The sequence below is a fragment of the Streptomyces malachitofuscus genome, from assembly GCF_055571035.1.
In genome coordinates this window covers 1-56,646 of sequence record NZ_JBVIGA010000035.1, presented here as the reverse complement: position 1 = coordinate 56,646, position 56,646 = coordinate 1, and the positions used below count along the sequence as shown (strand labels likewise).

Here is a 56,646-nt window from a genome sequence, read left to right as displayed (position 1 = left end):
TGGTCATCGACAAGGCCAGTGGGCTCCTGGTGGGAGGCAAGGTCGCCGACAAGGCCGTCATGACCGTCGCGGCACCGGACGGGACGCTGGAGCGGCCGGTACCCGCCGAGCTGCGGCGCCGACCCGCGCTCAGCCCCGACCAGTCGGCCGAACTGACCCGCCTCGCGGTGCGGGTGGAGGAGCTGTACGGCTCACCCATGGACCTCGAATGGGCCCTGCACGAAGGGAGTTTCCAGCTCCTTCAGGCCCGTCCCGTCACCACCCTGCCCGACGCGGACGGGGCGGAGGAGACCTGGAACGACACACTGACCGGCGACTACCTGTGGACCCGCTCCAACTTCGGTGAAGCCGTGCCCAGCGTGATGACCCCGGCGACCTGGTCCCTGTTCCGCACCTACTTCATCGGCCAGGCCTGGATGGGCGTCGCCGACATCGAGGGCCACCACGCCGCCGGGAACATCGCAGGCCGCTGCTACGTCAACCTCAGCACGCTCACCTCCGTGAGCAGGAGCAAGGTCTACCGCTCGCTGATGAACGAGTCCTTCGGCCCCTTTCCCGACGACCTTCCGATTCCGCCGCTGCCCCTGTCGCGGCTCCAGGTTTTGCGGTCCGTCATGGCGAAGGGCCCCGCGTTCCGCCGCGCACTCGGCCCTTACCTCAAGGACTTCCCCCAGCAGGTCGAGCGGACCAGGGACACCTGCGAGACGGTGCGGAGCAGGATCCACGCCGCCGGCTCCGCGGCCGAACTGGCCCGGCTGTGGCGGACCGAAGTGGACCCCCTCCTGCGCTCGGCATGCCTGCTGTTCGCGGCCGGCGGCCGCCAGGGCGGGGTCGCGCTGGCCACGTTTCCGCGCTGGCTGCGACGGCACGGTGTGAACGCAGCCGACACCCACACACTGTGCACGACCGCCGACCCCGACGCCCTGGCCAGCCTGGGACCCCTGCTGGGCCTGGAGCGGCTGCGCCGAGGCGAACTGACCCACGCCGAGTACGCCGCCCGCTGGGGACACCGTTGCCCCGACGAGTTCGAACTGGCCGCCGTACGCCCCATCGAGGACGACCAGTGGATCGTCCGTCAGGTGGCCGGCCTGGACCAGGCACCCACCGACGTGACCGCTCTGCTGGCGGCGCAGCGCGCGGCACGTGACGCGGCCGTCGCCCGGTTCACCGACCGCCACCCCCGCAAGGCCAAGAGCCTGCACGCCAGGATCCGCAAGGTGGCCGTGGGCCTGCGGGGCCGCGAAGCGGGCCGCTCGGAGACCAACCGCGCGTTCTGGGTGGCCCGGGTCTTCTGGCTGCGCGCGGGGGAGGTCACCGGCCACGGCGACAAGCTGCTGTTCCTGTCGGCCGACGAGATCCTGACGGTCCTGAACGGCGACGCCTCGCCCCTGGCGCGAGTCCCCGGCCGACGGTCCGCCTTCGAGCGCTACCGCGCTTTGCCCGCGCCCCCGATGCTCATCCGTGGCCGGTTCGACTTCGAGGGATGGGCCGCCGACCCGGGCCGGCGCAGCGACCGCTACGACGGCCGCGCCGCGCTCGACGCTCAGGGCCCGCCCGCCTCCGACCTCACCGGGTTCCCGGGCTCCGCGGGCTGCGTCGAGGGAACAGCCAGGGTGCTGGACTCCATGGAGCAGGGCGCGCAACTGCGTCCGGGGGAGATCCTGGTGACCAGCGTGACCAACGTCGGCTGGACGCCCCTGTTCCCGCGCGCCGCCGCCGTGGTGACCGACATGGGCGCCCCCCTGTCGCACGCTGCCATCGTCGCCCGCGAACTGGGCATCCCCGCGGTCGTCGGCTGCGGGGACGCCACCGCGCGGCTGCGCACCGGAGACCGCATCCGCGTCGACGGCGGTAAAGGCACAGTCACCGTTCTGGGCCCTTCGCACACCACGCAACCATGAACAAGGCCGTCCGAGACCAGGAGCTGAACAGTGACCGAAGCCGGCCCGCCCCATGACTTCCCCTTCCTGCCCGTGCACGCCCTGGAGGTCGAGCCGATCCTGAGCCGGCTGCGCCAGGAGGAGCCGCTGACCCGTGTCCGGCTTCCCTACGGCGGCGAGGCGTGGCTGGTCACCCGCTACAAGGAGGTACGGGCGGTGCTGGCCGACCCGCGCTTCAGCCGGTTGCAGGCCACGGACCGGGACGTGCCTCGCCGACAGGAACTCCAGCCGCCGCCCGAGGGCATCATGTACATGGACCCTCCGGAGCACACCCGCATCCGCCGCCTCGTCGCCAAGGTGTTCACCGCCCGCCGGGTCGAGGCACTGCGCCCCAGGGTGCAGGAGCTGACCTCGGGCATGGTGGAGGAGATGGCGGCCCACGGCCCGCCCGCCGACCTGGTGGAGTTCGTGTCGTTGCCGCTGCCCACCGCGGTGATCTGTGAACTCCTCGGGGTGCCGTTCGACGACCGGCACACCTTCCGAGAGCACGTGGACGCGATGATGGCCGCGCACACCTTCTCGCACGTCGAGTACCTCAAGCACATGCGATGGCTGCGTGACTACTTCGCCGAGCTGATCGCGCTCCGCCGCCGGGAACCCACCGACGACCTGCTCGGCGCGCTGGTGCGGGCGCGTGACGACGAGGACCGCCTGAGCGAGACCGAACTGGTCATGCTGGCCTCGGTCTTGCTCGTGGGAGGACAGGACACCACGGCCAGTGAGATCACCAACGCCCTGTACACGCTGCTGCGCCACCCCGACCAGCTGAAGCGGCTGTACGCGGACCGGAGCCTGCTGCCGAGCGCGGTCGACGAACTGCTGCGGTTCGTGCCGCTGGCCAGTGGCCACCACATGGCCTTCATCGCCACGGAGGACATCGACCTGTGCGGGAGGACGGTGAAGAAGGGTGAACCGGTCTTCACCCACCCGCAGTCCGCCAACAAGGACCCCGACCAGTTCCCCGACCCCGAACGGCTGGACCTGGCCCGCGACCCCAACCCGCACCTGAGCCTCGGTCATGGCATGCACCACTGCCTGGGGGCACCGCTGGCCCGGCTGGAGATGCAGATCGCCATCGGCACCCTCCTGGACCGGTTCCCGCGGTTGGAGCTGGCCATCGACGAGGAGGACATCCCCTGGCGGGACAGCCTGTTGCTGCGCGGCCCGACGGCGCTGCCGTTGAGCTGGTGAGGAGAACGCCCATGACGACGCCGACCCCCCGACTCCCCTTTGACCAGCCGCACCCGCTGACCATGCCGCCGCAGCTGCGCGAACTCCAGCTGGACGGCCCCATCCACAAGATCCACACCGAGGTGGGGGACGAGGCGTGGCTGGTCACCGGCTACCCGCAGGTGCGTGAGCTGCTGGACGACAGCCGCCTGGGCCGTTCGCACCCAGACCCCGCCAACGCGCCCCGGGTCGGACAGTCCGCACTGCTCGGCGCGGTGATGAGCAACTACGCCACCGAACACGAGGACCACGCCTATGTCCGCCGGGTCGCGCAGCCTCTGTTCTCGCCCAAGCGCATGCGCGCCATGCGCCCACACGTCCAGGAACTGACCGCGAACCTCCTGGACGACCTGGCCAAGAGCGAACAGCCCGCCGACCTGCTCCAGGCACTCGCCCTGCCCCTGCCGATCCTGGTGATCTGCGAGTTGCTGGGCGTGTCCTACGACGACCGTGACCGGTTTCGCGCATGGGTCCTGGCCGCCGCCGACGCACAGGACCGGGAACGCTCCCGCAAGGGACTGACCGAGCTGTACGCGTACAGCCAGGAACTGGTCGCGCTGCGCCGGCGCCGGCCGGGTCAGGACGTGGTCTCCCGCCTGTGCGCGGTGGACGGCCTCGCCGACGACAAGATCGCCACCCTTACGATGGCGCTGCTGTTCGGCGGCCACGAGACGACCGTGGTCTCGCTGGGCCTCGGCGCGCTGTTGCTGCTCGCTCACCCGGAGCAGGGCAAGGCGATGCGCGACGACCCGGACCTCATCCCCGGAGCCGTCGAGGAGATCCTGCGGATGCCGGTGAAGAACCGCGGGGGCCTGGTGCGTTACGCCCGGGAGGAGATCGAGTACGCCGGCGTGACGATCCGCCCGGGGGAGCTGGTCCTCCTCGACAACCGGGGCGCCAACCACGACACCGGCGTCTACCCCGACGCGGACCGGTTCGACGTCACCCGCCGCGACGCGCCGCATCTGACGTTCGGCCACGGACCGCGCTACTGCATGGGCGCGCCGCTGGCGCGGGTGGAACTCCAGGTCGCCTTCGAACAACTCGTCCACCGCTTCCCGACCATGCGGTTGGCGCGGCCGTACGAGGAGCTGATGGGCCGGGCGAACCTGGTCACGGGAGGCCTGGCGGAACTCCCCGTCATGTGGTGACCGAGCAGCCGCACCCCGACGCCGAGCGCCCCGGACGGTTCACATCCGTCCGGGGCGCTCTCCGTAGCTCCGCGCTCGCCCCCGCCGTGGCAGGGGCGGCCCGTCACTCCGGTTTGCGGCCGAAGGCCAGGATGTACTCCCGGCTGCCCACGCGGCGTTCGGCGACCCACAGGAACAGGCGCATCTTGAAGCGCTGGCGGGCGCTCAGCCGGCGGTTCTCGGGCGCCGCGAACCGGCGGCGGGTGAACTCGACCCGCGGCGGGATCACCTCGGCGGTGATGGACTTGACGTCCACGTCGACGAAGCCCGCCTGACGCATCCGCTCGGCGTACGTCTCCATGGTGTACCAGTTGTCCGGTGGCACGACCTTGTCGCGCACCCAGTGCTCGAGCCACTGGACGGGGCCCGGCTTGCTGCTGCCCACGCGCACCGGCACCAAGTCGGCCGTGGCGATGGTGCCGCCCGGCCGCAGCACCCGGTGGGCCTCCTCGAAGAAGCGCTGGCGGGTGTTGAAGTGCAGAGCCGACTCCAGCGCCACCACCCGGTCCGTCGAGGCCGCACCGAGCGGTACGTCCGTCGCCGAGCCGATCCTCAGGTCGATCACGTCGGCGAGCCCCAGGTCGGCGACGCGCTTGCGGGCCACCTCCACCTGGGCGTTGGTGACGTTGACGCCCACGATACGCTGCGACTCGCGCGTGCGGGCCCAGCGGATGTCCTGCTCGGCGTAGCCGAATCCGCAGTCCAGAACGCGGTCTCCCGCGGACATGCCCACGGTTTCGGCCAACAGGTCCGCCAGCGCCTCGCTCGCCTCGTCCTGGTCGGTCGCGCCCGTCGCCCAGTAGCCGTAGTTGAGGTAGAGCGTCTTGATGGCCAGGAAGTCGCGATAGAGACTGCGACCGGTGATCTTGCGGTCGTTGAGTTCGTACAGTGACCGTACCCGGCCCTCCAGGTCGCCGGTGAAGTAGCGCTTGAGGCGAGTCAGGTGCGTGGCGACGTTCTGGAGACGGCCACGATCCTGCTCGATGATCACACTCTCGGACATGAGATGCCTCTCTCGGTTGTGCGATCCCCTAGGGTCTGTCGTTCGGATCATGTCGCAGGGAACTGACGGTGCCTGGTCAGCACCGTGAGCGGGGCCTGGTGCGTGCAGCTGCAAGGCGGAGGAGGGCGCCAGGGCGGAGCCCTGGCAACCGACGACAACGCGGCAGATGCGCGTGCCAGGCCCCGCGTCTGCGGCGTGATCCGGACGGCAGGCCCTAGGCGGGTTCGGGAGCGGAGACGCCGCCCCGGGCCGTGCGGAGCATCGCGGTCTCACGTGCCGTCAAGGGGGGTCTGGTCAGGGGAGGATGGGCGGCACCGCGCCGTAGCGCCGCGATGACCTCGGGTGTCTCCAGGCTGTTCACCGGTGCGGACAGAGTGGTCACCTTCACGGCTGCCCGGTGCACCTCGGGGTCGCGCAGCGAGGCGTCTCCCACCATGTCGGCGAAGGTGCGGCTCTGCGCGTGCGTGCCGCCCACCAGTCGGGGGTCCTTCATGTCGGTGCGGCAGTCGGGGTAGGACAGATCCTGAGAGGCGGCCAGCATCCACGGGTCGTCGACGGCGACAGCCACAGAGCGCTGGACGGCCGCCGCAAGCCCAGGTGTCATGCCGGTGCGATCCAACTCCCTGGCAAGGGCGTCGGCACAGTGCGCCGCGGCGCTCAGACCGTGGGCGTAGATGGGGTTGAACGCGGCCACTGCATCGCCGATGGCCACCAGTCCCTCCGGCCAAGCGGCGATCCGCTCGTAGTGGCGACGCCGGTTGGCCGTGCTGCGAGAGCCGTACACCCCGGTGAGCGGCTCCGCGTGTTCGAGGAGATCGGCTATGAGAGGTGATCTCAGGCGCCGTGCGAAGGGCAGGAACTGCGACTCCTCCGAGGGCGGTTCGCCGCCCCGGGTGCCCGACAGGGTGAGGATGAGGCGACCGCCCTCGACGGGGACCAGGGTGGCGTTCTGCCCTGGTCGGCGTGCCCGGTGGTCGGCGAGTACGTTGACCAGGGGGAAGGTGTTCTCCTCGAAGGGAGCGCGGAAGACGCGCGTGGCGTAGGCGATGCCGGTGTCGACGAGGTCCTCCTGGACAGGTTCCACCTTCAGCGCTGCCAGCCACTGTTTGAGGGGCGAGCCTCGCCCGGTGGCGTCGACCACGAGGTCCGCCGTCAGCTCGACGGGTTCGTCGGCGCCTCGGCCCCGGACGCGTACTCCGGTGACGCGGTGGGCGTCTCCACGCAGTTCCAGCACCTCGGTGCCGTCCATGACGGTGATGCGTCCGGTGCGCAGAGCGTGGTCGCGCAGGGTCCAGTCGAGCAGTGTCCGGCTGCAGGTGATGATGAATTCGGTGGCCGGGAAGCGGTGTTGCCACCCGTAGGCCGTGAGCCACAGGCATTCCGTGGGCACTTCGCGGCGATGGGCACCGGAGGCGATCAGTTCGTGGGTGACGCCTGGCATCAGTGTCTCGATGATGCGCGCGCCACCGGACAGCAACAGATGGGCGTGGCGAGCCTGTGGCAGGCCTCGACGGAAGTCCGGCTCGGTCGGGAAGACGTCTCGGTCCACGATCGTCACGGACTGTACGTGCCGGGTGAGGGCGACGGCTGCCAGGGTGCCGGCGATGCTGCCGCCCAGGACCACGGCATGGGTCGATCCGGTCATCGGGCAGGAGTCCCTTCGGCGTTGACGGCGGTGTCCGGCCCGAGACCGACGGCGGCGAGATCGGCCGTGATCGCCTCGGCCACGGCGGGCCAGTTGTCGTTGAGGTAGAAGTGGCCGCCGGTGAAGACCCGGCGCCGGAAACTCGCCGAGGTGAGTCCACGCCATGTCTCGGCCTCCTCGACCGTCAGGCCCGGATCGGCGTCGCCCATGAAGACGCTGATCGGGCATGTCAACGGTGGACCGGGCCGGTGCTGATACGTTTCGATGGCCTTGTAGTCGGCACGCAGCGCGGGAAGCACCATGCGCACGACGTCCTCATCGGCGAGGAGACTTGCGTCAGTGCCGCTGAGGCGACGTATCTCCGCGATGAGCACGTTGTCGGTCTGCCGGTGGAGGCTGGCGCGGCTCGGGATGGTGGGCGCGCGTCGTCCGGAGGCGAGAAGGGCGACGGGGAAGGGAGCCCCCGGGTCCTCGGCCAGTTGGCGGCTGACCTCGTAGGCCAGGATCGAGCCCATGCTGTGCCCGAAGAAGGCCAAGGGCCGCCCGTCGGGGGCGGCCAGGACCTGACGGATCACTGTGGCCAGCTCCGTCAGGTCGTCCACCAGGGGTTCGGCGCGTCGGTCCTGCCGGCCCGGATACTGCACGCCCACGACTTCGACAGCTGGGGACAATACTGCGGACAGACGGTAGAAGTACGTTGCTGATCCACCTGAGTGCGGAAAACAGATCAGTCTGGGTCCCTGCTCCGTGCTGGCGTGAAAACGGCGTAACCAGAGACCGTCGTCAAGCTTGGTCATCGGGTCGGCACTCCCTTTCCCTGGGGACGACGATCGCATTGCGATACGGCTTGTGTAGCCCGCGCCAATTCACCGCCACAACCCTTAATGCGGTGCGGACCTAGGGGGCGGGTCGGGGTTGCGTGGGGAATCCGGGTCGCCAACTCTGACATCAGGCAACGGCCTTGGGCGGAGGACGGATGGCGGCGACGCAGACCACTGGCGCGGCGGACGATGGCACCTCCTGGCAGGTCACGGTCGACACCCGGAGGTGCGTCGGTTCCGGAGTGTGCACTCACTTGGCCGCCCGGCGGTTCGAGCTGGCGGACGGGCGGTCGCGCGCGGTGAGCGCGATGGTGCCGGTGGACCAGAGCGTGCTGGACGCGGCCGAATCCTGCCCCATGGAGGCGATCACGGTGGTGGAGGAGCCCAGCGGGGAAGTTTTGGCACCTCAGCCCTGACACGTTCCTCAGGCTGCGCGCTTCCGGTGCGGATCGAACTCAGCTTTGCTTTTTGCCGCGTTGCTGAAGCCGACCCATGCCCGTTGCTCCCAATACACGCGTATGGTATACAGACGTATCGTGAATTGAACGCGTGTATTGCCGGAGGTGCTGTGGAGCCCGAACAGGACCCCGAGGTCGACGAGCGCACCGCCCGAGCCCGTATCAGGGACGCGGCGCTGGGCGAGTTCGCGCGCCGAAGGATGGGCGGCGCGACGATCCGCGGTATCGCTGAGGCGGCCGGCGTCTCGCCGGGGCTGGTCCAGCATCACTTCGGCTCCAAGGAGGAGCTGCGCGCGGAGTGCGACCGCTACGCGTTCGACATGCTGCGCCGCACCAAGCAGGATGCGATCAAGGGGGGGATGGAGGACCCCAACTTCCTTTCTGTGGTTCTGCGTGCCGCCGCACCGGTCCAGCGCTACGTGGCCAGTGCCCTGGTGGACGGCTCACCTGCGGCGGCCGCCTTGTTCGACGACGTCGTGAGCATGAGTGAGACCCTCCTGCGGGAGGGCGGGCCGGGGACCGTCGCACCCAACACATCCGACCTGCACGCCTACTCGGCCGTCATGACGGCGATGAACCTGGGCATCCTCGTCCTCCACGAGCACTTGACGCGCGCGCTCGGCACCAACCCGCTGAGCATCGAGGGCTATCCGAGACTCGGTTTGGCCTTGCTCGACATCTACGCCGACGACCTGATCGATCCGGATACTGCCGCACAGGCCCGGGCGGCGCTCGAGGCGATGAGGGACGCATCTGCCGGACGACGTGCGGAGCAGGAGGAGTGATGGCGGCTGCCGAGCGACTCCCAGCCAAAGACCGGGCTGCTGTGTGCCTGAGCAGGCGTGGCGGCAGCGCAGGCGCTTCGTCCGCTGCGGCCGATTCACCGGCGCGGCGAGGCGGGCACGGCCGGGCAGTGACGACGGCGTCATGACCGGCTTACCAGAGGCGTCAGCGGACTGCGGACGTGCTGTTCGCCCGGCGGGACGCACTCACCGGCCGCAGCTCTTCGAAGAGGGCGTCGGCGCCGCCGCGCCCGGTCGTGTGCGGCCCCTCATCCGAAGCCGAAGACCGTCCGCGACGTTCTGTCGTCGCCGGCCTCCTGTGCCGGGTGCCGACCGAGGGCCCCACGGTGTGTGTCCGGCCCTCGCGCGGAGCCGACTTGGCGAGCCGCACGTTCTCGACCGCTGTGCGCAGCGGTGGTTGGCGGGCCGAGGCGATCGCGGCGTGAGGCTGCCTACGGCGGAGGCGGCGGCACGCCGGACTGACTCGGACCCGCCGTCGTGGGCCGGAGGAGTTCTTGATGCCCGCCACGCGCCGCGCCAGCGGCCGCGTCCCAGAGCTGCCCCCATGTTCCCCTCGACGAGGAGACCTCCATGACTCCCCCGACGGCGCCCGCGATCTCAGTTCGCGGACTGACCAAGTCGTTCGGCCGTGCCCGTGCCCTCGACGCGCTGGACCTCACTGTCAACAGCGGTGAGGTGCACGGCTTCCTCGGTCCCAACGGGGCCGGCAAGACCACTACCATCCGTGCACTCCTGGGCCTGTACAAGGCCGACGGGGGAGAGCTGAGTCTGCTGGGCGGCGACCCTTGGGCCGACGCCGAAGAACTGCATCGGCGGCTCGCCTATGTCCCTGGCGACGTCACCCTGTGGCCCAACCTGTCCGGCGGCGAGACGATCGACCTGATCGGACGGATGCGCGGCGGGTTGGACAAGTCCCGCAAGGCCGCTCTGATCGAGCGGTTCGACCTCGACCCCAAGAAAAAGGCCCGAGCCTACTCCAAGGGCAACCGGCAGAAGGTCATGCTCATCGCCGCGCTGGCGTCGCAGGTTGAGCTGCTGGTCCTGGACGAGCCGACGTCCGGCCTGGACCCGCTGATGGAAGCGGCGTTCCAGGAGAGCATTGCGGAGGAGAAGCGCAGCGGCCGCACCGTGCTGCTCTCCAGCCACATCCTCGCGGAGGTGGAGGCGCTGTGCGACCGCGTCACCATCATCCGGGACGGTCGGACCGTGGAGACGGGAACACTGGCCGAGCTCCGACACCTGACGCGCACGTCTTTGCGAGCCGAAGTGGATTACCCGCCTGCCTCGTTGGGCGGCATGGTGGGTGTGCACGACCTCACCGTCGACGGCCATCAGATGCGGTGCGAGGTCGATACCGATCGGCTCGGAGCCGTGGTTGCGGAGCTGGCCGCCGGAGGGCTGCGCAGTCTGGTCAGCCAGCCGCCGACGTTGGAAGAACTGTTCATGCGGCACTACCGCACCGGTCGGACCGCGGAGGCGGCTCGATGACCGGATTCACCGGCACTCGTGGCCTGTCTGGGCTGGTACTGCGCCGGGACAGGTGGATCCTGCCGTTCTGGGTGGTGCTCCCCGGGCTGGCGGCGGGCAACTTCGTGGTGGCCTCCAAGGAGCTCTACCCGACGGCTGCGGAGCAGAAGGAGTACGTCGCCACCACAGCGACCAACCCGGCGTTCCTTGCTCTGTTCGGCCCGATCCACAGCGCGGACATCGGTGGCATTGTCACCCAGCGACTCGGCATGGCACCCGTGATCGTCGCCTTGGTCAGCGCCCTCACCGTCATTCGGCACACCCGGACCGAGGAGGAGCGAGGACGACGCGAGCTGCTGGCCGCCACGGCCGTGGGCCGCAAAGCCGGGTTGGCGGCCGCTTTGACGGTGACGATGGTCGCCAACGTGTTGCTCGCGGTCATCATCGCCGTGAGTGTCACCGGCAGAGGGCAGGACAGTGCGGGTGCTTGGGCGCTCGGCCTGTCGATCGGCTCTGTGGGAATCGTCTTCGCGGCTGTGGCGGGTGTGGCCGCCCAGCTGACCCAGACCGCCGGGGCCTCCCGCGGGCTCGCGTTGAGTGTTCTCGGTGCGGCATTCGCGGTGCGTCTGGCGGGCGATGTGGGAGGGCAGGGCAACAGCGGCGAGTGGCTTACCTGGCTTTCGCCCATCGGCTGGGCACATCGCCTACGGCCGTTCGCCGACGAGCGTTGGTGGGTGCTCTTGCTGCCGCTGGCCGCAGCCGTCGTGCTCACGACGATCGCGTCGCGACTGGTGGCCCGCCGGGATATCGGCGAGGGTGTGCTGCCTCCTCGACCCGGGCCGGCCGAAGCGTCTTCCCGGCTGAGTGGCCCTCTCGGCCTTGCCTGGAGGCTCCAGCGTGGTCCGCTCATGGGCTGGACGGCCGGATTCCTGGCGATGGGCGCGATTTTCGGCGGCGTTGCGGAGGGGGCGGGTGAACTTCTGCGCGACAACGAGGACTTGAGTGAGGTCTTCGCGCGCTTGGGCGGCGCGTCCGGCCTGACGGACGCGTACCTGGCTGCGATGATGGGTCTCGTCGGGCTGGTTGCGGCGGCCTATGGCATTCAGGCCGCGCTGCGGTTGCGGACGGAAGAGACGGAGCAGCGAGCCGAGCCGCTTCTGGCCACGGCGGTCAGGCGGCTGCGGTGGGCGTCCGGCCATCTGCTGTTCGCTCTGATCGGTCCGGTGGTGGGATTGTCCGCCGCCGGGCTGGCCGCTGGGCTGGTGCATGGCCTGAACACGAACGACGTCGGCGGGCAGGTTCCGCGTGTCCTCGGCGGCGCACTCGTGCAACTGCCCGCGGTCTGGCTGTTGGCCGCGGTCGCCGTCGCCGTGTTCGGGGTGTTGCCCCGGTTGACCGCGGGTGTGGCGTGGACGGTGCTCTCGCTGTGCGTGCTGTTCGGGCAGTTCGGCGCCGCTTTGAAGATGAACCAGTCGCTGTTGAATCTGTCGCCGTTCACTCACATCCCGAAACTGCCGGGCGGGGACGTGTCCGCGACGGATCTGGCCTGGTTGCTGGTCCTGGCTGTTGCCTTGGCCGCGGCGGGTCTTGCCGTGCTGCGTCGACGCGACCTTCCCGTTCCGTAGTCCGGGGAGAGCCGTCGGCGACCACCGTTGCACCGCTGACGCGCGCCCCGTTCCGCCGCCGTCACCTCGCGGCGGGACGGGGCGCGTCGGTGACAGGAGGTCGAGTGGCCTCGCCGAAGGGGGCAGGCCAAGCGCATCGTGGCGTTGGAGATCTTGACGATGGCATCATTTGCATGGAGCACGCTCCGGCCCGTTCGCGCCACACGTGTGGTTCCCGTGGGGAAAGCCAGATGATAGACACGGCGAGATCGCTGTTCCTGTACGCCTGACAGGAAGGTCTGCTCATGACGGAACCCCGCCGAGCCGCGACTCGTCGTCAAGTCCTCGCTCGCACCGGAGCCTTGAGTGTGGGTATCGCCTTCACCGGGTCCCTTTCCGAACTCTTCACGGGCACGGCTGCCGCCCAGAATCTCGGCCACTCCGGCTACGGCCCGCTCGTCCCCGACCCGAACGGCCTGCTCGACCTGCCGGAGGGGTTCCGCTACAAGGTTCTGTCCCGTGAGGGCGACCAGCTTCGCTCCGGAGAAGGCCTGGTGGCCTCGAATCACGACGGCATGTCGGCCTTCGCGGGTAAACACGGCCGGGTCCACCTGGTCCGCAACCACGAGAACCCCAGCATCGGAAGAGTGCCTGTCCCTACCGTCGAAGGTCTTACCTACGACCCCGCGGGCAAGGGCGGCTGCACGGTCCTGACGCTCGACCGGCACAACAACGTGTTGTCGGAGCGGGTCGCCATCGCCGGTACGGCCGTCAACTGCGCGGGCGGACCGACCCCTTGGGGCACCTGGCTGACCTGCGAGGAGACGGATGCTCGGGTGGGTGTCGGTGGATACACCAAGGACCACGGGTTCATCTTCGAGGTCGACGGCGCCGACCCGCGGCGCTCGGGGGCGGTGCCGCTGACCGCGATGGGCCGCTTCCAGCACGAGGCGATCGCCGTCGACCCCAAACGCGGCGTCGTCTACGAGACCGAGGACGCGTTCCTGAAGCCCTTCGGCCTCTTCTACCGCTTCCTGCCGAACAGGCCGCTGGGCGGCCTGGGTTCGCTGCGCGCCGGCGGCCGGCTCCAGGCGATGCGGGTGCCCGGGGTGCCGGACCTGTCCTCCATCCAGGAGACTGGTGCCTGCTTCGAGGGCGTGGAGTGGGTGGACGTACCGGATCCGCTGGCCGCAGAGACCCCCATCCGCCTCCAGGACTTCGGACCGAAGGGCATCACCCACGCGCAGAAGCTGGAGGGCTGCTACTGGGGCGGGCGCTGTGTGTACTTCGTGTCCTCCTTCGCCCGCAGCGCGGAGGGTTCGGCCGCGGACCACTTCGGCCAGATCTGGCGCTACGACCCGTCCTCGCGCCGTCTGACCCTGGTGATCGTCTTCGGTCCGGACACCGACGTGCAGTTGCCCGGCGAGTCCCCGGACAACATCTGCCTCGCCCCCAGCGGCGGCCTGATGGTCTGCGAGGACGGCAACGGTGCCCAGCACGTGTACGGCGTCACCCGCCGCGGCGAGGTCTACCCCATGGCCCGCAACGCCCAGAACATCGGCACCGCCGAGGAGCCGGAGTGGGGCGAGTTCGCAGGCGTCACGTTCTCGCCCGACGGGGAGACGATGTACGTCAACTGCTATGCGCCGGGGACGACGTTCGCGGTGACGGGGCCCTGGCGCAGGTAGATCTCGACCGGGCCGGGAGTCCATGAAGCAGGCCCGCAGATGTCGTTTCCTTTCGATGTTTGATTCCGGGATGGCTGATTCATCCTGGGGTGCCGGGTCGTGCCAGGAGATGGTGCCGGTGGGCGGCGAGGCGGCGGGCCATCAGGTCGGTCATGGCGAGGTGGGTCGTGTCTCCGGTGCGGGCGGGCAGCGGAGGCGCCCTCCACGTTGCAGCGCAGTTCCGCGGTGCTGAGGAGTCACGGCTCAGACACTGCCGTCGCGCTCAGTTCGTGCTTCTCTCATTCGTCCCAACCGATCACAGCTCTGTCCCGGGCATGCCTGACTGGACTGCCGAGTTGGCACGACGGGGAGACGAAGCGATGAGCGCGGACGTTGCGCGATTCGCCTCCCGTGGCTGCGCCCCAGGGTGAGCCGGAACCGTGCCGCACTGTCTGGAGGGAGCTCCCGTTCGTCCCTGCGATGACGTCCCGCCTCAACCTCGTCCAGAAGAACATCGGGTACGACGTGCTGGGGGTTGCCGACCCCGATCGCAGAGCGTGCTCATCGAGAGTGACCAGGCCATCATGTCCACTTCCACGCGGATCGTGCGCGTCATCTCACACGGCAGTGCGGCAGAGCATTTCAACCGCTCGCGGGCAGCCGCGAACGCTGAGCACATTCCTATTTTCCGGCGTGCGGGGAGGTCGGTAACGGCGTCGTGTCGTCGGGGTAGAGGGTGTCCGTGCTCTCGTTGGAGAGGTAGCGGCGGGGGAAGGTGATCCATTCGTCGTGGAGTTCGGCGAGGACCGCGGTGGCCAGTCGGAGGACTGCGGTCGGGTTCGGGAAGACCTGGACGACGTCGGTGCGGCGTTTGATTTCCCGGTTCAGCCGTTCCGGCGGGTTGGTGGACTGGATCTTCTTCCAGTGCTGGTGGGGGAAGTCCGCGAACGCGGTCAGGTCCTCCTTCGACTCCTGCAGCATTTCTCTGACCTTGGGGAACTGGCGGCCGAGCAGGTCGGCGACGGTGTCGAGCTGGGCGAAGATCGTGCGGATCGTGGCGGCGGCCATCTCGGCCGCTTCCTTGTTGATCACGCTGAACACGTTGCGCAGGAAATGAAGCCGTAAAGAATCAAGGTGCTGCTTTACAGATACTGGCTCGTTGTCAGTGTATGGCGGTTCCGGAGGAGATCTGTTCAACTTCAGGGCAGGTTCTCGGCGTTGTTGCCTCACCTGAATGAGCTGCAGCGGCGTCTGGCCCTGGCTACCGAGGCCCGGCTGATCGGGCATGGCGGTATACGGACGGTGGCACGGATCGCCCAGGTCGGCGAGACGACCGTGCGTCGTGGGGTGTCGGAGCTGGAAGCGAGGGCCGGGCCTCTGCCGGACGGCCGGGTGCGTGCACCTGGCGGAGGCCGCAAGCGGGCCGAAGCCAACGAACCTGTCCTGCTGAGAAGGTGTTTTTCAAGTTGGCAGGACGGCTCGGCAGTGCTGCCTGAGTGTGGAATCCGCTGCCGTAGGCCGCCTCGCGTGTAACTCGAACACCCTTTGTGTCGTGGACGCTTACCTCGTGCTTCGAGCGCCCCGAGCCCATGCCACCCTGCCAGGCTCAGAGGCTTGAGCGGCTCAGCACGTCGGCGGCGTGGGCATGCGTACAGCACCTGGTCTGTAGGCCCTTGAGCGGGCCGAGGCGTCAAGTGACGCCCGAGCGGATATGGGCGTTGATGTAGTGGTCGAAGGGGTGGGCCACCTTGCGGGTGAAATCGGGGTGTGGTTTCTGGAACTCACCGGCGAGGAAGCCTGGGTCGGCTGCGTACCATCGTTCGACTATCGTGGCCTGCTGCTCGATTCCGTAGGCCGACCACGGCTTGCTGGGATCGCCGCCGGGTTCGTAGGTGCTCTCGAAGACGCCCTGACAGAAGTATGTCGTAGCAGGCCAGCGCTTGGCCTGCCATACGTGCGTCAGCTCGTGGATCAGCATCTGTCCACGCTGGGTGGCCCTTCCCTTGGGTGCCATTGGGTCGTCGAAGTGTTCTCCCAGGTTGACCAGGTAGGAGCCACCGGCGCCTGGGATGACAAAGGCTCGATTGTCCAGCCCGCTGATGTTGGTCAGGACGATCTGCTCCCGGCTGGGAAGCGTGGGGCCAAAGACCTTGGCGGCGAACGCGGCCTCCTCCTCGGACAGCGGTCGGTGCTTGACGAGGGCCTCGGCGGCAGCTCCGGCGGCCAGTGCCGGGACGATCGCGGCCGTGCCGAATACCAGCAGTACACCGGAGGCTATCGTCACTCCGACGGGCAGTTGCGGGAACGGCCAGGACTCCCGCGCGGCCTCTCCAAGCTGGGAGCCGATAACCAGTGCCGCGGCCGTGCCGCCAGAGCCCGTAACGGCAGCGGCGCCGACGAACTGTGCGACCGCCGTTGCGATGTCTCCCAGTGTTCCGAGGACCCCGGACACCTCCCATTCCTTGCGGACTGTGAGCCGGGCGTCGCGGGCGAAGGTAAGCCAGTTCTGCCGGATGTCCTCGTTACGGCCATCCTCTGACCAGTTCTTCTGACGGTCCCCCGGCGTGTCGGTGCCGAAGACACGCCCCTGGTGCACGTCGAGGGCCCGCAGCCGACCGGCGCCACCGTCCACGGTGGGGTACACAACGAACGCGAACGAGGGAAAGCCGGTGGCGCGCATGTGCCCGGTCGAGGTGTATGTGCCGTCGCTTCGCAGGACCATCTCGACGCGCCCGCCGAGTGCGGTATCGGTGGTGACCGGCTCGGCCAGCCGTAGTTCGCCAGGCACCGCATCGAGGCGGCGCAGCACGTCGCGTGCGGAGACCGGGCGTCCGGCCCCTAGGCTGTCCGCCACCTCGCGGAGGCTGATGACCCGAGGGGGCGCGTAGAGGTGGAATCTGCGGACGCTCTGTGTCAGTGATGTCATGACGCGCTCTCAATCAGGCTTGCCCGACCAGAATTAGCACCGGGCCGGTTTCCCTGGACAGGGGCGTGAGGGCCTTGCTGAGAACGGCGCCGAAGGCCCGGCGACCCGTGCAGCCAGGTGGTTGCTCCTCGTCCCCTCATGGGCAGGACAGCGTGACGGTGTTGCTCCACAGGACACCCGTCGGGTTTGGATCGGCCCTGCTGTCCGTTGCCGAGATATGAAGTGGAAGGCCGGAAAGGCATGGGATGCTCTGACGCATATGTAGCTCGCCTTCGGAATCCGAGCTCTGCTGGAAGGTTCGCTGAGCTAGTGCGTCGTCGACCACCCTGACGGTGACGGTGGCGTTGTCAACGAAGCGAACACCGTCGATCAGGAAGACAGCGGAATCTCCGGCCCCTTCCGTCCGCACCGTGATCTGCGGTCTGGGGGTCGGCGGGGGCGGTGGTTCGACTGGAGGATGCTGAGGCTCACCTACGATGTGCAAACTGTCGAGGAACGCGATGAGTTGGCGCGTTGAGATCGGAGCGAGCATGTCGAGGCGTCGGACGAGCTCACGCACATTTCCGTCAACCCTATACTGAGGCAATACGCCTCTGTCACGGGCACTGTGAATTGCCTGCCGTAGTCTTGGCATGTCGGATGTCTCACTCCTTCGACGTGAATCGGTACATGTCCGGGGCTTCGAGTGCCGCGCGCCGGGGCGGCACTCGAAGCGGAGTACGGGATCTCACCCCAGGCCGACAAGAACCAGGACCGTTCCGGTCCCCGATGCCAAGGGCGTGAGGGCTTTCCCGAGTACCGCGCCAAATGCGGCCTCACGGTCGGTCGCAACCATGGTGTGGCCAGGAGTTGAGGACGTCGTGAGGAGGTCGCCGACGTGAATGGGCTTCGACGACGCGTCGGCGCGGCTCCAGACCTTTCCGATGACCGCAACTGCTCGCCGGAAATCACCTTCTAGGCCCGACCCGGGCGCCCGGCGGTCCAGGACGAGTGCCGGCACGCGGTCACCCGCACCTGACACCACACCCGCCACACACGTGTCATATGCCCGCGTGCAGGGTGTCAGTACGCCCGCGCTATCGAAGGTGACGACCGTGCCCGGACCGATCTCATCGGTGTCCTCAGCCACGTCGAACTGCTCGGCTACATCCCCCCAGTTAGCACGAGGTCACCGGTGACCTCGACGCTTCCCTCGAAGAAGCCGGCGAGGCGGCCTCCCCGGGCGTGCACGCCTACGCCTTGGGCGCTGAAGCCGATCGTCCCGGTACCGGCGCCCTTGTGCTCGCCCCAGACACCGCTGCCGCCGGTGGTGCTCTCCGACTCCCCGTGGACCCCTACCCAGCTCTTGGACTTGCCTGCCACGCCTGCACCGTTCGCAGCGTCGCCGAGTACGCCTTGCCCCTCCGTACCGCTGTGCTTGCCGTACACGGCGGGGTTGAAGCGGCCGGAGGTTTCGCCAACCACACCAGCGCCTCCGGCTGAGTTGGCTCCGAAGACTCCGGCCCCTCCGATCGTGCTGTTACTCAGGCCCTCGACACCATGCCAGCGGGCACCCTTGCCCTGGACGCCTACGGCGTCTCCACGCCCCCCGACACCAATCGTTCGCTCGCCCGGGGTGGCGGTCCCGGTGATCGCCACGCTGTCGTTGCCCGTCACTGCTTCGTTTATGGCCATTCCGGTTCTCCGTTTCCGCAGGCCCGGTCAGGCGTGATCGGACCCGGCTTCGGATGGGTCCTTGCACATGGATGTGGGTGGATGCAAAGGGAACGCGATGTACCTCTCCTTCACTCTCGTGCGTCAGCCCGGCAGGCGCAAACTGGGGTTGAAGCACCACGTAGCGGTCACTTCGGGTATCTCATCGCTCGAGACAACGTCCTAGGCGCCCTGCCCATGGCGGTGATCGACCAGTACCGCGCCGGGCACCGCCTGGCTGCCGTCGGCCGGACCGCCGGCTCGCCCGTACCCGCCACACGGCGCTGTGGCCGATGCTGCGGCAGGCCGCACGCACACAACAGAGCAGCCAGCCTCTAAACAGGAGTTGTCTTTGTCCAGTGGCTGGTGTTAGGGCTTTTGCGGGTGGGGCGCCGGGTCATCATGGTGATGAGTGCCCAGTTCAGGTGGGCTTCGGCGTGCTGCGGGAGGCGTTCGTAGTCGCGTGCGTTGCGGCGGGCGTTCATGCACCAGCCGATCGTGCGTTCCACTTTCCAGCGGCGTGGGAGCACGACGAACCCCTTGGTGCCTCTGGGCCGGGAGACAATGCGCAAGGTGAGCCAGAGGTGGTCGCGGGCCCAGTCCACGAGGTCGCCGGCGTAGCCGCGGTCGGCCCAGACCTGGGTGATCTGTGGCTGGGTGAGGCGCAGGCGCCAGAACACGTCGCGGGCGGCATCGCGGTCCTGGACGTCGGCGGACGTCACTGTGATCATCACCGGGAGGCCGAATGTGTCCACGGTGATATGTCGTTTGCGTCCGTTGATTTTCTTCGCGGCGTCGTAGCTCCGACTTTTGCGGCCGACGGTGGAGGCGCCCTTGACCGACTGAGAGTCCACGATCAGAGTCACGGGATGGGGGCAGCAGCCCTTTCCGGTACGGATCCTCCGGCGGAATTGGTCGCGAATGTAGGTGACGACTCCGGCCGGGTTCCACCTCCTGAAGAACCTGTAAACCGTCTCCCACGGGGGGAAATCCGCAGGCAAGGCTCGCCACTTCGCGCCGTTGTCGACGATGTGGCGGATGCCGTCGACGATCTCCCTTCGCGGCCACTTCTCGGGGTGCCCCCCGGTCTTGGTCTGGCACGCCGGAACCGGCAGGAGGGACTCCAGCAAGGCCCATTCTGCAGCGGTCGTGTCCGAGGGATAGCGGCGTCTGCGCATGCCGTTCTCGTCAGAGGTGGGCGCGAACGGGACCGCCGCGCCGGAACTTCACCAGCATGTCCAGCGCGGCTTTGATGCCGTTGAGCTGGGCCGGGACGAGCTGCACCCACTCGTCCTCAGGATCCAGCTCGGCATGTGGGCCGATGGTGCCGGTGATCAGCCGGGCGAACTCGTTGAGCTTCCTGCGGAAAATCGCCTGCTCGTAAGCTTCCAACTCCACCGGGTCCCCGGAGAAGCGATAGCCGTCGGCGAGCGTCCAGATCAGCGGCGGAAGATGCTCCTGGGCAGCGATATCCCGCAGGATGCCCAGTCCCCGCCGGGTCTGCGAAGGCGACAGTTCAGTCGCCGCGACCAGTCGCTTGAAGCCGAGCCCAGCCGGGCGGGCCTCCATCAATCCTCAAGAACCCTGGGCGGACCGGATAGCCCAGGACGGAACACAGCTGCGTGTCCCGACAAACACGCGCAGGCACATTGGCGATACCCGACTCTATTCCGAGTCTCGTTCTGCCTCCGCTATGAAAGCCTCCAGAAGTTTGACCGCGGCCTCGGAGATTTCAGGATCTATGGAGTCGGCCAGCTTCTCAATCACATGACGGCCGGTCAGCACAGCATCGCGGGCGTCCTTTTCCCATTGAACCTTTTGAGCGTAGTTGCTGGCATATTTGGGGAGAGAGTCAGCTGCGGAGCGACTCCATTCGTGTGAGGTGTAGATGTTCAGTAGGAGTTTCAACACCTTGGTCTTGCAAACTACTTGGGGTGCCCCGGCCAGTTCCAGGAGGAAGGGTACTGTTGGGGCGGTGGCCTCGGAAATGACGAACCCGAGTTCGCATACAAGGTCCGCAAGGTAGTCCAGTGCCAGGTCTCCGGTCGCACGGTCCCCCCAGGCTGCCCTGGCGAGCAGAGTGGGGATGCCTCTCGCCGATCCCCTGGGAACTTCGAGGTCGCTCCACGGGACGCGAGGGAGTCCCTTCAAAATGGTGCCCATTTGAACTCGCCGCCCTACACAGCACGAGGCTGCCGTCGTCTTAGCCGCCACTGCACGACAATCTTCGGCTGGACCGCGCGCTTGCGGCTAGTGGACGCACCGCAGGACGGACGACACGACACACCCCCCCCACCGAAATCAGTACCATGCCTGAACGGCTAATACACCACCCACCCCAGGTCCGGAGGGTTCTAAAACTGCCGATCACCGTTGACACCTGGGTCTCCGATCACTACGGAGATCCACATGCCGAAGTCCATTCCCACCACCCCGCCGCTTGACCGTGAGGCCAAGCGGCGCCTGGCCGTCATACGCCACGTCGAAGAGGTCACCGGGAACGTCGCCATGTCCTGCCGGTACTTCGGGATAAGCCGACAAGCCTACTACACGTGACACCGCCGCTACCAGGCCGAAGGCGCCGAGGGCCTGCGCCCCCACTCCAAGGCACCCAAGACGTCTCCGAACGCGACGCACGTCGAGGTGGTCGGGAAGATTAGCTATCTCCGGCAGAACTACCACTTCGGCCCCGAGAAGATCGCCATGTACCTCAAGCGCTACCACGACGTCACCATCAGCAAATCCGGCGTCTGGCGCATCCTCAACCGCCTGGACATGGGCCGCCTGCCGGCCTCCCAGCGCTACAAGCGCCACGACCGCCGATGGAAGCGCTACGAGAAGCAGCTGCCCGGCCACCGCGTCCAGATCGACGTGAAGTTCATCGAGCCGCTCGCCTCAATGCCCCAGGGGCGCCGCGGCGGCCGCAACAAGTACTTCCAGTTCACCGCGATCGACGACTGCACCCGCCTGCGCGTCCTGCGGATCTCCCCGACGCTCAACCAGAACACCGCCATCCAGTTCCTCGACTACTGCTGCAGCGCCTGCCGTTCCAGATCGAGGTCATCCAGACCGACAACGGGGCCGAGTTCCAGTCCGCCTTCCACTGGCACGTCCTCGACAAGGGCATCGCCCACACCTACATCAAGCCCCGCACCCCGCGGCTGAACGGCCAGGTCGAACGCTCCCACCGGATCGACGCCGAGGAGTTCTACCGGCTCCTCGACGGGGTCGTCATCGACGACACAGAGGTCTTCAACGACAAACTGCGAGAGTGGGAGGACTACTACAACTACCATCGCCCACACGGCGGCCTCGGCGGCCAGACTCCCTACGAACGCCTCAAGCAGAAGACCACGATCCAGGCGTAATCGAAGATCGTCAGTCGCACACCCGCGCCCCAGAGTCCGCCTACGACACCACCACTTACCAGCATACTCCCGCAGGGGATCTGCGGAAGGTCACCGACCCGTCCGGCACCAGCTGGAGTTACACATACGACCAGCTCGACCACCAGACGTCCTTCACCGACCCGGACCGGGGCCGCACCGACACCAAGTACGACGACCACGGTCAGGTGATCTCGAGCACCGACCAGCGCGGCACCACCCTGTTCAACACCTATGACGGACTCGGCCGCAAGACCGAGCTGCGCGAGGGTTCCGCCGCCGGCAAGCTCCGCGTCAAGTGGACGTACGACACCGTCCCGGGTGCCAAGGGCCAGCTTGCCGAGTCGATCCGCTACGTGAGCGGCCAGGCGTACACCACTGCGGTGACCGCCTACGACAAGTTGTACCGGCCCGTCAAGACGACGACCGTGATTCCCGTCTCCGAGGGAGCGCTGGCCGGCACGTACCAGTCCGGCACCGCCTACAAGCCCTCCGGCAAGGTCGCCGCGCTCAGCTACTCCGCAGCCGGATCGCTGCCGGGCGGTTCGATCAACTACACCTACGAGGACCAGACGCTGCGTCCGACCTCCGTCTTCGGTCAGGGCATGAGCTCGACCGCCACCTACAGCCACACCGGCAAGCCACAGGGGTACACCTTCGGACTGACCGGTGGCGGAAAGAAGACACAGGTCACCAACACCTACGAGCACGGTACCCAGCGCCTGGCGACCACCCGCGTCGACCGTGAGGACCAGCCGGGCGTCGACCAGCATGTCACCTTCCGCTACGACGAGGCCGGCAACATCCTCTCCCTCGCGGACGTCTCCCGCACCGGCACCGACAACCAGTGCTTCGCCTATGACCACCTGCGTCGGCTGACCGAGGCATGGACGCAGGGCGACCCGACCTGTGCCCCCGCTCCGTCCGCCGCCCGAACTCGGCGGCCCGGCCCCGTACTGGCAGTCGTTCACCTACGACAAGGCCGGCAACCGGCTGACCGACGTCCGGCACGACCCGGGAGGGGACACCGCCAAGGACGTCAAGCGCACCTACGCCTACCCGGACCCGGGCACACCCAAGGCCCACCAACTGACCTCGCTCACCACCCAGGGGCCGGACGGCACCCGTCGCACCGCCTACGCCTACGACCCGACGGGCAACACCACCGAGCGCGGCGCACAACGGTTGGACTGGGATGCCGAAGGGCAACTGGCCAAGGTCACCGAACCCGTCGACGCCAAGGCGGACAAGGTCACTGAGTACCTGTACGACGCCAACGGCAACCGGCTGATCGACCGTACCGGCGACCGGACCACCCTCCACCTCGGTCACACCGACGTCACTCTCGACAAGGGCGCGACCAAACCGAAGGCAACCCGCTACATCGACCTCGGCAACGGTCACCAGGCCGTCCGCGCCGACGGCGGCAGCTTCTCGAGACGCGCGGCAAGTCCCCGGCCACATGGCCGGGAACCAAGGGATTCATCGGCGGCATCGACGAAACCAAGGACACCGGTTTCACCCACCTGGGCGCCCGCGAGTACGACCCACGGACCGGCCGTTTCCTCTCCGTCGACCCGGTGATGGACCCGTCCGACCCGCAGCAGATACACGGCTACACCTACGGCAACAACAATCCGCTGGTGTACGCAGACCCGGACGGGAAGTTCTTCGGCTTCCTGGAATTGTTCAAACTGGTGAAGAAGGCGATCAATTACGTCTTCAACAAGGCTCCGAACAAGAACCCGGGCTTCATGCAGCGGCGCGCGAAGGCGCCGGCCGTGCACAACGGTGGCCTGCGGGGAGCGCTCGCCCAGATCTACCCCAAGAAGGAACGCGGGGCCGTCTTCGGTAACGGCAAATTGTCGACGGCCATCATTCACGAGTTCAACACGGGGGAGCAGCTACCGGGTAAGAGGCAGCTACACATTGAGAAGGGCTGGTCCACGATGAAGGCCCTATCGAGCGTGCTGGACAAGGATCGCAAGGCCAGAGAGGAAGGCAAGGGTCTCGAGAACCGTCTGTCCGACAGCGATCTGAAGGTCGCCAAGGCTGAGGCGAAGGAACTCTGGGACGCACTCAACTCGCGTGATGTCACCGGTAACATCAAGAAGATCACGGACAGCAACGCCGGGATGAAGAAGTCCATCACGAAGAACTTCGCGGCCGTGGCAAAGACGCCCGCGGTGAAGGACCTCACCGGTACGGAGTTCAAACCGACCCAGCACAAGGGGCCCCAGCCGGTCGGCCAGCCTACCCGGCTACGCGGTTTCTCCAGATCCCTCGGTGTCGTCGGCGGTGTCGCGATGGCCGCTCAGGCACCTTCCTACGTGCGCGAATACGGTTTGAAGGAAGGCGCGTGGGAAATGACCAAGGACATCGTGGACCCGTTCGGGTTCCACGAGGCCTTGGAACCGCCGCAGACGAGCGGAGGCGCGTGCCCTCCTGAGAGCTGCGCCTGACAGCGAGACAGACGCTGTCCCGGATGATGAGGGCAGGGACCGTCGTGCACATCGCACGACGGTCCTCGCCCTGACTTCGCCCCACGCATACCTACTGAGGAAGAGATGAGCGACATCCCCACCGGGCAGAACCCGGAAGAGGAGATCCCGCAGGAGCAAGTCCCCCCGCTGCTGCTGCGCATAATCCCAGAATCAGCCGGCTCCATCGCCGAGAAGTTCCACGAGCCCGCGGAGACGGCCGTCCTGACCGAGGACGCGGCCGTGTTCCTGTACGAGTTGCTGGCCGAATGCTTCACGACGCCGGTGCTGATGCCGCAGCTGAGAAGCGACACCCCGGACACAGAGCTGCTCACCCGGTGCTGGGACTTCGTCGAGCGCATCGTGGACCATCCAACGGAGCACGTCGGCGGCGCCGTCTACTTCGAGGTGCTGGATCAACTCTTCCTCGACAGCGGCCTGGTGGAGGCCGCCTGGCCGTACATGAAGGAGCGGACACGGGCTCGTACCCTGCAGATGCTCGACGACGCCGATGTCCGCCTGCGCGGAATCAACTGGTAGCAGCCAGTAGCGGGCAAGTCAACCGGCGTCTGCCCTCCGTGGAGCAGCGCCTGACCCTGGGTGAGGGGTCCGATGTGCACCGCGCGCGGCGGGCCCCCGGGTCCAGTGACCATGATTACCGCACAGGCAACAAGAGAGCCATGAACGACGTCCCCGCCTCAGTGCCGCTGGGCTGACAGTCCGGGCTGTGGAAGACGTTGTACTCAGGCTGATGGAGCTGTTGTTCCCGTCGATCGCGGACATCGCGATGCTGGCGGTGGACGTGGATATCGAGAAGGTGCGCCTTGATGCACAGTGCAGCACGGCCGGCGCGGCCTGCCCAGGATGCTCGACCGGGGTCCACAGCTTTTACCTGCGGTTTCTCGCCGATGTACCGAGCGCCGGACGAAGCGTCGTACTCCAGCTGCGCGTCCGGCGGTTCCGGTGCAGGAACGCCAAGTGCCCACGTCAGACGTTCGTGGAACAGATATCCGGCCTGACCCGCAGGTATGGCCAGCGCACCGAGCGACTGCGTTCCATCCTGACCGCAGTCGGCCTGGCCTGGCTGGTCGAGCCTGCGCCCGCTTGACTGCCGTGCTCGGCATATCCATCAGCCGGAGCACGCTCTTGCGCCTGGTCGATGCGCTGCCCGAGCCGGAGGTGCCGACGCCGCGGGTGGTCAGTGTCGACGAGTACGCCACCCGCAAGGCCGCCGCTACGGCACTGTCCTGGTGGACGTCGACACCCTAGACGAACGCTGGGACGAGGGCTGTACCAAACGCCTGGAAGCTCTGGGAGGAGATCGTCCCCTTGGGCCATCGCGGCAGCTACGGCCGGGTCAGCGCCTACTCCGAGAGCAGCGCACCTCGCCACGGCCGGTCGCCGCGCAGCCGCCGGCACCCCGCGTGGTGACGAGATGGATCCTCAGCCGACCCGAGACGCTGACCGAGAGTGAACACTCCGGCTCAAGGTCGTCCTGGCCAACTTCCCCGAACTCGGTGACCTGACCGGTCACGTCCGGTCCTTCGCCCGTATGCCCACCGAGCGCCAGGGTGAACGACTCCCGCGCCGCGCGGCTGTCGGCTGCCGCCTCCTGGACTTCCTGCTGCGCCTGGTGCCCGGGGCTGCTCCTGGAACTGACTGCACCGTGCGGAAGCTGCGCCCGGGTTCAGGGCCGTTGGGCCGCTCACGGTCCGCAGACCTCCGATCCATGCGGAAAAGGCATTGATTATGAGGTTGCCAGGGTGGAGTGTCTGATATGAGTTTGGGTCTGGAGGAGCGGGTGCGGTCTGCAGTGGCCGCGCTGCTGCACGCGACCGGCGAGTCGCAGACCGATCTTGCCGCCGCTCTGGGAGTGAGCCAGGCCCAGGTGAGTCGCCGTCAGGCTGGCACCGCCGCCTGGAGTCTGGCCGACTGCGAGACGGTGGCCGCGCACTACGGCATCGACGTCCTGGACCTCCTGGCCGGGCCGACCCGCGCCGTGGAATCGCTGCCTGGCGGACGCCGCCGCGCCTCCCGCGCCGCACGCCCCGCGGCCGCACGGGAGGGGGCGAAGCGATGACCGGCTTCGAGGCGATCGACGCTCTGCTCGCCGGAGCCAGGAGGGAGGTCCCGCTGCCGCCTGCCGAGCAGCGGCGGGCCCTGCGCGAAGGGCTGAATCTGTCGCGTGCCCAGCTCGCGCGTGCTTTGGCGGTCAGCCCGTCCACGGTCGCCGGCTGGGAGTCCGGACGCGACCCCAGCGGTGAGGTACGGGAGAAGTACGCCTACTTCCTTGAAGGAGCACGGACCCAGTTGGCTGCCACGGCCGAGGAAGCGCCGGCCGGCCGGGGCGTAGACCACGACAAGCCGCAGCTTGAACGCCCCGCCGCGGAGGATATCGGGCAGGACGACGTCGAAGCACTCCTGACGCCCCAGCCGTGTGTGCTGTGCGGGCAGCCCGCCTCCCACCAGGTTGCGGGTTTCCCGCAGCATCTCGACCCCGCCGAGTGCGGCACAGCCGAACCCGCGCAGGCCCGGACGCCCGAGCCGCCCCGGCAGCAGCCGGCGGCGTCCGCCGCCCGGAAGGGCACGCCGCCGCGCGGGGTGCCAGTGGTGCCCGCGGGCCGCCGACTGCGGACGGCCGACACACCGGACCTGATCACCTCGGCCGTTGCCGCCGCGCTCGCGGAGCACTCCGGCGACGTCGAGGCGGCGACCGCGGCGCTGGTCAAGCGCGCCATCCCGCATGCGATGGCGCTCCTGGACACCACCCGCAAGGGCGGCCGCTACGACATCATCGCCCACCCGTGGCTCCCCGACATCCTCCGTAAGCAGACCTCCCGCGGGGCCGACCAGATCTGGGAGGCCCGCCCCAAGTGGACCCGCCCCGAACTCCCGCCCGGCCTTCACGACGTCACCGCGCTCGACATCAACGGCGCCTACCTCTCCGCCCTCAAGACGCACCTGCCGATCGGCCAGCTCGAGCACGGCACCACCGGCATTCACGATCGCCGCCGCGCCGGCGTCCACCTCATCACCCCGCCCACCTGGGACCACGACGCAGTCCTGCCCAACCCGATCGGCAACCGCGACGAACCCGGCCCCCTCTGGGTCACCGAACCCACCCTGCGCCTGCTCTTGCGCCTGTCGGGCCCGAAGTACGGGCTGTGCGACCCGCCTCGGATTCACGAGTCGTGGACGTCGGGGGCCACCGAGGGGCTGCTGGAGAAGTTCCGCATCGTGCTGAGGGACGCCCGGGAGCGGGCGATCGCCGACGGTGACGAGGTGACGCTGGAGTACGTGAAGGCGATGTATGCGAAGTTCATCTCCACGATGGGGGAGTCGAACTACAACCGGGAGCTGTACCGCACCGACTGGATGCACCTCATCCGCTCCCAGGCCTTCGCGGATCTGTGGTGGAAGGCCTACCGCGCCTACGATGAGGGCCTGATGGTCGTGCGCGCGATGGGCACCGATGAACTCCACGTCGTCGGAGACTGGCGGGCCGTCTTCGACGAGGGCCGGGGTGTCACCGAGGTGAAGGTCAAGGACGTATACACCGTCGAGACCACTGACCCGGCCGTCACCGGTGACCCGACCGACTGAAAGGGAAGGCTCCTATGCCCGAGCGCACCATCGAGTTCGGCCTGTACGGCGCCCGCGGGATCAAGGGCCACCAGGCCGTCGCCCGCCAACTGGACGCCCTGGTCGACTACATCACGAGCCCCGCCACCACCCGCCGTGGCCTGGCCGCCCGCCTGCGCTATCTCACCCGCACCCCCCACGCTCTTGCCGCCGCCCGCGCGGCCGGCCTCACCGTTACCGACCGCACCCTCAAAGCGTGGCTCGACGGCAAACGCCGCCCCAACGCCGCCAACCTGGCCCGGATCGAGGCCGCCTACCGCACGGTGCGCCGTCGCAATGTCTCCCGCCATCTTCTGGCCCGCCTCAACCGTGCAGGGCGCGGCACCCGTGTGGAGATCCACCCGGTCAACCAGTCCGGCGTCGACCGTCCCCGCCAGCGCGTCGTCGAGTACCGCACCCTCAACGTCCGTCGCTGGGAGGGCATCATCGAGGCGTGGGCGGCGGGCGACGACCGGGCGATGGACGACGCTTGGGTCGAGCAGATCGTCGACCTCGGCTCTCAGTGGGGCCAGTACGAGTACGTCACCAACGTCGGCTTCGCCGCCTGAACAACCATCAGGCTGTCACCAGCGGCCACCAGACGACGACCGCGGCCACAGCGCCGCCAAGGGCGCACGTCACGGGCGTGCCGCCATGCCGTTCGTCAAGCGAGTCGACACCTTTTGGGTCCGTGGAAGGTCCCGTCGCGGGGCATTTCGAACAGGATGCTGATGCGACCCGCGGCCACCGCACGATCTTCAAGAGTCCACACAACCCTTGATCATCTCGCAGTGGCCGCGCTCAACTGCCGAAGTACTCATCGTCATTGCGGACCGCCGAACCGCTTCCGCCGCCGCTGCGGCTGCCGCGGTTCGGCCGGTGACATGGCCATCGCGCCGGTGGAGCGGGGGCGAGCACGGTCAGGCCCCCGATCAGCACGATGACGAAGAAGGTACCGAACACGGTGGGCCCGGTCTGCAGCCCGGGCATCAGGCCGTGCGCGGTCACGACGGCGCCGGGGGCGGGTGCCCCGACGCCCTGCGCGAGGTAGCCGATGAGGTAGCCCTGCCGGCTGACGAACGACTTCCTACCGGTCCGAGAACGACCGAGGGAGAAACATTGTGAAGAAGCAGGCCGAGGGCGCCGACGGGCGCCCGGCTCGAAGAGCACCGCGAGCCGCGTGGTGGCGAAGCCCTTCCACACCTCCAGCCGTTCCCGGCTTCCCGGCGCGCCCTCAGCCCACGCCGGTCTGGGAGGGCTGGGGCAAAGCCTCGACACCGCCCCAGCCGTCAAAACGGTCAGGCGCTCGTATGGAACGGGCCCGTCACTTCATAGGTGATGCCGCCCGAGGAACTGCCGGTGGTGCCGCGCTGGCTGGAGAAGTACAGGCGTGTGCCGTTGGGGGAGAACGCCGGTCCGCAGATTTCCGAGCCGGGCTGGCCGGTGATGCGGAGGAAGGGGGCGACGATGTCGTCGGGGGTGATGATGCAGATGTCCATGGTGCCGCCGTCCTCGGCGGCGAACAGGTCACCGGAGGAACTGCCGGTGACGTTGTCGACGTCGGTCAGCGGTGCGGCGCCGTTGGTGACTAGGCTGGGGACGTTGGCCCAGGTGAATGAGCCGGAGGTGCCGCTGCCGGCGACGAGCACCTGAAGGGTGCCGGAGGACAGGTCGCCCCAGGTGGTGGGGATGAAGCGTGGAAGCGGCCGTTCGTCTCGTCCTCGGTCAGGTAGATCACCTTGCGCACCGGGTCGGCGGCTGCCGCCTCGTGGTTGAAGCGGCCCATGGCATCCCGGCGGACCGCCGCCTTCGTGCCCCACGGTCGGTTTCGTAGACGTAGCCGAGGGATGCCTCCTCGCAGGACAGCCAGGTGTTCCAGGGGGTCTTGCCACCGGCGCAGTTCTGGCGGTGCCCGACAGGATCCGGTAGGCGCCGGTGATCGCGCCGGTCGAGGCGAACTTCACTGCGCTTGCGCCGCCGGAGGGGTTGATCTCCGAGTTGGACACGTAGATCCAGCCGGTGCCGTTGGCGTAACAGGCGCCGCCGTCCGGGGCGTTGTGCCAGGTGTACGAGGTGCCGGAGACCGTCCGGCCGGAGCGGGCGATGACGCGACTGGTGAAGCCGGAGGGCAGCATGATCCCGTTGGCGTCCGCCGCCAGCAGACTGCCGTAGGGGCTGGGTCCGTTCTGGGCGGGGGCCGCGTAGGCGGGCCGTGCATGAGGGTGCCGCCGAAGACGCCGGCAGAGGTGCCGATCACCGCACCGCGCAGAAGGCTGCGACGTTCCACAAAGAACTCCTTCTCCAAGGAAGGGCGAAATTGACTGGTTGAGCGCCGCCGACTGGTCACAGAGAAACACGGGGCCGGAGAGAAGCGGACAGTGATACTCCGTTCCCCCAACTCTTCGCGCCCAACCGGTGAGTAGATATCGCGTGGACGGTGTCTGCGCGCCACCAAATGAACCACGAGCGACTGGGACACAAGGATGTGGTTCTGCCGCGCCGGCGCCTCTCTCGCTCGGTGCAGCACCACCTCGAGGCGGTGCACCACTGACCAAGTTCCCTGCACGGATGGCCAATTCCGAAACCCGCGACGCCCTTAAGGTCGCGGAGCCGGTGAAGGGGGCGTCACTCACCCGCATCACGAGTGCGGACCGTTTGTGACACCCCTCCCTTGCGAAGAGGAAGGCAACCAAGTGCGCTCTACGGTTTACTGGCGGTCCCTGGGGACGGCCACTGGCATGCTGCTCACCGCAGTGGCGGCGGTCGGACTGCAAGCGACCCTAGCCCAGGCCGCTTACAGTGTGTGCAACACCACGATCACCTACGGCGGAGAGGTGGTCCTGAGGGTTCCCGCGCGAACCGACAACGGGACTTCCTGCTACATCGCCTACCGGACGGGTTCGGCGGGCGCGGTCAGATCAGTCCAGGACGCCATCTACTACTGCTACCGGGGGACCACCGCCTACGACAGGGGCCGTGGTCGCCAGACCGCGGCCGGCCGGGTGCTGCGCGACCCGAGAGCCGAGGTCCGCGGTGTGGTCCTCGATGTCGACCAGATCGAACCTGCCCAGTACCGAGCCGTCCTCGTCGACGAGCACGTGGAAAGCGCAGATGCCGGCTTCCCGTTCGGCCGGCAAGGCGTTGAACCGCTCGCTGAACCGGCCGAAGAAGTCGTCGCCGCGGTCGGGGACCGAGGCGGCGAAGTAGGCGCGGCTCGCCGGCTCGAAGTCCAGGACCGCCGGTGCATGATGAGCGTGCAGCCGCTTCAGCTCGGGCGTGGCCCAACTCCATCCGGACGGCGCACCGGGGCCACCTGAGTTCCCGCCGACGGGCAGACAGCCCGAGGACCGCGGGCCACCTGCAGTTCCCTGAGAGGGTACGAGTGGCCACGGCACCCGGAAGTGCCGATGAGGAGCGGCAGGGTTGAACTCGGCGAGACCTGCAACCGGTGGCACCGAGGGGCGTCGAGGATGGCTGCCGGCACGGCCGACACCGGCTGTGCCCGCCAGGAGACGGTTCACCGGGCGGTGCCGGGTACAGGAGCGAGACGGCAACGCCCGCATCCGCTGATGGCGAGGTGTTGCCGCAACACCGCTCACGGACCAGTGACGACCTGCGGCTTGGCAGTGTTGCGAACGGTCGGGCGGGGACAGCAACGGGCATGGGACGTTGCCGGTTCGTCAGTTGTCCGGCGCAACGGATTCACCTGCCGCCATTGTGTGGCTCATCGCAAGGTGGGCCCATCCGGGGCGCGCCGATCCGCCGGTCTCCGGCGAGCCGAGGAAGGGGCAGGTTCGATGGATCGTTCGCTTGTATCGGTGAGGGCGGCGCTGGTGCTGTTACTCGCGGCGCTGGCCGGTGCAGGGGCCGGCCTGTTGTCGGTGCTGGCCGGTAACGGGACGGCCGGCGGCGTGCTCGCCGGGCTCATCGCCGCAGGCGGAGCAGTGCCGGTGTTCAACCAGGCGATCGCCCCGGACGCCGCCGGCAGCGGGGCAGTTGTGCGCGAGGCGGGGGCGAAGGGCGGGAACGCCCGTGGGTGAGTTGCGCCCTCTTGCTCAGGACCTGACACCGGAATCGAGGGCGCTGGCCATGGCGCTGCGGGAGCTCTTCGAGGGCCTGGACGTCTCGGTGCGCCGCTATGCGGCCCGCCGGGTGCGCGATGCCGGTACCTTCTCCCGGTACCTCAGCGGCAGCCGCATCCCGCCATGGGAAGTGGTGATGGACCTGTTCACCGACGTTGCCGAACACCGCGGCATGGCCGCCACTCCGGAGGCCATCGAATTGGTGCGCCGCCTGCACCGGGTCGCTGTTGAAAGCAGTGCCTCTCCCCGCCACGCGGTCGAAGTCCTCGAGCAGCAGCTCGCCGAGGCCGACCGCGTATCCCGCCGCTCCACCGCCCGCGGCGACGCGCTCGGCGACGCGCTGCTGGACCGCAAACACCGCATCGCCGACCTGGAAGTGCGCCTGAACCAGCTGGAAGCAGAGTGGAGCGCGGAGCGTGAACGCGCCGAACGCCTGGCCGCCGCCCACCCCGACGTCAGCGACCTGCTGCACGAACGCGACCAGCTGCAGGACGAAGTCACGCGTCTGTCCGCCCAGCTCCACGAGGCGCGGAAACAGTGCGACGAAGCCGAACAGCGCTGCACTCTGCTGGAACGGCAGCTGGAAGCGGTGGAGCAGGTCCAGACCGTTGCCGCCGTCGTGCCGGTGGCCCCGCAGGCCATGCCCAAGGTCCTCGTCGTCGATGACCAGCCGGACAACCTGCTGGCCATGACCGCCGTGCTGTCCACCCTCGACCAAGAACTGGTCGCCGTATCCTCCGGGCGGGAAGCCCTCAAAGCGCTCCTCGACCACGACGATTTCGCCGTGATCATCATGGACGTTCAGATGCCCGACATGGACGGCTACGAGACCGCCGCCCACATCAAACGACGTCCCCGCACCCACGACGTCCCCATCATCTTCCTCACCGCCATGGGCACCGACCCCGAACACTCTGCCCGTGGCTATGCTGCCGGCGCGGTCGATTACATCAGCAAGCCCTTCGACCCTTGGGTCCTGCGCGCCAAGGTCGCGGTCTTCACCGGCATCTACCTCGAGCAGCGGCGCCTCACCAGAGATCAGTGACAACGAGGGCCGTCCTGCTCGAGTTGCTCCTCGCTCCGGACCGTCGCCCCACCCCGGCAACCATGACCTGGGGTGGGAGCTCGCCCGGAGCGGTGGAGCGAGTGGGCTCGGGTCTCGCCGCGGCCAGGGGCCTGGCGGCATTCCGTTTTGTCCTCTGGCGGACGCGCGTAGACCGCGGGCATCATCTGTCTGCACCGCCTGCACAGCCGTCCCTCCGGAAGCATGGCCCACCGCAGGAAGGTCCCCACATGAAGGCCATCAAGGCGCTGAAACTCCGCTCCGCCCTGACAGCTCTCGCCCTCGTCATCGCCCCCGGCGCTGCCGTCGTCGGCACCGCCGGCGAGGCGTTCGCCGTGACCAAGATCAGTCACGCCACCGCGACCTCGACGTTCCGTGACGTCGGCATCACCTGGTCGTCGTCCGGCAACTGTTCCCACCGCAACAACTCCACCTGTACGTCCTTCGAGCAGCTCAACCTGGCCACGGCCCAGGGCGCGCAGACCCTCAAGCGGGCGAGCGGCTGCGCCCTGAACATCACCGGCGGCACCGAGACCGGGCACGCCTCCGGCACGTACTCGCATTGGAACGGCTACAAGCTCGACTACAGCAAGTACACCTGCGTCGGGAACTACATCAAGAACAACTTCACCTACATCGGCGTGCGCGGCGACGGTGCCCCGCAGTGGCGTTCCGGATCCGGCAACATCTACGCCGACGAAGGCAACCACTGGGACGTCCTGTACTACAACTGCGGCGGCTGCTGAGCCCGTTGGGCGTCCGGCTCCGAGGCTCTTCCCGGCGGCAGGCACCGTCCCGCCGGAAGAGTCGTCCATGTCTGCTTCGTGCCATGCGGCGGGCGTTCAGCGCTGTTCGTACGGTGTCCGCCCGGGGCGATGATGCCGGGGCGCTGTGCATCCGGGCGTCGGGTGCGAGAACGGCCGGCGTCGCGGGCGATCTGTTGGCCTTCCGTCATTGGGAACGCGCGTCTTAGCGTTTCGCCCGCCAGTAGCGGCGCAGAGGACTCGTGTGGTGGTCGGCGTGCCGCTGCAGTTGGTACAGGACAATGTCGCTGGTGGTGTTGTCGCTGTTCCAACTGTGGCGCGGAGCGACCCGCTCGTGGCGCCCGTCCGGGCGGCGCTCGCGCAACAGACCATAGTGCTCGGCGTAGTTGACCCGTCTCCAACATCAGGATGTGAGACGCAGCGGGAGCCGCCCCTGCCCCTGGGCCAGCGGCTCTGGGACCTCGTCCCCATGGCCGTGGTGTGGATCCTGGGTCCCCTCGGCGCAAGGACAGCTGACCGGGCTTCGGCGCTTCGCATCCTGTTCGGCCAGACCCAGCCACGATTCGCCCGCACAGGTTGAAGGCCGGGCACGAACTCGCTCCGGGTGCCGATCGATTGCCCCTCCTGGCTGATACGTGTCGTCGTGCCCGAGGAAGCCGGCGGATGCCGACGGCGCGCGACGCACGCCGACGGCACCATTCACGTCCTGCCTCTTCGCCCGTTCCGTTGCGTACCCAGCCGGTCTCGCAAGGAGGGGGCGGGCTGCGATCTCTCGGGTTGGTGTCGGTGGTGGTGAGAGTCGGTCGCGCTGGTCCATGGGTTGGTGTTACGGGGCTGGTCAGTGGGTGTTTTTGGGTGGGTGGGTTGCTGTCATGAGGTGAGAGATTGAGGGGTGGGATCGCTGTCGTGGGGCTTTATCGCATGGCAGCTGATGCTGTCTCAGGTTTGAGAGTTCTTATGCGGTGAGGTGGGCCGGGCCGGTGTGATCGTGGGGTGGATCAAGAGGTAAGGGCCGGTCGTGGTCCTGTGCTGCCCCGGGGGTTGGTGGTGCGTCGTTTGCTGGAGCGGCAGCAGGCGGGGGAGCTGGCCACGCGGCATGTGCGTGCGGTCGCTGAGACGGTGGGTGTCTCGGAGCGTACGGTGTGGCGCTGGCTGGAGCAGGCCAAGACGACCGGGCAGCTGGAGGCGCCGGTCCGGCAGGGCTATGCGGTGTCGGACGAGGTGTGGGCGTTGCTGGGCGAGGTCGGAGGGAATGTTGCTGAGCTGAGGCGCCGGCTGGCCGCGGCTGGCGGGGCGTCGGTGCCGTCGGCGTCGACACTGCACCGGGTGATCCGCCGGGACCGCCGGGCGGGCCGGGCGTTGATGGTCGAGCGGGAGCCTGAGGTGGCCGGGCCGCGTAGGCCCGATCCGCTCAGCGAGCTGGGCTTGAACGTCGTGGCCGGCCAGGGCACAGGCGGGCAGGTTTTTCTGCGCGAGCAGAAGCATCTGGCGCAGGTCCCGGTCCTGGTGCCGGGCGCGCAGGTGGTGCACACGCCTGCTGTGCGGTCGGTGCTGCGGACGGTCGCGCACGCGGCCGCGGTGGGGGCGGTGGTGTGTCTGTACGGCGACGCCGGCCATGGGAAGACGGTCGCGTTGCAGTACGCCCTGTCCCAGCTGCCGCACCCCGCCCGGGTCCGTCGGGTCCACGTCGGTGTGCACCCGACGGTTCCCGAACTGCGCCGGGTGCTCGCGGACGCCCTCGAGCTGGGCAGGCGTCTGCCGCGCGGGGCGGGGGAGGCCGACCTGACGCTGGTGAACGCGCTACGGCAGCCCCGTGTGCTGGTACTGGACGAGGCACAGCGCCTTCCGGGGCCGGCGCTGGAGTTTCTGCGCGGGCTGTGGGACCACCCGGACACGGACACGGCCCTCGTGCTGGCGGGCGCGGGCAGCGAACGGGCGCTGCGCCGCGTGCCTGCGCTGGCCTCTCGGGTGCTGACCTGGGAGTTGGTGCCGCGCCTCATCCCGCGCGAGGTGGCCACCGTGATGGCTGCCTTCCACCCGCTGTGGGAGGACGTCAGCGAGGACGATGTCGCGTGGGTGGACGAGCACGTGGGACACGGCAATTTCCGGACCTGGGCGAAGCTCACCTCGCACCTGACCGCCGAGACCTACGGCAAGAGCCGGCCGGTGGTGGACCGCCGGATGCTGGAGCGGGCCTGCGCACGGCTCATGGGGCCGCTGTGACCGGCGCGGCCGGGCCGACAGAGGGCGCTTCCCGCTCCGGCGTGCACGGGGACGGCCCGGGCGCGCGGGGAGGTCTGCCTTCTTCCTCCCTGTCGGCGCTGCGCGGCCCTGCCGTGCGCAGGCTGCTGGCCCTGCGGCAGGAACAGAAGCTGACGACCCGGCATGTACGGCTGATGGCTCAGTCGTTGGAGGTGACCGAGCGCACGGTGTGGCGGTGGCTGGCCGCTGCCGAGCGTGACGAGTCCGCGGCCGCGGAGCCCGGGGCGCGGGCCCAGACCCGGGACCGCTTCACTGTCACCCCGGAAGTACGCCGCCTGCTCGCGTTGTGGAAGGGCAACGTCGCGGCGGTGCATCGCGAGCTGACGGCCCGCGCTGCCCGCCAGTCCCCTCCGGCGGCTCCGCCGCCGTCGCTGCCCACCTTGCACCGCGCGATCCAGCGGGATCTGACGCCGGGGGAGCGGGCCGGGCTCGCGGGAGGAGAGCGCGCGGCGCGCAAGCATGATGTGTTCCTGGCCCGGCCGCGCCCCTGGCGGAACAAGGTGTGGGAGACCGACCACGTACAGGCCCCGGTGCTGGTCGATGTCGACGGCAAGCCCCGCAGGCCGTGGATCACCTGGTTCACCGACTGCGCCACCAACGCGATCACCGGCGTCGCGGTCACGCCCGGGCATCCGTCGCGGGAGTCGGTGCTGGCCGCGCTGCGCTCCGCGGTCGTGCGCGAGGACCCCTACGGCCCGTTCGGCGGGCTGCCCGAGAAAGTGCGGGTGGACCGCGGCAAAGACTTCCTGTCGAGGACGGTGACCGCCGCGTTCGATCTCCTCGACGTCACCGTGGAGGACCTGCCCGCCTACACCCCTCACCTCAAGGGCACGGTGGAGGGCCTGAACCGGGCGGTGGAGAGCATGTTCCTGGTCGCGCTGCCCGGCTATGCCCGCCAGCCACGCCCGGGCAAACGGGCTTCCCGCCCGAAGGACGAAGTGCTGCTCGGCTTCGAGGACTTCACCGCCCGGCTGCTGGATTGGACACGGTGGTGGAACACCGAACATCGCCCCTCGCCGTTGCGGGGCAAGACCCCGCTTGAGGCGTGGCAGGACGATCCCACCCCGCTGCGGGACGTGCCGGCTGCGGATCTGTGGACGTTCACCCTGGAGGACGCCGGCACCCGCACGCTGACCACCCGCGGCATCCGCTTCCGCAGACGCGACTACATGGGGCCGTGGATGACCGGCCAGGCCGGGATCCAGGTCCGCATCCGCTTCATGCCCCACCACGACCACCGCATCGAGGTCTACGACGCCGCCACCGGCCGCTACCTCGGCCCTGCGGACCTGACTGACCAGGCAACCGAAGAACAGCTCCGCGCCGTACGGCGGGCACGGTCTGCCCGTGCTCGCCGTCTGAAGAAGGATCTCGAAGCTTCCCAGCGGGAGCGCTACGCCGCCGCCACCCAGGCCGAGGCACCTCAGCGGATCGGCGCGCTGACCACCGCGCAGGCCGAGGCCGAACTCGCCCAGAATGCCGACACCGACCTCGCGCAGCTCGCAATGCCGGACCTCATCCCGCCCGCCGCGCCCCCGGCCGACTGGCGCACCCCTGCTTCCCTGGCCGCGCTGACCACGCCAGGCCCGCGCGTCCCGCACCCGCCCGGCCGTGATGGCGCTTCCGCCCCGTACGGCCGCGACAGGCGGGCCGCACGTCCCACCACCGACGAAGACGGAGACGCCTCGTGACCGCGGCCACCTACCAGTACGTCGACCTGCCCGATGCGTCCGTGGTCACCACCCGCGCCCTGCTCACCGCCCGGGAGAACATCTCCGACACGGTCGCCGCCCGCGCCATGATGTGCATCCACGGCGGCGCCGGCTTCGGCAAGACCCTCGCTGTCAACACGTGCCTGCGCGCACTCGAGCCCGGCGAGGACGTCCGCAAGATCACCTTCCGGGCCGGGCCCACCGCTCGCGCGGTGCGCTACGAACTGTTCACCGCGCTCGACTTGGCCGGCGAACCGCCGCGCCACCCCAGCGAGTTCGACCGCCTGCTGAAAACCGCCCTGGCCGAACGCCCCCGCACCTTCCTGGTGGACGAGGCCCAGTGGCTCAACGGGGAGGCGTTCGAATACTTCCGCTACCTCTGGGACGAACCCTCAACCCAGCTCGCGATCGTCTTCGTCGGTGGGGAGGGCTGCCACACCGTGCTGCGCCGCGAACCGATGCTGTCCTCCCGCATCTTCATCTGGCAGCACTTCACCCGTCTCACCCCCGGCGAGGTCCTGGAGGCCATCCCCTTGTTCCATTCGGTGTGGGCCGACGCCGATCCCGACGACATCGCCTTCGCCGACCAGCACGCCGCACACGGCAACTTTCGCGCCTGGGCCCAGTTGACCGCCCACACCCGCACCGCCCTAACCCGCACCGGCCGCTCCCGTGTCGATCAGGAGCTGCTGCGCTGGGCCTTCAGCCGCCTCGCCTGACCACCACGCCGCCTGCCGTGTCGCCGACACCCGTTGCCGTGGTCATCGACCCGGGCGACGACGCGATCCACACGCACACCGCCCTGGCCGCCCACCACCCGCCCTCCGGGCGGATCACCCTGCACCCCGGTCCGGGCACCACCAGCGAGACCGGCCTCGCCCACGACCTTCTCGCCGCTCTGGGCAAACCGCCCCTGCTCCCGGGCGGCTTTCCCGCTGGCCGTCAGCCCGCCTGGGAAGCCGCCACCGCCTGGATCACGGCCCTGCCCGTCACCCGGCTGACTGTCCTGCGCGCCCACCGCCTCACCGCCCGCCGCACAATGCGCCTCCTGCAGCTGCGCGCTCTTACCGGCATCCACTTGACCTTGGTCTGCCACCGCCCCCATCTGCCCGCCGCCCTGCACCAGGCGCTGCAGACGGCCGACTACTCCGTCACCGCCGACTTCCAGGCAGCCCGCCGCCACTACTACGGCACGACCGCCCCCGTACCCTCGCCTGCCGACGAGTCCGCCCGGTCGGCAGACCGGTGGTTCACCCTGTCCGTGCTGGACCGCCTCGTCTCCTACGACAGCCCCGCCCCCTGTACCGCCCCGTGCACACCGCCGCCGATTACCTTCCGGCACCGCCCGCCACCGGCACCCCTCACCGAGCAGACAACCCGGGAAGTCGCCCGGCGCCTCTCCACCGTGACCGCCCACCCCCGCCTGGCCGCCGCCCTCGCCGCGGCGCTCTTCACCGGCGCCTCCTTCCAGCAGCTCGCCACCGCCCGCCCCGGCGACTACGACGACGCCGCGGCCACCCTGGCCCTGCACGACCGCGCCCGCTACACCGACGGGTGCGCCTCGCACCGGGTGCTGCCGTGGGCACGCGTCTTCCTGAAAGCCGCCGTGTCCTTTGCCCGGCTCGCGCCCGGCCAGGACCAGCATCTGCTGGCCGGCCCCCACGACCGCGCCCACCTGCTGCGCATGGCGGAGGCGGCCAGGCTCCGCCCGACGCAGCCGCCTGTCGGTCAGCGCACCAGCCCTGTCGGCCGCATCCAGTGGGACTGGCGCGAACGAAAGGAAGCACAGCGCTACGACACGATGCTGACACGGCACCAGATCCCGCCCTCGCGCTGAGCTCGAACCCGCGTGCACGTCAGTCGATGGAGAAATCAGCGAACTCCACGTCGGTGAAGGCGATCCCGAGCCCATGGGCACGCAGGCCTCCATCACGGAAGTAGGCATGCCCCAAAGCACGGGCGAGGATCACCATCTGCTGCTGCTCACCCCCGCCGGCGTCCCGGGCGGCGAACAGATCGCGGGCCACTTCTCCCGACAGGTACTGGGTGATCAGCCGTACTCGTGGATCGTCCGACGAGCCTGCCGGAGCAGCGAAGCCGAACCGCGCCCTGGTGTGGAAGACAAACCCGTCGGCCTCGGCCCGGGCCCGTCGGCGGGCGCGCACCAGGGGCTGCCACCGTGCCCGGACGGCCTCATCGATCAATCCCGCATGCACAGCACTGGGACGGCGGCGCATTCCCGGCCGGGTGGTGACCCACCGCTGTACCGTGCGCTGGGAGATCCCCAGGAGGATGGCCACGTTCTTCGTGGAGCCCTTCTGCGTCTTGAGCAGGAAGCGCACAGCGGTGTCACCGGTGGGAATGGGGCGGGTCAGCAACGCTCGTTCGAGTCCATTGACGATCTCACCCATGCCCGCCCCCGAGCGTTCTGCCACCGCGATGGCTGGTGCACGGCGGCTGTCTGCTTTCCCAGATCTCTCACACCAAGCCGCTTTCCCTGGCCAGTTCAGGCATAGCTGAGACACCACCGCGGGCCCTCGGCTAGAGACCTGTAGCAGCCCAAGCACGAGGGCGCCCGGTCCGGGGTAACCGTGCCGCCAATCGCCGTTTACGGTATCCGTACGCGTTTGGTACGCGAAACATGCGCTTCCCGCTAGGGTTGGGACAGGAGGTGCTGCATGTCCGAGCTGTTCGACGCGGTCGACGCGCTCATCGCGTCCCGCTCCCCGCTGCCGCCCCCGGCGGAACGCAAGCGGCTGCGCCAGGCGCACGGCCTGACGCTGGACGAGGTGGCCTCTGCCTTGCAGGTGCGGCGGGCGACGGTCAGCGGCTGGGAGGCCGGCAAGACCGAGCCGCGGCCGCCGGAGCGCGACGCATACGCCCGCATGCTCAAGCAGCTCGCCCAGCTCTACCCCGCCAACGCTCCGGTGCCCCCTGAGGGTGCGGCGATCCCCGAGACGCCTGCCGTTCCGGCCGCTCCTGCGCCATCGGCAGCTGAACCGGCCCAAGCCCCCGCACCCACAGGCCCGACCGCGGAGCCCGCGAACACCGCACTCCGCCCCGCTGCCCCTGCCGCTGTAGCGCGCCCGGCGGCCACGACCCGGCCGACGTCGCGCCGTTCAGCCGCTCGGAAGGCTGCCACCGCAGGCACCCCGGCGGGCGGCGCCGATCCGCGTTTCGAGAACGGTCCGCTCGCGGTCGTCGACGTCGACGCAGATGGTCAGGTGCTGGCGTACTGCGTCGGCGGCCTGGTCCTAGACGTACCGGCGAAGTCGATCCCGGCCCTGGTGGAGTGGACGCTGCGCGAAGGGCGGCTCGGCCAGCCGAAGTTGTCCGGGCCGGGCAAGGACGCCGACCCACTGATCGTGCTGACCGAGGCCGCGTGCGAGCACTACGGCCTGCCCATCACGCTCACCAAGGAGGAGCGCCTGGCCGGACGGATCCCGGGAGGCCACAAGGTCATCAAGCAGCTGACGCGCGCCAACTGGCAGCTGACCAAACGCGGCTTCGGGCCGTGGGCGAGGATCTACCGTCCCGCGCAGGGCTCGGAGCGATCCTGCGTGCAGTTGTGTATTCCGTCGTGGGACGCGCTCGATGCCCGGCACTGGGCCGGTGCGGGGCAGCTGCCGCCGGCGGACCTGGCCCGGCTGCTGGGCACGTATGCGGTCCGTGTGATGACGCCGCGCGGATCGACCGCCGTGACCGGCCTGGAGCTGATGACCGCCCTGCACCCGCCCACCCGTGCCTCCGAACCGGACGCGACGGGTAAGCGGCACTCCGAGCACAACCCCGGCTCGCTGGGCAAAGATCCGGTGGACTGCGCGCCGTGCGAGGCTCCCGACGGGCACCCGCTGCTCGCCGATCTGCCGCGTTTCCATCAGCGCACCCCGGCTGAGGTCCTGGTGGAGGAGGCGTACGACTGGGCGCGCCCGCTCACCGACGCCGAATGCCTTCGCCCCCACCTGGTGGGCATCGACGTGAACATGGCCTTCGCCGCCGGCGCGAACGGCCTCACGGTCGGCCTGGGCGCGCCGACGCGCGTCAAGAACCCCGTCTTCGACGCGAAACTGCCCGGCTCCTGGCTGGTTGACCTCTCTCACGTCGACCTGTCCCGTGTGAAGCTCGCAAAGCAGTGGACAAACCTGGACGGCGAGCTGCTGCCCAGCCCGTTCACACCGAAGGGCGAGCGCCCGACGGGGCCGGCCTGGTACGCGACGCCGACGGTGGCGTACGCGGTGGAGCTCGGCTACGACGTGCGCCCGATCGAGGCCTACGTCCGCTACGACAGCGGCCGGTACCTGGACGGGTGGTACAACCGGCTGCGTGACGCCTACCTCGCCACGATGGCCGACCTCGGCGTGCACGCGGACATGTCGCCGGCCGACTTTCTCGCGGCGATGGACGGCTACCGGCAGCGTGACCCCGAGCTGGCGATCGTGGTGTCCGCGATCAAGGCGACCGTGAAGGGTGGCATCGGCAAGCTGCGCGAGCGCCCGCGTGGGGAGGGCTGGAAGCCCGGGCAGCCGTGGCGGGCCCTTGCCCGGCCCACCTGGCGTCCGGACATCCGCGCCGCAGTCATCTCCCGGACCCGGATCAACATGCATCGCAAGATCGTCAAGCACGCCGCCTTCACCGGTCAGTATCCGGTGGCCGTCCTCTCGGACTGTGCCGTCTACGCGTCCGACGGGCCGTCGCCGCTGGACTTCCTGCCCTACCGTGACGGCAAGCCGCTGCCGGGCGGCTTCAAGCTCGGCGTGAACCCCGGGCTGGTCAAGCACGAGGGCACCCAGAGCGTGCTGTGGGGCGAGGGGGTGCGCGAGCAGTTCAACGCCCCGGAGCTCAACCTCGCCCGGTACATCAAGGACGGCACCGTCACCGACCAGGACACGGGGGAGTAGGTAGACCGCGATGAGCCTGTTCGGCAACGGCCTGGACGCCGCGGTGCAGAAGGCGTTCACCCGCCCGGCACCCAAGAGTGCGGGCGCGCAGATGCGCTACCTGGTCAAGCAGCTCAAGGGCACCAAGGCGGTCGCCCAGATGCTGCGCATCTCCCAGCGCACCGTCGAACGGTACGTGAAGGACCAGATCAAAAAGCCCCGGCCGGACCTCGCCGCGCGCTTGGAGCGCGAGGTGAAGAAGCGGTGGCAGCCGCAGATCCGTGCCAAGGCGCGGCAGAAGGCGGCGACCACGGGCGGCATCGTCATCGACACCCGCGCACGGATCGGCTACACCGCGCCGATCGGGACGACGGACGAGGACCGGCTGCGGCACCTGACGGTCGCGCTGCCGCCGCAGTACGCCGCCCGCCTCTTCGATGCCCAGGATCAGGGCGCCGGCGACCGGCAGCTCCAACAGATCGCCGCTGAAGCGCTCAAGGAGGTGTACTTCCAGGACGGAGGCCGCCGCGCCGGCCAGCTGGAGGAGGTCCGCTTCACGGACATCGAGCACCTTGAGTTTGATCTCTGACCTGGCCCGGCGATGAACGCCCCGACACACCGATCTGCCTCGCGTGTACACGCTCAGGGCGAACACAGATCGCCTTGCCGGGGCGGTGGAGACGATGGAGTGCACAGTCGACTTGGAGGCCCGGCCCACGAAGCAGTTGGGGGTGAAGCTCGCGGGAATCGAGCGGGCGGTGCGCGGCGTCATTATAGGTGGCGCTGCGCAGTCACCGACCGGAGTGCTCTCCCCACGGATGGGGCGGCATCTGCCGAGTCCCGCTGGCGAAGAGTGAGATGGGGCCTGCTGGCCTATAGGTGAGAGATGTGCAGCCCGAGTTTGAGAGGCGGCAGCGTTTCCCAGGTCGGCGCAGGGACCGCAAGGTGCTTCGCCGCTTCGGCTGCCGTGAGCCGAACGACGGAGCTGAAGAAGCCGAGGCAGTCGATCGCGTCGGTGAGCCTCAGAGCGGGCGCGGCCTTGGCCCGGGCCGAGGACTTGGGGTCACGTACGGCTGTCAGGACCGGCAGCGAATGGATCGTCGTGTGGCCGTGAGCGATGTCATGCCGAACTCGGAGCCACTGCTTGATCACCTCATCCACATGCTTGGGCTGCACGGTCACTGACTGGTTTCCTCGACCTCCGGCCTGGACCCAGGTCCAACTGGGGCGCGGGTCGAAGCCGACACGCTTGAGCAAGGCCCGCGACTTTTCCGCGTCAGGCGTGGAGAACTTCTCCAGTGCTGAATTGAAGTCTCGATGCCACTGGTCCATGGCATCCGTCAGGAGCCGCGCCCCCGCTACTTTGCCCAGTTCAACCAGGGCCTCGTCGCGCAGGGCCTGAGCAACGTCCTGTACGAAGGCCTGCCAGGCCGCGACGGTAAGGACGATCGTCCCGCGGTTGATTGAGGTCTCGGTCGTCCTGCGCCCGACACCACCGTTACCCGCCGATCGGTGGACCAGTATCAAGTTCTCACAGTGCTCGATGGCACGTACGTAGTTGTCGACCGCATCCTGAATGTCCAACCGGCACCTCAGCGTTGGCGAGAGTGGAAGTGACAGGATTGTCGCCCAGGCTCAGCGAGGTCGACTCGATCTACTGGAGGCGCACTGCTCCGTCGGAGCTGCAGGCCTCGGGCAAGCTACCTCGCCGACGCCCTGACTCTGCGGCGCGCGATTGATCGCTCTTTCCTCGGCGACGCCGGACGAGAGACACCAGGGAAGGTAGGCATTGGGGACCAGGTGCTGGAGGCTGCTGCTACTACGCCTGCAGCCTCGCCGTGACCACACGGTCCGCATCGACGAAGGGGTTGCCGCCGACATCGAGGCCGAAGAGCGGGTAGATACGGCTCAGTGCCTCGTATGCGTCGCGTTCCGGGTCACCCAGGGCCTGCCAGCTGTGGTTCCAGCTGCCGCTCGTGGCGGGCTGCGGATCGCCCCGGAGGGGGAAGGACGGGTCGTCGCCGGGAGCCAGCGTTCGGGCCGGTGGGCGAGTGAAGTCCGAGGCGACGATCCGGTGCGTCCACGTGCTGTCGATCAGGGGAAGGATGTGCTGGTCGACCAGGCGGAAGTACTCCAGCGTGATCTCGGTAAGTACGAACACGCTGATCCTGCGGGGTTCGATGACGGATGAGGACTCCATTGCCCAGCCCAGCATGTCCGCGTTCGCGGCCGCGGCCCCGGTGACCGCGCCGTCCGACTCGATCAGCAGCCCACGGCGGGAAGCATCGGCCAGCAGGAGACCGCCCTCGTGTGGTTCCGGTCGGTTGTGCACCGAAGCCCAGTTGAAGGCATAGGCGTCGCGGAGCGTGTCCTGGTTGCCCAGGATGTCTCGGAGGCCGCCGTCGGCGTACATGTTGGGGACGAGTCCGCGTGGATGGTCGGGGATGGTCTGGAAGAAGAGCACCGGCGTCTCCTCCACGCCCACGGCGGCACGCAGGGCTTCCCGGCTTCTCACCCGGTCCGCGACGGGCGTGGGCGCGACGGCGGGCCCGCGCCGCGTGCGCAGGCCATCGTTCACGAGGCGGTACGCCTCATCCGGCGGGAGGAAGGCGGTGGTGTCGCCGTTGCGGATCGGGATCGTCCAGCTGTTCTTGATGAACTGACCGTTGTCGGTGATGCCCCGGGTGACCATTGCCCACCGGTCGGCCTCGGGTAGCGCCGGTACCTCGATCACGAAGTAGTGCCCGGACACGTCCGGATCGCCCTCCGGGTGGTCGTACCAGAAGAACTTCACCCTGAGCAGCGGGCGTACGTACTCCGCGATCACGCTCTTGTAGCTCGCGTCGTCGACCAGTTCCTTGCCGAAGGGCGTCAGCCTCTCCGCGACCTCGTGGAGCTCGTTCTGCTTTTTCTTCGCCTTGAAGCCGCACACGATCAGACCGCCCGTGCCGTTCGTGAACGCGGCGACGTCCTTGCAGAGCTCGAACTTGCCCTTGTCGGTACTCAGGTCGTATGGCCCCTTGGGCGAGACGCTCTTGAAGTCGACCCACTCGCTCTCCGGCGTGCCTAGTACCTCGTACGGCTGCTGCCCGGCGAGAAAGGACACGAGCTGGACCATGCTGTCGGCGGCCATGCCGCCGGAGCCTACGCGTACCAGCGCATCGCCCGCACCGGTAACACGGCACGTCAATCGACGACATCTCTTGCACCGTCAGAGGCGTGGGGCATCATCGGCGGATGGCATCGACGCAAGCCCCGCCGACATACCTGGACCGCCTGTCCGAGGACCTGGACCTGATCGAGGCGGACTTCCTGGCGATCCTCGCGGAGTCACAGATCCGGAACATTGATCCGAACCGTCGGTCCGACGGCATCGTGCACTTCGGTGCCGCCAAGTGGGGCTGGGTGCCCAGCAACCCTGAACTCGAGGCGAGAAGGATGCAACTGCTGGGGCGCGTACGGGACTGGGAACCGCTGTTCCGGTTGCTGTTCCCGAACCCGACCCCGGAGGTCACCAAGCGCCTCGACGGGAGCCTTGGCCTGCTGCAGCGTTGGCTCGAGCGCCCCCGGGACAAGACCGTGCCGGCCACCATCGACAAGGCCGTCGACAAGGTCAAGGCGGCCGTGGCCATGCTCCGGAAGCTGGGCGAGCTCCTGCCCTCCGACGACTGGCCGGTGCGCGTCACGGTCGACACGAACATGCTGCTCGATGACCCCGATGTGGCGATCTAAACGTCCGTGCTCGGCAATCGGTACATGGTCCATCTGCTCCCAGTGGTCCTGCGGGAGCTGGATGACAAGAAGCTCGCTGGCCGCACCCCGGACCTCCGGGAAGCCGCGAAGAAGGCGGACCGCCGTCTGAAGGGGCTGCGGACCAACGGCAATGTGCTGCGCGGCGTACGGGTGGCCGGCGACGTGCACGCAGTCTTCGAGCACATCGAGCCCAAGGGCGACAGTCTGCCGAACTGGCTCGACCTGGAGGTGCCGGACGACCGCTTCGTGGCGTCCACGCTGTTGCTGCAGTCCCGGCACCCAGGATCCGCGGTCTACGTGGCCACGAGAGACATCAATCTCCAGACGAAACTCGCCGCCGTCGGATTGCCGTTCTTCGAGGCACCATGATCGAAATGGGTGGCCCGGTCACGGGGACCGGGGCCACCACGTTGGTGGACTCGCGATCAACGGCGCCGGGTCAGCGCTGCTGGATCCACCAGATGATCCATCCGGTCCCGCTCGCGCCCAGGGCGCCGGCGGAGCCGCGGACCACGCCGTAGCCCGCCGAACGGGCGAGGGCGCGCAGGCGACGGCGGAGGCCGCCGTCCAGCAGCCGACGCAGCCGGGTCCGGATCTCGGACCAGATGTGGCGCAGCTTGCCGTTGCCCTGGTGATGCCGGGTCGACGCCCGGCGGTCGGTGCCCTTAGGCTCGTTGGACATGCTGGTGGTGCCTCCTTGGGGAGTGACTGTCGGTTTGTTCACTGGGCGGCTCCCTGCTGGAACAGGGGGCCGTCGCCCGTTTCGGGGCGGCGGCCTGCGCCGCGCCCGGCCCATGTGTGCAGGGCCGGGAGTCTGGGGCCGGGGCCGTAGTGCCCCGGTGGTGCTCATCGCGGAATCGCGGCCCCCGAGAGCGCGGGGATACGGGCGCCGATCCGCACCGCGGTGCGGGCGATGCCCTCAGGAGTCCAGGCGGCCTCTGCCGCCTCGCGCTCCGTCTTGTTGACGTTCAGGTCGAACGGCGCGGCGAGAGCCCAGCGGACCTGCGTGCTCTGCCCGAGGACGGAGAAGCCGTCCAACTGCTGCTCGCAGAGGAACTCGTACAGCAGGCGCTTGTTCTTCAGTTCCTCGATGCCACGCCCGACCGTCGACGGGGAGATCCCGTACCAGAGTGCGTACTCCCTGGCCTTGTGCAGGGCGAAGGACGGCTTTCGCTGGCTCATGAGGATGAGCAGCATCGTCTTCGCCGGCATCGACAGCTTCCGGTAGTAGTGCTGTTCCCAGTACGCGAAGGGCACCTTGAAGTAGGTGCTCTTGCGGGAGCCCTCCTTGTCGCCCGACGGCAGCGTGTACGGGTCGCCAGAGCCGTCCTCGAGCAACTTGGTGATCTTCGTCATCCGGCCGTGCGGCTCGGTGCTGATCAGCTTCAGTTCCTTGAGCTTGTGCAGGTGCCGGGAGACCGCGGCGCTCGCGGTGCCGTTGGTGGCGAAGGAGATACCCGCGGCGCGGCCCCAGGTCTCGGACCGGTGAGTGACGCTCCAGTCGGCGCGCGCGGTGACGCAGTGGATCAGGAGGAAGAGGTCCAGCCGCTCGTTACTGCGCAGCATCTTGGAGAACGGGCCGGGCCGCGTGATCAGGCGGAGGCCGGGATCGGCGTCCTGGACGAAGGCACGCCGGATGAGGACGGCACGGCCGGTGCGCTTGGACTGCTCCAGCAGCATCCGTATCGTGTCGTCCTGGCTCACGGGCATGTCCCGCTTGAGCACGGTCAGTTCGGTGTTCACGGAGTCCATGTTCACCGATCGGCCGCACGAAGCGGGTGCCGAATTCCGGTGCGGGCCGCTTGGCCGCTTCCCGTTCAGACCGGGCTATCGGAAAACATTGGATAACTGATGACCCCAGTAGGAAACCATTGGTGGTCGAAGCCGCAGGCAGTCACGTAAACGACACCTAGAACCTTTAACGCTTCAGACGGCGATCTTTGATGTTCTGGAGTTCGACTCATGGATAGTTCACGCCGTGACTCCGTACCTGGTAGAACACGGCGGCAAATCCGGTTCGAGTCGCGCTGGTGACGTCTCTTCCCGTGGCTGCCAGCGGCCTACGCGGTCCGTACGACTGCGCCCGTCCCGTCCCGAACCCGACAAGCACGAGACCCCGGGCCTGACGAGGCCCGGGGTCCGGCGTGGTGGGGAGGGTGCAGTCAGGGAAGGGCTCAGTAGTCGTCCCGTTCGGAGGGCCGACCGTACTGTTCGATGAGGTCGCAGGTGCAGGTGCCGCCGCCGTACGCCGTCTTGTCACACTCGTCATGGTGGTGCCGTACCGGCGGCCGCCTCGGCGGGGCGACAGTCGCGGTCGGGGCGGGAGGCCGGTCAGCTCCGGCCCGGGCGGCGGCGCGGAGCTCGTTGTCGACGACGGCGGAGGCGATCTCGTCCTTGCGCCACTGCTCGGGGGAGCGCATGTCCGGCATCGGTGAGCTGCCGAGCAGCATCACCCGCCGTGTCATCAAGGGCGAGATCCTGCCCGTCGACCCCCGTCAGACCATCGCCTTCCTCAAGGCCTGCGCAGGTCGAGAAGAACCGGCACGAACAGAAGGGGACGCCTGACGTAGGCCCTCTCCGCCTCATGCCGGACCGCGAGAGCCACGAGCAAGGCATGGCCGCGTAGGCGCCCGCCCAGCACAGGAGAGACAGGAAGGCCGCGAGGGGGATCACGATCGGTACCAACCCTCGCGCAGACCGCAGTTCATCGGATCATGCCCAAGAAGCCGCCTCCCACCTCGTCGACCAGCTGCTGTCCGACTGACGGACATCGAGACCGCCTACGCCTCGATCCCGGACAACTCCCAGGTGCGGGAGCGGCAGCTGGACTTCGGGGACGTTGAGGTACTTGCCCATCCTCGTGGCGGTGCCCCGGGCTGCGACCGGGAGCCCGGGGCACTGACCGTTACCTGCCTCGGATTGAGGTGATGAGGTTGATGAGGGCGGCCATCAAGGACGTGGTGCCGCTGATGATCGCGGCGATCTCGCTGGTGCTCATGGGGGCCTTTCGGGTGCCGGGGCCCGGCCCGGAGCCGGGCGGGCGGTCGGCTCGGCCCATAACCAGCAGTCGCTGCCCGGCTCCATGATGCACGTCCCTTGATGAAGCCGCCTATCGCCCAGGAGGGTTATCGGTGCAGGGCCCAGGTCATGACGCGGGCGAGGCCCCAGGCGGCGCCGGCGGCGGGGAACAGCGGAAGGGCCGCGGCGAGGTTGCCGAGCAGGATCAACACGACGGCGATGCCGAAGACGATCGTGCCGATCACGGTGAAGACGTAGAAGGCGATGCGCGGCGCGACCCGGGCGGCCTTCTCCCGCAGCTGGCGGCGGCGGTGGGCGCGGCGCAGGTGGGCGACTTGGCGTACACGTCCCCGTGCGGCCCGCACGTCGTTCTTCTTGACGTCGAGGTCGGCCTCCATCGAGGAGAGCAGCGCGGAGAACGCCTCCGTCATGTCGCGGGCGTCGAGGCCGGTGTCCATCGTGGCGAGGAGCGCGGCAATGGCGTCGGTGACCTCGTCGTCCTCCTTGGTGTCGACGGCCGTCTTCAGCGCGGCGAGCCGCGTGTCGAAGCCGGTCTCGATGACCTCGATCCGGTGGGCGGGGGAGGCGCTCATGATGGTGCTCCTGTGCTCGGTTTCGTCCTACGCCCGATACGACGAAGGGCCGGGACCCGACTGTGAAGTCGCAGGTCCCGGCCCGTACGGCGATCGTCTAACGGAAGCGTCCTACCATGCGCGCCTCTCTCGACGTGGCGTCAGGTTGCATGCCGCTACGCCCTCTTGGGCTCCGACGCGACGGGTGTACGGGCGGGCCGTGACCGGCGCGAGGTAAGCCCCGCCGACTGCGGAGCCTTGAGGGTCGGGTCGTCCCACACCGCTACGGGAGTGCGGGCGGTCCGGATGCGCCTGACGATGCTGGCGATGAACGACGTCACGGCAGTGACGACGATCGAGACGATGAACAGGATGCGGTTGAGCACGGGGTTGGTCTCCTTCTCGATGGGCTTGTAATCCGTGGTCATGTTCTTGGTCGTGCTTATGTCCTTCTTGCTTGGTCGTGGGGTTCAGGGCGATCGGCGATAGCCCCACTCGGGCCAGCCGATGAACGCGGAGGGGATCGGACCGATCCGCGCCATCTGTTGGCCCGCGAAGGGATACCCCCAGGCCTTAGTCCTGCAGGTGCTCACGCAGGCGCTGACGCACCTTTTCGTCCTTGAGGGTGGCCTGCGCCAGGGACAGGTCCTTGCGTACCGAGGTGACCTTGATGCCCAGCATCTCGGCGATCTCGGCGTTCTCGAACTTGCCGACGTGACGCAGCACGTAGACCTCGTGCTGCCGCTCGGGCAGCACCTCACTCAGGACGGCCCGGACGCGGAGGTACCCCTCCGTCGCCTCGACGACATCCGGGTCCGTCCACTTCTCCGGCACGGCGCCGTGCTTCTCCAGCGCACGCGCCTCCGCCTGAATACGGCGCAGTTCGTCCACGGCCCGCCTGGAGAGAATGGTGGCGATGAACCCGCTGGGGTTCGTGATGACCTTCGGGTACGTGGGGAGGGTTTTGACAATCTGCTCGATGCCGATCTGCAGGACGTCCTCGCCGTGGTGGTACGACACGATGCGCCTGGTGATCGCGAGCCAGTGCGACCTGTGCGTGACGAGGAGCTCCATGACCGCCTCCTTCGCCTCCTCTGCGGTCATGGCGCGTTTCTTGGCACAGTTCTGGAACAGCTCGGGGATCACTCGCGCCCGCTTACGCGGTCGCCCTGACCCTGCGACTGACTCGGTCACGTTGTTCTTCTCCATCGATCTTCTGGTGACGCCGCCACACCGACCGAGCGCCACCGGGCCGCTACTGCCCCTACCAACCACGACGTCGTGGCTGCGGCACGAAGTGTGAACTGGCAGGTCACAGCGGGAGCTTCCGGGCACGCTGCGCACCAACTCTTGCGCCTGGACGGCCGGATACGCGTCGGCGAGCCAGGACGAAAGTCACCGGCCCGCCGCACCCGTGTCTCACGTCAGGGCCGGGACCAGGACGGCCAGCAGCGCGATGAAGAGCGTCATGACACTGAAGAACACGAAGCTGCCGCGGCCGATGGCCGTGGAGACCGGTGCTCCTCCCTCGCGGGCGACGTTGTATCCGATCAGGCCTGCGATGGCGGAGACCGCGGCGAGGGTGACCAGTGCCAGAAGCAGGGTCAGGAGGTTCTGCGTGCTCACGCCGCACCCCGCTGGTTCTGCCGACGGGTGACGGCCTTGGTGTGCAGCTGTTCCGGGATCCAGATCCGCTTCTCCCGGGCCGCCTGGTACAGGACCGTCCGGAAGCGCGACCTGCGCTGGCGGACGGCGGCGGGGGAGAGCTTCAGCCGCTCGGCGATCTCAGCGTCGGGAAAGCCCATGACCGTCAGACGCACGACCGCCTGCGTGTGCGGCGCCTGCTCATCGAGGATGTCCTCGAAGTCCGTACTGAACACCTCCGAGTCGATCTCGTAGCTGGCGGCCTCGAGCAGTCCGCCGATGCCGGCTTCGTACGCGGCGTCCTCGGTGAAGTCGTACACGGCATGCAGACGGGCCCAGTGGACCCGCTGCCTGGCCCATCTCACGTACGCGCGCCGGAACACCCACACGCACTGGCCGATGAAGTACGACATCAGGCTGCAGGCGCCGCGAGGTCCGTGGTGGTCGGCCTTCCAGCCCTGTCCGCGCTGCAGGTCGCGATGGAACTTACGTGTCGCTTCGGTGAGGACGTCGACCATGATGATGTCCCGCTCGAGGGGGCTGCTGCGCAGCAGGCTCATGTCGTCCTCGTGGACGAAGAACTTCCAGCCCCGCTTCTTGCACTGCTTCACGGCAAGCCGGGCAAGCGTGCCCTCGCGGAGCATGCCGAGCAGGCGCGGCTCGGCCTCCCGGATCAGCTCGATCTCGAACACCTCGTAGGCCAGCCCTGCGAAGCCGTAGCTGGCCAGCTCCTCGATCCGCGCGGCGTCCTGCCCGATCCGGGCCGTGTGCTCCCCGCCCAGCACCGCGTCGATGGTCTCAAAGATCTCTACATCTACACTCATGGCATAAACCCCCTCGTCCTGGCCTGCTTCAGACCTCCACCGCATTGCTCTGAATGCGCGCGATGAAGCTGCGAAGCAGATCGCTTGTTGTACGGGGTTGTGTGCAGGCGAAGTTGGTGAACGTGACACACCAGCTGAGAATCTTTTTTCGCGATGCTCAAATACGAGCTTGCGGGCCCGTTATTGCTGCACGGACCCGCAACCGAAACCCACTACCCGGCCATGGGCCGGGCGCCCCTGTGTCCCCATCCTGAGGGGCCAGAACCGCGCCTCACCTGCAGGCGGGCTCGCTCACGCCCACTGGATGCCCAGCTTGCGCAGCGCGTCCAGCTGCTCCTCCGTGAGCTTGTCCCGCCTGGCTCGGGTGTTGGAGACCCATACGCCCAGTTTCACGGCCACCGGGTCCGTCTTGCCGTCGACCGCGATCTCCTCAGCGTGGCCGCGCGGTACAGGTCGGGCGCCTTCCCGCTCTACCCACTGCGCGAGGGCCATCAAGCCTCGCTGGAACGCCTGCTGCGCCTTGCCCGAGCTCTTCGTCGACCGCACCGTCGCAGGGGCGGGAGACGGCGCCTCAGCGGGCGTGACGCCCAGCCGGGACAGCCGCTCCTGCTGCTCGGTGGACAGCTGCGCCCAGTTGCCCGGACTCCTCTGCTGTTCTAGCCACCTACCGAGATCATCGCCGTCCATGAGTACGCCGGGCTTGATCTCGGGCAGGGCGCCGTCGGCGTCGACCAGGTCGGCGAGCACGCGGTAGTGGCGCTGCCAGTCCAGCGGCCACGGGCAGTCCCAGTCCGGGTCGATCTCCGTCAGCTGCGCCGCGCGCACGGCGGCCCGCTCCGGGTTCTTGCCCAGGCCGTTCTTCGCGCCCTTCCGCCGGAGGTTGGCCATGTGCTGCCCGACGGGCACCATCGCCTCGCCCTCGCCCCACGCCGCGTCCTGACGCGGAGCGAGGTGCCCCATGGCCCGCCGGTAGGACCCGAGCGCGGCGAGCTTGTTCTCCCACGCCTCCTCGCCCGGCTCCCACACCATTCCGGCCTCTGGCGCGTCCAGGAGGACCTTGCGCCGCTCCTCCAGCTCCCCGGCCCGCAGCGCCTTCCTCTGCTGGTGCACCCACCGCCCAAGCGGAAACGCCTTCGTCGCCCCGACCTCGACCTCGGCGTCGTAGGGCACGGCGTAGAGGCCGGTGATCTCGTTCTCCTTTCGCCAACGAAGCAGGGCCTGGTAGCCCTCCAGCCACACCAGGGACTCGGGCCGGTACACCCGGGTCCGCAGGAACGCCGCGATCGTCGCCGCGTCGCGCGGGCTGGAGAAGTGCAGCAGCGCGGACTCGGCAGCGGCGTCGGTGTCGTCCTGCTCCTGGTCGTCGCCCTTGCCCTCGCCGTCGGCCCCGACGATCCGCCCTTCCTCATCGCGATGGACGTGGACCTTGCGCTTGCCGCTGGTGAGCGCGCGGGAGGCGAGCTGTTCGACTAGGCGCTCATCGTGGCTGCGCAGGCCCTGGAGCACGGCCACGAGCGGCTTGAAGCTGGCGGAGGCGACCATCTCGGTCGGGTCCTCGCCGGGCTCCAGGAACACCGGCACGATGATCCTGGCCACCTTCGTGCTGCCGTCCTTGTTGAGCCTCAGCGCGCGGCCGATGTTCTGCACGATCTCCACCTGGGAGCCGCGGGTGTCCGCGAAGCAGACGGCCTCGACTCCCCGTTCGCCGGTGATGTCCACGCCTTCCCCGAGCACGCGAACGCTGGCGAGGAAGGCGCGGTGCACCCGGCGATCGGTGGCGTCGATGCCGTTGGCGAACTGGCGGATGACCTCGCGCCGCTCGGTCACGAGGTGGTCGCCGCACAGCCACGCCGACCACACCCGATCCGGCGGGACATGGCGGCCGGCCTCCAACTCGTAGAACTCGGCGTCGATGGAGGACTTCGGCAGCTTGTCCGCGGCGGCCAGGTCGTCGTCGGTGGCGTCGTTGAGGTACAGCTCGGCAGCGGTCTCCGGCAGCTTCTCCGCGAACGCGGCGGCTTCCTCAACCTTCTGGTGGAACGTCATGACGGTCTTGAGGTTCCACTTCGCGGCGTGTTCCAGGAGCGCGGTCTGCAGGAGCGCCAGGCGCCGGCCGCGCCGCGCCTCCTCCGACTCCCCCAGGACGGGGGAGGGGTCGCGGATCTCCAGCACGTCGATCTCGAACCCGGCGAGGATCTCGCGCTCGATCGCCTCCGACAGCCCGAGCTCCGCGAGCCACGCGCCGTAGGTGCCCTCCGGGTCGTCGGCCATGGACGCGATCTCCGCCTCCTGGCCCTCCGCGCCCTTCTGTGGGCGGGCCGCGGCGAGGATGCGCGGCGTCGCGGTCAGGTAGAGCCGGAAGTCCGCCGGGATGCGGGCGTTGTCGTGGATCGCCGCCCACGGACGACCAAGATCACCAGCGGTTCCGTGAGCCTCATCGACGATCGCGAGGTCGAAGCCTGCCATGCGCTGGCCGTAGAGCCGGTCTCCGCCCGCCAGAGCGGCCTCCAGCGGCCCGCGAACCTTCCGCTGGCCCTCGGGTGCGTCGATGTCCTCGCGGTCCACCAGGGAGGCGTACGTGGCGAACACGACCACTGGCCCGGACCCCGCCCACAGGGCGAGCTGGATCGGGTTGGTGGTGGTCCGCACCCCCAGCTCCTTCAGCACCGGGTCGTTCTCCAGCGAGCACACCGCGACCATCGGGGCCCGGTGGCCCACCAGCCGCCACGCCTGAGCGGTCTGCGCGAGCAGGTCCAGGGTGGGCACGGTCACGAGGATCCGGCCGTCCGCGAACGACTCCAGCGCGCACGCAGCGGCCGTGATCGTCTTGCCCGAGCCGGTCGCTGACACGATCGTGGCACGGGCACCCTGCGGGGGCACAGATGACCTTGCGGGGAATCCCACCCACCTGCGAAACGCGGAGCGCTGATCTACCTGGTGTTCCTTGAGCTGAATCGCTGACATTTCCTTGCCTCCCCGAGCGGTCAGTTCCTGTGGTTTTTCAGAGGGCCATGTGCGGAATGCAGGCCGCGCCCAAGTCGTTCCAGATCGACGCATCCGCCTTGTGCCAGCCACCCGGCTTTCCGTCCTTGAAGGGCGGCTTGTCGTCCGGGTCGTAGTGACCGGCATCGAGCGTGCAGACCACGACGTCCCCGTCCGCGTTCCGCGTCCGAGCCGTGCACAGACCGCCGGCCTCACCCAGCACCTCCAGCACCCGCCGCCGCGCCGTGGTGTGCGGATGGGTGCCCGGCAGCACGCTCTCCCGGACGAACCTCTCCAGCCGCACCAGGTTCGCCCGCTCACGCTGCCTCACGTTCGTCATGTGTACGGCCAGTTCAGCGGCCCGGCCGACCGGCCGCCACGCCGGGACCACTCCCGGTCCGCGATGCCCACCAGGGCCTCGCTCACGGCCCTCACGCCCTCATCCCAACCGTCCGCGAACAGCGAGCCACGAGAGGCCGGCGCCATGCCGCCCAGCTCCACCACCTGGCACTGCGCCCCGGCGACCGCCCCGGCCTCCAGCGCGGCCACCAGGTCGTCCGCCTCGCCCGCGGGCACGCCCTGCGCCTCCAGGAGCGCGAACACCTTCAACCGGGCGTTCACGCCCGCAGTCTGGTACTGCGTCACCCGGCGCAGAGAATCTCTGCTCAGCGCGGGATCGGGTCCGGTAGATTCGTGGTGACCGGTCATCTGCAGTCGTTCCTTTCGGAATTCCTGGGAGTGCCCGGGTGGTTGGGGGGTGTCCCGTGTTTCCGCCAACGGTACATGCTGCATCAACCTGATGCATGCGCTACACTGGAACCCACACGAACGAGCGACCCCCACCTCGTAGCCAGCCCGGCCCGCGCTAGCGGGCCCCAAGGTTCTGGAGGCGCAGCCGGAAGGACCGTCGGCGGGGGAGCGCAGCGGACCCGCCCGGGAGGGCGGAGCATTCCCTAACTCCCTTACCGAAGGCCCCACTAGCCGCACCTGACACCCCGCCAGCCCCGGCCGCGCGATGCGCGGCCCGCCGGGCGCGCAGTGGCCGGCCCCACCGGCCCCTGGAGCGCAGCGGAGGGGGCCGCCCTCGCATCGCGAGGGCTAGCGGGAGCGCAGCGACCGCGCTTGCACATCGCGCAGCGATGTGGTACCCGCTCCGCGGG

At 68.6% G+C, this 56,646-nt stretch carries 52 protein-coding genes and 6 pseudogenes (1 of these 58 only partly in view); 30 read left to right on the top strand and 28 right to left on the bottom strand.

Annotated features, from left to right (window positions below; translation table 11 throughout):
• The 3 genes in view from ACZ44S_RS35625 to ACZ44S_RS35615 are tightly spaced (at most 30 nt apart) and all read left to right on the top strand, a layout consistent with a single transcriptional unit that may run on beyond the window.
• Positions 1-1,901 carry the 3' portion of a PEP/pyruvate-binding domain-containing protein gene (locus ACZ44S_RS35625; protein WP_466936887.1) on the top strand. It extends 697 nt beyond the left edge of the window, so 1,901 of the gene's 2,598 nt are visible here — the last part of the coding sequence; its start codon lies beyond the left edge, outside the window; its stop codon occupies positions 1,899-1,901.
• Positions 1,902-1,931: 30 nt separating this feature from the next.
• Positions 1,932-3,131: a cytochrome P450 gene (locus tag ACZ44S_RS35620; protein WP_466936885.1), complete on the top strand. Its 1,200-nt coding sequence runs from the start codon at positions 1,932-1,934 to the stop codon at positions 3,129-3,131.
• Between the two features lie 11 nt (positions 3,132-3,142).
• The gene (locus ACZ44S_RS35615; RefSeq protein WP_466936883.1) at positions 3,143-4,321 is read left to right on the top strand and encodes a cytochrome P450; all 1,179 of its coding nucleotides are present in this window, start codon (positions 3,143-3,145) and stop codon (positions 4,319-4,321) included.
• Positions 4,322-4,424: 103 nt separating this feature from the next.
• On the opposite strand, the gene ACZ44S_RS35610 is transcribed toward ACZ44S_RS35615, so the two are convergent.
• The 3 genes from ACZ44S_RS35610 to ACZ44S_RS35600 form a co-directional block, all read right to left on the bottom strand.
• The gene (locus tag ACZ44S_RS35610; protein ID WP_466936882.1) at positions 4,425-5,363 is read right to left on the bottom strand and encodes an SAM-dependent methyltransferase; all 939 of its coding nucleotides are present in this window, start codon (positions 5,361-5,363) and stop codon (positions 4,425-4,427) included.
• A 214-nt stretch (positions 5,364-5,577) separates the two neighbouring features.
• Complete coding sequence (locus ACZ44S_RS35605) at positions 5,578-7,008, bottom strand: NAD(P)/FAD-dependent oxidoreductase (RefSeq protein WP_466936880.1); 1,431 nt, start codon at positions 7,006-7,008, stop codon at positions 5,578-5,580.
• Entirely contained in the window at positions 7,005-7,805 is an 801-nt protein-coding gene (locus tag ACZ44S_RS35600) for a thioesterase II family protein (protein ID WP_466936878.1), read from the bottom strand. The genes ACZ44S_RS35605 and ACZ44S_RS35600 overlap by 4 nt, the downstream gene beginning before the upstream one ends.
• A gap of 179 nt (positions 7,806-7,984) precedes the next feature.
• Here ACZ44S_RS35600 and ACZ44S_RS35595 point away from each other — a divergent pair, with 179 nt between their 5' ends.
• From ACZ44S_RS35595 to ACZ44S_RS35575, 5 genes are all read left to right on the top strand, one after another.
• On the top strand, positions 7,985-8,245 hold the full coding sequence (locus tag ACZ44S_RS35595; protein WP_466936876.1) for a ferredoxin: 261 nt from the start codon (positions 7,985-7,987) through the stop codon (positions 8,243-8,245).
• A gap of 152 nt (positions 8,246-8,397) precedes the next feature.
• The gene (locus ACZ44S_RS35590) at positions 8,398-9,072 is read left to right on the top strand and encodes a TetR/AcrR family transcriptional regulator (RefSeq protein WP_466936874.1); all 675 of its coding nucleotides are present in this window, start codon (positions 8,398-8,400) and stop codon (positions 9,070-9,072) included.
• 588 nt (positions 9,073-9,660) lie between these two features.
• On the top strand, positions 9,661-10,578 hold the full coding sequence (locus ACZ44S_RS35585) for an ABC transporter ATP-binding protein (protein ID WP_466936872.1): 918 nt from the start codon (positions 9,661-9,663) through the stop codon (positions 10,576-10,578).
• Entirely contained in the window at positions 10,575-12,182 is a 1,608-nt protein-coding gene (locus ACZ44S_RS35580) for an ABC transporter permease (protein WP_466936870.1), read from the top strand. The genes ACZ44S_RS35585 and ACZ44S_RS35580 overlap by 4 nt, the downstream gene beginning before the upstream one ends.
• Before the next feature lie 284 nt (positions 12,183-12,466).
• Positions 12,467-13,849 carry a PhoX family protein gene (locus tag ACZ44S_RS35575; protein ID WP_466936868.1) on the top strand — a complete coding sequence of 461 codons (1,383 nt, stop codon included), beginning with the start codon at positions 12,467-12,469 and terminating at the stop codon, positions 13,847-13,849.
• Between the two features lie 660 nt (positions 13,850-14,509).
• Here the strand turns inward: ACZ44S_RS35575 and ACZ44S_RS35570 are convergent.
• Positions 14,510-14,950 (bottom strand): annotated as a pseudogene (locus ACZ44S_RS35570) (transposase); the annotation flags it as partial.
• Between the two features lie 15 nt (positions 14,951-14,965).
• On the opposite strand from ACZ44S_RS35570, the pseudogene ACZ44S_RS35565 reads away from it, so the two are divergent.
• A pseudogene (locus ACZ44S_RS35565) lies at positions 14,966-15,277 on the top strand (hypothetical protein); the annotation flags it as partial.
• 241 nt (positions 15,278-15,518) lie between these two features.
• Here ACZ44S_RS35565 and ACZ44S_RS35560 read toward each other — a convergent pair.
• The 6 genes from ACZ44S_RS35560 to ACZ44S_RS35535 all read right to left on the bottom strand — a co-directional run bounded on the left by ACZ44S_RS35560 (position 15,519) and on the right by ACZ44S_RS35535 (position 20,609).
• Entirely contained in the window at positions 15,519-16,682 is a 1,164-nt protein-coding gene (locus tag ACZ44S_RS35560; RefSeq protein WP_466936866.1) for a hypothetical protein, read from the bottom strand.
• 799 nt (positions 16,683-17,481) lie between these two features.
• The gene (locus tag ACZ44S_RS35555; protein WP_466936864.1) at positions 17,482-17,883 is read right to left on the bottom strand and encodes a hypothetical protein; all 402 of its coding nucleotides are present in this window, start codon (positions 17,881-17,883) and stop codon (positions 17,482-17,484) included.
• Positions 17,884-17,897: 14 nt separating this feature from the next.
• Positions 17,898-18,116, bottom strand: coding sequence for a hypothetical protein (locus ACZ44S_RS35550; protein WP_466936861.1), 219 nt, complete (start codon positions 18,114-18,116; stop codon positions 17,898-17,900).
• Between the two features lie 665 nt (positions 18,117-18,781).
• Entirely contained in the window at positions 18,782-19,624 is an 843-nt protein-coding gene (locus ACZ44S_RS35545; protein ID WP_466936859.1) for an IS5 family transposase, read from the bottom strand.
• 10 nt (positions 19,625-19,634) lie between these two features.
• A complete protein-coding gene (locus ACZ44S_RS35540) occupies positions 19,635-20,015 on the bottom strand; it encodes a RacP protein (RefSeq protein ID WP_466936857.1) in 381 nt (126 codons plus the stop codon).
• 96 nt (positions 20,016-20,111) lie between these two features.
• On the bottom strand, positions 20,112-20,609 hold the full coding sequence (locus ACZ44S_RS35535; RefSeq protein WP_466936855.1) for a hypothetical protein: 498 nt from the start codon (positions 20,607-20,609) through the stop codon (positions 20,112-20,114).
• 246 nt (positions 20,610-20,855) lie between these two features.
• Here ACZ44S_RS35535 and ACZ44S_RS35530 point away from each other — a divergent pair.
• From ACZ44S_RS35530 to ACZ44S_RS35490, 9 genes and pseudogenes are all read left to right on the top strand, one after another.
• Positions 20,856-21,814 (top strand): annotated as a pseudogene (locus ACZ44S_RS35530) (IS481 family transposase).
• Between the two features lie 927 nt (positions 21,815-22,741).
• On the top strand, positions 22,742-23,416 hold the full coding sequence (locus ACZ44S_RS35525) for a hypothetical protein (protein ID WP_466936854.1): 675 nt from the start codon (positions 22,742-22,744) through the stop codon (positions 23,414-23,416).
• Positions 23,317-24,294, top strand: a complete 978-nt coding sequence (locus ACZ44S_RS35520; protein WP_466936902.1) for an RHS repeat domain-containing protein — start codon at positions 23,317-23,319, stop codon at positions 24,292-24,294. The genes ACZ44S_RS35525 and ACZ44S_RS35520 overlap by 100 nt, the downstream gene beginning before the upstream one ends.
• A 105-nt stretch (positions 24,295-24,399) precedes the next feature.
• Positions 24,400-24,852 (top strand): hypothetical protein, encoded by a 453-nt coding sequence (locus tag ACZ44S_RS35515; RefSeq protein ID WP_466936851.1) that lies wholly within the window; start codon positions 24,400-24,402, stop codon positions 24,850-24,852.
• 211 nt (positions 24,853-25,063) lie between these two features.
• Entirely contained in the window at positions 25,064-25,420 is a 357-nt protein-coding gene (locus ACZ44S_RS35510; protein WP_466936849.1) for a hypothetical protein, read from the top strand.
• Positions 25,421-25,458: 38 nt separating this feature from the next.
• A complete protein-coding gene (locus ACZ44S_RS35505) occupies positions 25,459-25,581 on the top strand; it encodes a hypothetical protein (RefSeq protein WP_466936848.1) in 123 nt (40 codons plus the stop codon).
• A 508-nt stretch (positions 25,582-26,089) separates the two neighbouring features.
• Positions 26,090-26,392 carry a helix-turn-helix domain-containing protein gene (locus ACZ44S_RS35500; RefSeq protein WP_466936846.1) on the top strand — a complete coding sequence of 101 codons (303 nt, stop codon included), beginning with the start codon at positions 26,090-26,092 and terminating at the stop codon, positions 26,390-26,392.
• On the top strand, positions 26,389-27,915 hold the full coding sequence (locus tag ACZ44S_RS35495) for a helix-turn-helix domain-containing protein (RefSeq protein WP_466936844.1): 1,527 nt from the start codon (positions 26,389-26,391) through the stop codon (positions 27,913-27,915). Before ACZ44S_RS35500 ends, ACZ44S_RS35495 begins: the two co-directional genes overlap by 4 nt.
• A gap of 14 nt (positions 27,916-27,929) precedes the next feature.
• Positions 27,930-28,502 (top strand): transcriptional regulator, encoded by a 573-nt coding sequence (locus tag ACZ44S_RS35490; RefSeq protein WP_466936842.1) that lies wholly within the window; start codon positions 27,930-27,932, stop codon positions 28,500-28,502.
• A gap of 232 nt (positions 28,503-28,734) precedes the next feature.
• On the opposite strand, the gene ACZ44S_RS35485 is transcribed toward ACZ44S_RS35490, so the two are convergent.
• From ACZ44S_RS35485 to ACZ44S_RS35475, 3 genes and pseudogenes are all read right to left on the bottom strand, one after another.
• Positions 28,735-29,136 carry a hypothetical protein gene (locus ACZ44S_RS35485; RefSeq protein ID WP_466936840.1) on the bottom strand — a complete coding sequence of 134 codons (402 nt, stop codon included), beginning with the start codon at positions 29,134-29,136 and terminating at the stop codon, positions 28,735-28,737.
• 95 nt (positions 29,137-29,231) lie between these two features.
• Positions 29,232-30,220: pseudogene (locus ACZ44S_RS35480) on the bottom strand (alkaline phosphatase PhoX).
• Between the two features lie 691 nt (positions 30,221-30,911).
• Positions 30,912-31,268, bottom strand: a pseudogene (locus ACZ44S_RS35475) (GNAT family N-acetyltransferase); the annotation flags it as partial.
• Positions 31,269-31,730: 462 nt separating this feature from the next.
• On the opposite strand from ACZ44S_RS35475, the gene ACZ44S_RS35470 reads away from it, so the two are divergent.
• The 3 genes from ACZ44S_RS35470 (at position 31,731) to ACZ44S_RS35460 (ending at position 33,824) form a co-directional block, all read left to right on the top strand.
• Positions 31,731-31,973: a hypothetical protein gene (locus ACZ44S_RS35470; RefSeq protein ID WP_466936837.1), complete on the top strand. Its 243-nt coding sequence runs from the start codon at positions 31,731-31,733 to the stop codon at positions 31,971-31,973.
• Positions 31,966-33,060, top strand: coding sequence for a response regulator (locus tag ACZ44S_RS35465; RefSeq protein ID WP_466936835.1), 1,095 nt, complete (start codon positions 31,966-31,968; stop codon positions 33,058-33,060). Before ACZ44S_RS35470 ends, ACZ44S_RS35465 begins: the two co-directional genes overlap by 8 nt.
• 248 nt (positions 33,061-33,308) lie before the next feature.
• Positions 33,309-33,824, top strand: a complete 516-nt coding sequence (locus ACZ44S_RS35460; RefSeq protein WP_466936833.1) for a hypothetical protein — start codon at positions 33,309-33,311, stop codon at positions 33,822-33,824.
• A gap of 223 nt (positions 33,825-34,047) precedes the next feature.
• Here the strand turns inward: ACZ44S_RS35460 and ACZ44S_RS35455 are convergent.
• Positions 34,048-34,227: pseudogene (locus ACZ44S_RS35455) on the bottom strand (fatty acid desaturase); the annotation flags it as partial.
• A gap of 671 nt (positions 34,228-34,898) precedes the next feature.
• On the opposite strand from ACZ44S_RS35455, the gene ACZ44S_RS35450 reads away from it, so the two are divergent.
• From ACZ44S_RS35450 to ACZ44S_RS35435, 4 genes are all read left to right on the top strand, one after another.
• Complete coding sequence (locus ACZ44S_RS35450) at positions 34,899-36,065, top strand: AAA family ATPase (RefSeq protein WP_466936831.1); 1,167 nt, start codon at positions 34,899-34,901, stop codon at positions 36,063-36,065.
• A gap of 113 nt (positions 36,066-36,178) precedes the next feature.
• A complete protein-coding gene (locus tag ACZ44S_RS35445) occupies positions 36,179-37,795 on the top strand; it encodes a transposase (protein WP_466936900.1) in 1,617 nt (538 codons plus the stop codon).
• Positions 37,792-38,535 (top strand): AAA family ATPase, encoded by a 744-nt coding sequence (locus ACZ44S_RS35440; RefSeq protein ID WP_466936829.1) that lies wholly within the window; start codon positions 37,792-37,794, stop codon positions 38,533-38,535. Before ACZ44S_RS35445 ends, ACZ44S_RS35440 begins: the two co-directional genes overlap by 4 nt.
• Positions 38,536-38,552: 17 nt before the next feature.
• A complete protein-coding gene (locus tag ACZ44S_RS35435) occupies positions 38,553-39,653 on the top strand; it encodes a hypothetical protein (protein ID WP_466936827.1) in 1,101 nt (366 codons plus the stop codon).
• A 19-nt stretch (positions 39,654-39,672) separates the two neighbouring features.
• Here ACZ44S_RS35435 and tpg (ACZ44S_RS35430) read toward each other — a convergent pair whose 3' ends face one another.
• Positions 39,673-40,227, bottom strand: a complete 555-nt coding sequence (tpg, locus tag ACZ44S_RS35430) for a telomere-protecting terminal protein Tpg (protein ID WP_466936825.1) — start codon at positions 40,225-40,227, stop codon at positions 39,673-39,675.
• A gap of 267 nt (positions 40,228-40,494) precedes the next feature.
• Here tpg (ACZ44S_RS35430) and tap point away from each other — a divergent pair, with 267 nt between their 5' ends.
• Both tap and tpg (ACZ44S_RS35420) read left to right on the top strand, forming a co-directional pair.
• A complete protein-coding gene (tap, locus tag ACZ44S_RS35425) occupies positions 40,495-42,714 on the top strand; it encodes a telomere-associated protein Tap (RefSeq protein ID WP_466936823.1) in 2,220 nt (739 codons plus the stop codon).
• A 10-nt stretch (positions 42,715-42,724) separates the two neighbouring features.
• A complete protein-coding gene (gene tpg, locus ACZ44S_RS35420; RefSeq protein WP_466936821.1) occupies positions 42,725-43,282 on the top strand; it encodes a telomere-protecting terminal protein Tpg in 558 nt (185 codons plus the stop codon).
• A 284-nt stretch (positions 43,283-43,566) separates the two neighbouring features.
• Here tpg (ACZ44S_RS35420) and ACZ44S_RS35415 read toward each other — a convergent pair whose 3' ends face one another.
• Positions 43,567-44,277 (bottom strand): hypothetical protein, encoded by a 711-nt coding sequence (locus ACZ44S_RS35415; protein WP_466936819.1) that lies wholly within the window; start codon positions 44,275-44,277, stop codon positions 43,567-43,569.
• 235 nt (positions 44,278-44,512) lie between these two features.
• On the bottom strand, positions 44,513-45,826 hold the full coding sequence (locus tag ACZ44S_RS35410) for an AlbA family DNA-binding domain-containing protein (protein WP_391516605.1): 1,314 nt from the start codon (positions 45,824-45,826) through the stop codon (positions 44,513-44,515).
• 104 nt (positions 45,827-45,930) lie between these two features.
• On the opposite strand from ACZ44S_RS35410, the gene ACZ44S_RS35405 reads away from it, so the two are divergent.
• Positions 45,931-46,425, top strand: coding sequence for a hypothetical protein (locus ACZ44S_RS35405; protein WP_466936816.1), 495 nt, complete (start codon positions 45,931-45,933; stop codon positions 46,423-46,425).
• A gap of 24 nt (positions 46,426-46,449) precedes the next feature.
• On the top strand, positions 46,450-46,815 hold the full coding sequence (locus tag ACZ44S_RS35400; protein ID WP_466936814.1) for a PIN domain-containing protein: 366 nt from the start codon (positions 46,450-46,452) through the stop codon (positions 46,813-46,815).
• A 70-nt stretch (positions 46,816-46,885) separates the two neighbouring features.
• Here ACZ44S_RS35400 and ACZ44S_RS35395 read toward each other — a convergent pair whose 3' ends face one another.
• The 3 genes from ACZ44S_RS35395 to ACZ44S_RS35385 form a co-directional block, all read right to left on the bottom strand.
• Complete coding sequence (locus tag ACZ44S_RS35395) at positions 46,886-47,128, bottom strand: hypothetical protein (protein WP_466936812.1); 243 nt, start codon at positions 47,126-47,128, stop codon at positions 46,886-46,888.
• A 164-nt stretch (positions 47,129-47,292) separates the two neighbouring features.
• Positions 47,293-48,189, bottom strand: coding sequence for a hypothetical protein (locus ACZ44S_RS35390; protein ID WP_466936810.1), 897 nt, complete (start codon positions 48,187-48,189; stop codon positions 47,293-47,295).
• Positions 48,190-48,620: 431 nt separating this feature from the next.
• Entirely contained in the window at positions 48,621-48,866 is a 246-nt protein-coding gene (locus ACZ44S_RS35385) for a hypothetical protein (protein ID WP_466936808.1), read from the bottom strand.
• Here ACZ44S_RS35385 and ACZ44S_RS35380 point away from each other — a divergent pair.
• Positions 48,865-49,011: a hypothetical protein gene (locus tag ACZ44S_RS35380; protein ID WP_466936806.1), complete on the top strand. Its 147-nt coding sequence runs from the start codon at positions 48,865-48,867 to the stop codon at positions 49,009-49,011. The two genes, ACZ44S_RS35385 and ACZ44S_RS35380, sit on opposite strands and share 2 nt — an antisense overlap.
• Before the next feature lie 560 nt (positions 49,012-49,571).
• On the opposite strand, the gene ACZ44S_RS35375 is transcribed toward ACZ44S_RS35380, so the two are convergent.
• From ACZ44S_RS35375 to ACZ44S_RS35340, 8 genes are all read right to left on the bottom strand, one after another.
• Positions 49,572-50,057 (bottom strand): hypothetical protein, encoded by a 486-nt coding sequence (locus tag ACZ44S_RS35375; RefSeq protein WP_466936804.1) that lies wholly within the window; start codon positions 50,055-50,057, stop codon positions 49,572-49,574.
• Positions 50,058-50,212: 155 nt separating this feature from the next.
• Positions 50,213-50,464, bottom strand: coding sequence for a hypothetical protein (locus ACZ44S_RS35370; RefSeq protein ID WP_466936802.1), 252 nt, complete (start codon positions 50,462-50,464; stop codon positions 50,213-50,215).
• A 145-nt stretch (positions 50,465-50,609) separates the two neighbouring features.
• Positions 50,610-51,140 carry an RNA polymerase sigma factor gene (locus ACZ44S_RS35365; protein ID WP_466936800.1) on the bottom strand — a complete coding sequence of 177 codons (531 nt, stop codon included), beginning with the start codon at positions 51,138-51,140 and terminating at the stop codon, positions 50,610-50,612.
• Positions 51,141-51,455: 315 nt separating this feature from the next.
• Positions 51,456-51,662 carry a hypothetical protein gene (locus tag ACZ44S_RS35360; RefSeq protein WP_220644291.1) on the bottom strand — a complete coding sequence of 69 codons (207 nt, stop codon included), beginning with the start codon at positions 51,660-51,662 and terminating at the stop codon, positions 51,456-51,458.
• Positions 51,659-52,504, bottom strand: coding sequence for an RNA polymerase sigma factor (locus ACZ44S_RS35355; protein ID WP_466936797.1), 846 nt, complete (start codon positions 52,502-52,504; stop codon positions 51,659-51,661). Before ACZ44S_RS35355 ends, ACZ44S_RS35360 begins: the two co-directional genes overlap by 4 nt.
• A 291-nt stretch (positions 52,505-52,795) precedes the next feature.
• Positions 52,796-55,468 carry a helicase associated domain-containing protein gene (locus ACZ44S_RS35350; protein WP_466936795.1) on the bottom strand — a complete coding sequence of 891 codons (2,673 nt, stop codon included), beginning with the start codon at positions 55,466-55,468 and terminating at the stop codon, positions 52,796-52,798.
• Positions 55,469-55,505: 37 nt separating this feature from the next.
• Positions 55,506-55,817: a hypothetical protein gene (locus ACZ44S_RS35345; protein ID WP_466936793.1), complete on the bottom strand. Its 312-nt coding sequence runs from the start codon at positions 55,815-55,817 to the stop codon at positions 55,506-55,508.
• 5 nt (positions 55,818-55,822) lie between these two features.
• Complete coding sequence (locus ACZ44S_RS35340) at positions 55,823-56,194, bottom strand: hypothetical protein (protein WP_466936791.1); 372 nt, start codon at positions 56,192-56,194, stop codon at positions 55,823-55,825.
• Positions 56,195-56,646: the final 452 nt, after the last annotated feature.

Excerpts from the sequence above, each read along its gene's own strand:
- ACZ44S_RS35615 (WP_466936883.1), top strand. The coding sequence starts at position 3,143 with ATGACGACGCCGACCCCCCGACTCCCCTTTGACCAGCCGCACCCGCTG.
- ACZ44S_RS35610 (WP_466936882.1), bottom strand. The coding sequence starts at position 5,363 with ATGTCCGAGAGTGTGATCATCGAGCAGGATCGTGGCCGTCTCCAGAAC.
- ACZ44S_RS35605 (WP_466936880.1), bottom strand. The coding sequence starts at position 7,008 with ATGACCGGATCGACCCATGCCGTGGTCCTGGGCGGCAGCATCGCCGGC.
- ACZ44S_RS35600 (WP_466936878.1), bottom strand. The coding sequence starts at position 7,805 with ATGACCAAGCTTGACGACGGTCTCTGGTTACGCCGTTTTCACGCCAGC.
- ACZ44S_RS35595 (WP_466936876.1), top strand. The coding sequence starts at position 7,985 with ATGGCGGCGACGCAGACCACTGGCGCGGCGGACGATGGCACCTCCTGG.
- ACZ44S_RS35585 (WP_466936872.1), top strand. The coding sequence starts at position 9,661 with ATGACTCCCCCGACGGCGCCCGCGATCTCAGTTCGCGGACTGACCAAG.
- ACZ44S_RS35580 (WP_466936870.1), top strand. The coding sequence starts at position 10,575 with ATGACCGGATTCACCGGCACTCGTGGCCTGTCTGGGCTGGTACTGCGC.
- ACZ44S_RS35575 (WP_466936868.1), top strand. The coding sequence starts at position 12,467 with ATGACGGAACCCCGCCGAGCCGCGACTCGTCGTCAAGTCCTCGCTCGC.
- ACZ44S_RS35545 (WP_466936859.1), bottom strand. The coding sequence starts at position 19,624 with ATGCGCAGACGCCGCTATCCCTCGGACACGACCGCTGCAGAATGGGCC.
- ACZ44S_RS35540 (WP_466936857.1), bottom strand. The coding sequence starts at position 20,015 with ATGGAGGCCCGCCCGGCTGGGCTCGGCTTCAAGCGACTGGTCGCGGCG.
- ACZ44S_RS35535 (WP_466936855.1), bottom strand. The coding sequence starts at position 20,609 with ATGGGCACCATTTTGAAGGGACTCCCTCGCGTCCCGTGGAGCGACCTC.
- ACZ44S_RS35515 (WP_466936851.1), top strand. The coding sequence starts at position 24,400 with ATGAGCGACATCCCCACCGGGCAGAACCCGGAAGAGGAGATCCCGCAG.
- ACZ44S_RS35510 (WP_466936849.1), top strand. The coding sequence starts at position 25,064 with ATGGAGCTGTTGTTCCCGTCGATCGCGGACATCGCGATGCTGGCGGTG.
- ACZ44S_RS35500 (WP_466936846.1), top strand. The coding sequence starts at position 26,090 with ATGAGTTTGGGTCTGGAGGAGCGGGTGCGGTCTGCAGTGGCCGCGCTG.
- ACZ44S_RS35495 (WP_466936844.1), top strand. The coding sequence starts at position 26,389 with ATGACCGGCTTCGAGGCGATCGACGCTCTGCTCGCCGGAGCCAGGAGG.
- ACZ44S_RS35490 (WP_466936842.1), top strand. The coding sequence starts at position 27,930 with ATGCCCGAGCGCACCATCGAGTTCGGCCTGTACGGCGCCCGCGGGATC.
- ACZ44S_RS35470 (WP_466936837.1), top strand. The coding sequence starts at position 31,731 with ATGGATCGTTCGCTTGTATCGGTGAGGGCGGCGCTGGTGCTGTTACTC.
- ACZ44S_RS35460 (WP_466936833.1), top strand. The coding sequence starts at position 33,309 with ATGAAGGCCATCAAGGCGCTGAAACTCCGCTCCGCCCTGACAGCTCTC.
- tpg (WP_466936825.1), bottom strand. The coding sequence starts at position 40,227 with ATGGGTGAGATCGTCAATGGACTCGAACGAGCGTTGCTGACCCGCCCC.
- tap (WP_466936823.1), top strand. The coding sequence starts at position 40,495 with ATGTCCGAGCTGTTCGACGCGGTCGACGCGCTCATCGCGTCCCGCTCC.
- tpg (WP_466936821.1), top strand. The coding sequence starts at position 42,725 with ATGAGCCTGTTCGGCAACGGCCTGGACGCCGCGGTGCAGAAGGCGTTC.
- ACZ44S_RS35410 (WP_391516605.1), bottom strand. The coding sequence starts at position 45,826 with ATGGCCGCCGACAGCATGGTCCAGCTCGTGTCCTTTCTCGCCGGGCAG.
- ACZ44S_RS35405 (WP_466936816.1), top strand. The coding sequence starts at position 45,931 with ATGGCATCGACGCAAGCCCCGCCGACATACCTGGACCGCCTGTCCGAG.
- ACZ44S_RS35400 (WP_466936814.1), top strand. The coding sequence starts at position 46,450 with ATGGTCCATCTGCTCCCAGTGGTCCTGCGGGAGCTGGATGACAAGAAG.
- ACZ44S_RS35395 (WP_466936812.1), bottom strand. The coding sequence starts at position 47,128 with ATGTCCAACGAGCCTAAGGGCACCGACCGCCGGGCGTCGACCCGGCAT.
- ACZ44S_RS35380 (WP_466936806.1), top strand. The coding sequence starts at position 48,865 with ATGTCCGGCATCGGTGAGCTGCCGAGCAGCATCACCCGCCGTGTCATC.
- ACZ44S_RS35385 (WP_466936808.1), bottom strand. The coding sequence starts at position 48,866 with ATGCGCTCCCCCGAGCAGTGGCGCAAGGACGAGATCGCCTCCGCCGTC.
- ACZ44S_RS35375 (WP_466936804.1), bottom strand. The coding sequence starts at position 50,057 with ATGAGCGCCTCCCCCGCCCACCGGATCGAGGTCATCGAGACCGGCTTC.
- ACZ44S_RS35370 (WP_466936802.1), bottom strand. The coding sequence starts at position 50,464 with ATGACCACGGATTACAAGCCCATCGAGAAGGAGACCAACCCCGTGCTC.
- ACZ44S_RS35365 (WP_466936800.1), bottom strand. The coding sequence starts at position 51,140 with ATGACCGCAGAGGAGGCGAAGGAGGCGGTCATGGAGCTCCTCGTCACG.
- ACZ44S_RS35355 (WP_466936797.1), bottom strand. The coding sequence starts at position 52,504 with ATGAGTGTAGATGTAGAGATCTTTGAGACCATCGACGCGGTGCTGGGC.
- ACZ44S_RS35350 (WP_466936795.1), bottom strand. The coding sequence starts at position 55,468 with ATGTCAGCGATTCAGCTCAAGGAACACCAGGTAGATCAGCGCTCCGCG.
- ACZ44S_RS35340 (WP_466936791.1), bottom strand. The coding sequence starts at position 56,194 with ATGACCGGTCACCACGAATCTACCGGACCCGATCCCGCGCTGAGCAGA.